Here is a 57671-nt window from a genome sequence, read left to right as displayed (position 1 = left end):
TTTATCTATAAAAGGTAAAAATGAAAGTAAAGTGTAAAAAAAGTGTGTTATTGTGGTTTTGTTGCGCAACATATATACATTTGAACATTTAAAAATATGAGGATAACCATGAAATTCAAATACGCTGCATTGTTAGGCGTTATCTCTGCGATTACATTGTCACCTGTTGCAAACGCCTACTTATATAAAGATCCGGGTTATGTAGAGCGCAATGTAAGAACGATTGAAAAAAATAATGTGATTGGTCAATCGCACCAATATCGTGATCAGCAGGGGTGGATGTATGTTGATCAGGTGAGCAATGGCGCAACGCAAGGGGCGTATCAAGCTGGTAACTGGGTGAAGCTTCACAATCGAAACTTTAAAATGTCTATTGGTGAACTTGAGTTTTCGTTTAACCCTAGCAAGCTCGACTGTACGCAGGGAATGAGCTTTAACTTTACTGTTGGTGATGACACCGTCGCGAGTTTTAAGCCTAATTGTGATGATTTGCTTAACGCGTCTGTTACCTATCCAGTTGAGTACTATTTTGATCTTATCCCAGAGCCAATAAAGCCTAAAGTAGAGCTTCCATTAGATCCGCTTGGGCTATTAAAAGTGGGTGTTAAATTTGGTGCTGGTGTTGAAGCGGGTGCTGAATTTACCGTGGGGGGAGTAATTGGCGGCTACGGTAATGAAGAGCCTTTCGAAGTCGATGGAGTAAGACGTCCAGACTATATATATGCCTCTGTTGAGCCATATGTTGGTGGTTTGGTATCGAGCTCTGCATACGGTTCATTTGGCCACGGCATCTCTGAAGCGGGTGTGAAGGGTAAATTAAACCTGTTGAAAGTCAAAGGGAAAGGCTATGTCGAGGCGGGAATTCGTCGTGTAGCGCAAGACTCGCAAGTCATTGAACAAGGCTTCTTAGAGTTAAAAATTAGCACAAAACTTACTGGTGGCGACGGCAAAATCCAAGCCTACTGCAAGAAGTTGTGGGGTTTACTGCAGTTCAATGTGGACGTAATGAAATGGGATCCACTGTATACACGTGAAACCGTGCTGTACGAATATGCTAGCCCAGTTTGGGAAAATCTATAACAACAGAAGTAGTGGTGGCTTTAGCCACCACTTTTGAGAAGATTTCATGAATAAAACAATTTTTATGTGTGTCGCTGCGGCGTTGTTTGCTGGCTTGATCATTGTAAACTTTTCCTCGAGTCAAGCACCGCACCAGGCACAATCGACTGAAAGCACTTCAAAGGCCGAAGATAAGCCGGTGTCAAAAACATATTTCTTCGCTTATCAAGTGGATATTCACTCTGCGGTATTGAGCGACAGCGGCAGTGCCATGACATTTTCTGAGCTGAGTTGGCAAATGCACTTTCAACCACATGCCGCCGCTTCGACAAAGTCGGCTGCGATGCTCAGTGACATCGTGTTTATGACAGACAATAAGCTACAATCGATGCCTGCTCAGTTACCATTTTTGGTGAAGTATCAGTCACGGCAATTCTCTGAACTCGACATGCTTGGCTTGAATGAGCAGCATCCACTATTTGTGGTATCAAAAGTACTCGATTTAATGAGTTACTCATTGGATACACCCCTGACATTCGAAGATGCTTTGGGTATGAAGACTTTTCAATACGTTCAACAAGATAATGTCATTGAACGCGTGATAACAGCGCAGCAAAAATATGCAGACAATCAAGAACAAGAGCTGTGGAAACTGACCGTGAATAAGAATGCTTCTGGGGATCAACTGACACTAGAGTATGATAACAAGCAAATTTGGCAACGCAGTGGACAGCGCTATGAAGTTGTGCAAACAGTGACGGTAAAGCCAATAAAGCATGTACCATTTGCTCCCGTTGATTGGGTTGCCAATCACAACCATACTATTCAACCCGCGACATCCTCAAAGCAAGTCGAGGTACAAGTGACGAGTGATAACTTCATGACTCTTATACAGTCACTACAGAGCAATTTAGATCCCAACTTGGCCAAAGCAATCGGTTTGTATATGCTAAAAAGTTTTGATCAGAGCGAACTGAAAGCCCTTTTTGATACGCATGATAGTTTGTCCTCTGCTTTTATTTACGCATTGCAAAAAGCCCAAACCCTGCAAGCGGAGCAGATGATTTCAGATCTGCTAACTGATAATGATGTAGGTATCCAAGTTCAACAAAAACTTGTTATGGCATTAGGGCGGTTTGAAAATGCATCTGATGTTGGCTTTTCTAGTTTAAGAAGCCTTGTTGAGCAGAGGGGAAACACGGTGCTTTCTGACATGGCCATGTTGAGTATGGGAACAATGAGTAAGTTTTCACCCGCACAGTCAACACATGTGGCCAGTTATTTATCTAAGCAGATGGATGACCCCAAGCAGTTATCAACAGCGGTGCTAGCGATGGCCAATACGAAAAACCCTGCGTTAATTGCGAAGCTCCCTGAGTTACTTCAACACTCTGATATACAAGTGCGCAAAAATACGATTAAATCGTTAGGGCCAATTGCTGAATATCAAGACCAAGTGGTATCAAGTTTGTTGGCGTCGCCACAAATGGCCGCAATTGATGCGTTTGCACGTGTGTATCAGCAAGCAAACTATAAGTTATCTGCAATGAATATTGAACGTTTAGATAAACTGAATCAATCGCAAACCAACCCAGTGATTAAAAAGCGGTTAAGTACGATTATAAAAATGTGATTTTTACGCTCATGATGCGTATGTTCTATAAGTGGGTCTTAATTTATTAAGGTGTAAGACTCACTGCCTCTGTACGCACGCTTTTTTTTAGTATCGCATTATTACAGTAATCGGCATCATATGTTTTGATCTTGAGTATTGTTTTATAAGCATATTGCTGACACAGAGGTTGGCTTTCCCTGAATATATTAATTGTTTTAGTGCAGTTAAGTTTGAGATATATCGTTAAGAGACTTGTCTATTTGGCAGGTGTGTTATTATTGTTATCTGCCAAATAGACAATAAGTTATATCTCTATTGTTTTATCCAATCAACGATATAGCCAGCACAAATAAAATGCATCGGTTGATCAGTAAAGTCTGGTCTACAACCACCAATTTCTGTTGCACCGCGTTGCCTTAAAAAGTCCTTTGCTTGTTCTGGTGAAATACCACGTGCCTCAACCAGTACTTTGTCTTTACAATATTTGACGCTAATGGTTTTTATATCAGAGTGTGAAAAGGGCACATTCGCAAAGCAGGTCGCATATTCTCGACGATGAGTTGTCGGGTTTGTTATCCAGTCTCCAATATAAATGCGAGATTGAGTCGTTTGTGGAACATATTTTTCTATGTGATGGAACGCCCCGTTCACATATGCATGGCAGCTTGCGATGCCCCTATAATATTTGGTAGTAACGCTTTCAACCTCTGTTTTACACGCTTGAGAAAATGTAGCAAAGGATGATAACCCCAAGATTAGGCTCGCAGTTAGCTGTTTTTTCATTATTAGAATTTCCTTCTTACATGTTATGGAGATTTATCGGGCTAAATAGATAAATACCAAAAGTATCAATATGTGAACTGGACTTAATTTAGCATCGAAGTACTACTAGAGGTAAGCTGATAAATCTGCCAGTTTCGATGTTTATTTTTTTTGGTGTAGGGGCTGCATAAAAATTACGAATCAAATCGATTCTGTATACTAAATATATGATTTATAAACTTTCATTTTTAAAAATTAATCAATGGGACACCTAAACTAAGAGGGGGTCATGTACATAAAATGACTTGGCTTTGTCTATAATTTACTCTTTTTAATTTACCCCACCCTTGAAATTAACTTTGTAATAACATAAATTTCATAAGCTTTTTATTAAAAAGCACAATAATTACAATTAAAGGATTTTATACTTATGACATCATGTAAAGTAATCAAGTCGCTACTCCCTGCTTGCGCACTTGTCGTTGCCAGTGGCACACAAGCAAACATTCAAGATACTGGCGTTGCACAAAAAACAGAAGTTGCTCAAGCGGTTTCTTATCAACTTAATTTAGGTATCAATAACGTGTCTAATTCAGATAAAAATGAGTTTGAACATGTGATTAATTACCCGAACGCGAACTTTATTAAAGTTAACTTTGCTAAATTCTCACTGCCAAAAGGCGCTTACCTCGAAGTGAGTGATTTAAAAGGCAAAGAAGTTTATCGGTACGATCAAAATGACAGCGGTGTCTTTTCGTCAATGTCTGTATCGGCAGATGCAATTAAGCTTAAGTTAGTCGTCTCTGAGCCAAGCTTGTGGGCGCAAGGTCATGGCATTGAGGTTGCGGATTTTTATGCGGGCTACTCTGACACAGAGCTTGCCTCGAACGAGATTATGTCGGGCTTTGATATGATTGAGCCAAACTCAACTTGCGGCATTAATGAACGCAGAGATGTCGCATGTTGGGAAACATCTCACCCAGTCGAGTATGAGCGCAGTCGTCCTGTTGCCCGTTTGCTGATCGGGGGGCGCAGTTTATGTACCGCTTGGCGTGTCGGTGCAGGTAACCATATGTTTACCAACAACCACTGTTTTGATTCGGCGGCTGATGCGAAAAACGTAGAAGTATGGTTTAACTATCAACGTTCAGCATGTGGTACTGGTAGCACGAATGGCACAGTGAAAGTCATGGCTGATCAACTGCTTGCTACTGACTATAGATTAGATTATACGCTATTTACAGTAAGTAACTTCGAGAAAATCAGACAGTTCGGCCATTTTGGTTTAGATGTGTCTGCACAACAAAAAGGACAGCGTATTTTCATTCCTCAGCACGGTAGCGGTAATCCGAAAGAGTTGGCGATTGAAAGCGATCAAAATACGGGCGGTTATTGTCAAATTGATCAAACAGTGACAGCTGGTCGTGGTTCTGACACTGACATGGGATATAAATGTGACACTATAGGTGGTTCTTCTGGTTCGCCAGTCGTATCTGCGTATGACAATAATGTCATTGCACTTCACCACTATGGTAATAGCACGCAATGTACTACCAAATTGAACCGTGGTACGCGAATTGAACTAATTTGGCCTGAAGTCGCAACGCACTTTGGTGGAGTGATCCCTAAAGGAGATACCGATCCTGTTGATAATACGCCGCCAGTTGCGAACTTCTCATTTACGAAAAACGCACTGACAGTGGCATTCTCCGACACCTCTTTTGATGACAAAGGGGTTGTGAGTTATGACTGGCAGTTTGGTGACGGCACAACAAGCCAGCTTAAAAACCCAACGCATACTTATGGTGCTGCGGGCACTTACAGTGTGTCTCTGACTGTAAAAGATGTCGAAGGGTTACAATCTACTAAGACTCAACAAGTGACAGTATCTGTCGGTGGTGGTTGTGCTGTAGATGCATGGTCAAGTAGCAAAGTATATTTGCAAGGTGACCAGGTTTCACAAAATGGCAGTATTTATGAAGCACAGTGGTGGAATAAAGGCGATTCACCAGCAGATCACTCTTCTAAATGGGAAGTATGGCAGTGGGTACGTGATTGTAACTAATCGCACTCAAAGCTGATTTAAAAAGCCACGATTGAATTTCAGCGTGGCTTTTATCTCAGTTAAAGAGGTGAGCGCTATGTAATAAAATGTTCAATGGGGAGTGTAAGCTCGGTTCTGAGCAAAGAGCGGGTGTATTTAGCATTGTTCATTGAAGCGTGGTTACCACTGTAAATATAACCGCACACAAAGTCATATTGTGCACGAATTTTGTCAATCATGGCTGCTTGTATTTTAGGTCCAAAGCCTTGGCCTCGAAACGCCTTTGAAATTATAAACTCATTGATTAATAGCCCTCTATAACCAAGCTCTGTGCAGGGGTCTAGCAATATAACACCGACCTTTTGGTTTGGGTGATCACCGTGATAGGCAACAAATGCCAAATTTTTTTCTACCAGCTCAGCGACTGATTCTTTATCTTCGATTTCGAGACGATCTTTTAAGTGCGGTACATCGAGATGAAAAGCTTTATACTCCTGTTCATACCAATGCCAGTCAGCGGCCATATCAAAAGGGAGTAGCGTGATTTCCTCGTCTGTGGGTATATTGATATTGGCAATTTCAGCGCCCCAAAAACAGTCTTCAATTTCAACGCCACGTAAATTTACAAGTAGCTTAAAGTGATCGCTATGTGGCTTAGACCATACGGATACGATTTCAGGTTGGCACCAACTAAAAAAGCGCAATATATCTGGTAAGTAGTGTTGAAGATCAGAGTACTCAACTGTATGTTCTCCGATAATCTCGATGAAGGTTTGGTCTTGATGATTGCGGTAGATCCCAGCTAACCACAGTGTGCCACAAGGTAAAGTCACTATTTGATCGTGGATGTGTTCATCTGGCACAGTATCAGAGATTTGTCTTCGCGCTCTGACTTCAGCAAAGCCATTTTTATAGTCATCACAGCGTGCCGTAATATCTTTACTCTCTGCATCCATCGCGCTGTTCAGATCAAAGCGTAATAAAGGTGAAAGATCACAGGTATTAATAACGCCTCGAGTAAGCCGTTCAAGTTCGGGTTTCGTTGCTTTGGCCAGTGATTTAAACGTCAGGGGGTTGTCCGTGTTGTTCATCTTTAAATGTCAGCTTTTTAAAGCTGCACTCCATTTAACATTATTGTTATTGTCACTTGTATATGAGGGTAACTATATATATTTCAAAGTACTAAGCTTGAATTAAATCCATTTAAACAGAATTTTCACAACCAGCTAAACTTAATGCCATGGAGTCGCTCGGCATATAAAAAGTGAACGAGATATGTGTGAGCACAAATAAAGGTTGTTGAGATGTTCGAATTAGCCTTGAAGAAACCGGTGGCTTTGATTTGCATTACGATGTTACTTGCAAGCTTTATCAGCGCTGCGAATTTATCTAATGAGCAAATACTTAAACGAATTGAAAGTAGCCAAAACGGTGAAAAAATCGAAGCCATTATTGATTATGTGGCACTTAATTTTCATTACAAAACGAAGCAAGCATTGGCGTATGCTGAGCAGGGCCTCGTACTTTTGGCACAAAACCCTAATGATGACCAATCGGCAAGGTTACTCAGTCACCAGGCCCGAGCATATATTTCATATGGGGATTTAGACAAGGCCAATGCAACGGCGTTAGCGGCGCAACAGTATGCAAAAAATAGTGCTTTGAAGGCCAATGAAATACGCGTGCAACTTGTCCTTGCAGACATTGCAATACGCCAGCGAAAGTATGACTTGGCCAGAGCGCGGTTAATTGATGTGATGGAACAAACAGCGTCAGCTGAAGATGAGCGCTTTTTAGCAAGCGCTAAGCGGCTATCTGGAAACTTGTACAGCAAAATTCGAGATTATGAAGCGGCGCTTGGCAGTTATTTGCATAGCTTGAGCTTGTATCGGAAGCTTGGTGAAACGCAGCTTTCTGCATCAATTCATCAAAGTCTAGCCTCACTATATCGCAGAATGAATTTGTACGAAAAAGTCTTATTTCACCAAAATAGAGCGATACAGCTTTCTCTCACACTCGATAATTTAAATCAACAATCCATATTTTACAGTAATATGGGCACATATTTTGATGAGGTTGGTAAGTTTGAGAAAGCCATCGAAATGCACTTAAAGTCTTTGTCCATTAAGAAAGAGCTTGGTTATAAACTGGGTATGATCCATACCTATAATCGACTTGGTAGTGTGTATCGTGAGGCTGGTAAGTACCAAGAAGCAGAAGACGTTTTAATGCAGGCGATTGCGTTAAAAAAAGAAATTAATCGACCGGACCCCAATATCTCTACCTTTCTCGACCTAGGGCGTTTGTACATTGACACTGGACAGCTTGATTTGGCGCAAAGCTATTTAGAGCAAAGCATACCGCTTTACCAAGGCTCTCCTTGGGAAGATAGAATCGCTGAGATATATCAGGCATTGGCGAAGCTTTATGTGCAGAGAGAGCAGCCTCAAAAAGCGATAGATGCGTATATGGTCGCGATAAACATCGCCCGAGAGCATGAGAGAGAACCTTTGCTCATGGATTGCCAGCTAGAAGTGGCTCAGATTTTTGAAAGTTTGGGTATGCATCAACAAGCTTTGAGCTACACGAAAGGGCATTTGGCGTTAAAAAATAAGTGGGAAGAGAAAAACAACCAGTACCGGATAAGTGCTTTGGCGATTGAATTTGGGGTAAGTGAAAAAGAGCGTGAAATCGCAAGTTTAGTACAACAAAACCGCATTAAAGATCTGGAAATAGAAAAGCAGGCTGTGCAGCAAGTGGTCTTTTTAATAGGCATGCTGTTTTTATTCTGCTTTTTCTCATTTAGTTATTTTTGGCGCACTAAAAACAAGCAACTCAAAATTGAGCAAACGGCGCTAAAACAGGTGAGTGAAGCTAAAGAGCGGCTTAGTCATGCGCTTTGGGGAAGTGGCGATGAGTTGTGGGACTGGGATCTGCAAACAGGGATGATCACAAGAGATAATCAAATGAATAAGCTCTGTTTACCCTGTGAGCATATTGGTTTTGATTTGAGTGCAATAAAAACGAGTGTTCACCCTGAGGACTATGAACAGCTTTATGCTAAGTTTAATCGACATTTGCAAGGCGACAGTGATTTTTATCAAGTAAATTATCGTGTTATGACTAAAAGTGGCAGGTGGTTGTGGGTGCTAGATAGAGGTAAAGTGACTGCCAGAGCGCAAGATGGTACGCCCTTGAGAGTCAGTGGTACGATAAAAGATATATCAGATATCAAAGCGTCCGAACTTGCGTTGGCTGAGCTTAATGCAACGCTTGAAAAGCGAGTAGAAGAGCGTACCTTGAGTTTAAAGCAATCCAGAGATGAGCTTTCTGAGATATTAGATGAGTTGACATCCACCCAAGCCAACTTAGTTGAAGCACAAAAAATGGCATCTTTAGGCCGTTTGGTCGCAGGAGTCTCTCATGAATTAAATACACCACTTGGCACAACGGTGACCGCAAGCTCTATTTTGTTAAGAGAACTATTTGAGTTTAAATCTAAACTAGAGGCCAGTAAGTTGACTCTCACTGATACGAAAGCATTTATAGATGTGTCTTTGTCGAGTATTGAACTTATCGACAGCAATACTGAGCGGGCTGCACAATTGATCAAGCGTTTTAAGCAGGCCTCAGCCCATGAATATGTCAGCAGTGAAAGTCGTGTTGACCTCAAAGCCTGTATTGAAGGCTTTATTGGCTTCCATGGCAAAGATACAGATGTCATGGTGAACATTGATTGTCCGGACAAGTGTTATGTCCAGTGTGACTCACAAGCTCTAGCAAAGATATTTGAAGACCTGTACTTAAATGCCTACTTACATGGTTTTGAAGGGAAAAGAGGGCAAATATCTATAAAGGTGACTGTAGACAATGAGCAGGTGACATTACGATTTTCCGATAATGGCAAAGGCGTGGAGCAGCAAGCTGTGGCGCATATGTTCGAGCCATTTTATACAACAGCACGACATCAAGGGAAAGTAGGGCTGGGTTTATATATGGTGTTTAATCTGGTCACATATGTGTTGCAAGGGAGTATTCGTTATTGTCCAGACTACGAATCTGGTGCTTGTTTTGAAATCATGTTCTCAACCGGTGGCGCACATTAACGGGCCCCTCTCGAGGCCACAATATGTCGAGTTATTGGGGGAGTACTGCTGTCAAAAAGTCATTTGTTAATTGCTTGCCTTTTTCAGTGCAAGTGTCACCACCTTCTTGGGCTGCTGTTATGATGTTATAACTATGACTATCAATCACGCCGTGTTGATACATCAAGTCATAGTCTTCCTTAAAGAATTGAGCACCAATAAGAAGAACAGGGCCGTACAACTCTGTTAATAGATGAGTAGGCTGCAATGCAAGGCATTCATAAGATTTAAATAGCGCCGCAACGCCACCAATGGAAACGCCTGAATCATTTTGAGCTTGAGCCATTAACTTGCCCATCATTGCAAAAAGAGGTCCCTTATCTTTGTCATCTTTCAATTTTTGGGGGGGAGCAAGGAATTTCATACGGTCATGCATAGACTTTGCTAGGAACTCTATATCCGCTTCAGTTACCATTGCTACGGTATACGGGTTGGGAAGTTCTCCTAAAGTGCCAGAATAAGCGCCGTTGGTTGGTATGAATGAGGTACCTATTTTTTCTCCAACAGGAGTAAAGCCAATTACAAGAGCAAGCAAAAGAGTTTGCATCGTAAATGCGGCTGCAAACAATGGCCATCTAAAAGGCACCTGTTTGACGGGCAATTCTTTATTGGCTTTAAAGCCTGTGTATATGGCGAGGAACATGCCTATTGCGGGGATGAGTCCGGTTGCAGCTGCTATCGCAGCCCCTTTTTTGATATTTCCATAACCGCAGTAATAGGGACCACTACCAAAAAAAGCGACCCAATTAAACTTACTTTTGTTGGTGGTTTGCTCCCCCTCAAAAGGTGGCTCTGGTTGGCGATTATCGTCCATTTTTATCTGATCTAGCTTTGCTTGACTTGCGTCCTTTAGAGAGCTGGCCAGTGAAGAGGCTTTACTAAGTCCACCTTTAAAGTGGTTGCCCAAAGAATCAAAGCTTTCACCCACGGCTAAGCTAGGACGTTGCTCAGATTGTTTCATTAGGTGATCAACTTTTTCCTCGACAGCGATTAGCTTTTCATACAAGTCCGCCAGTTGGGCTTTAGAGGGGTCCAGTTTAGGTGTCGTTCGATTAACTTTTATCCCTGACTTTTCTAAAAAGGTTTCAAGTAGCTGCACTTTATCTTCTGAGCTTTTGACAACAGGTTTGCCTTCAAAAAATGCATTGATAATTTCAGGGCTCAGTTTTAATCGATTCGTGAGGATTTTTTCAGCGTCGTCTAAAGAGGTATCACCAAGCAGGTCTTCATAAACTAAATAATAGTACTTCATAGCAACTAACTAGCTGTCCTTATCTATATGAGTTTAATAATTATTATTGTAACAAGTACATTTTTTCATTAAATAATATAATTAATCAAGATAAATATATTTTTTAATTATCTGGTTTTGTTTAAAGTTAAGGCATTTGCGGAAGTGAGTGCGTTTTTTAGGCTAAAATATTTATATAATAAATACATTAAATATTGAGTGCTTCAATGCCCGTTTGGTTAAAAATCAAGTATGCTGTTTGGCTGAATTATCACCTTATATCGTGTCAGGGGGTGTGCTGCAATTTCGGCATTGCAAGGCGCTTCCAAATACCCTGACTTTTGGCAGGTTAGCATGGGGTGCTAGATACTGAGAGCCACCGACCACTTTTAAAGTTATTCCCTTATTTATTTTTAATATTAGATTTTTTATAAATTAATGCTGAAATGGAGCTGCTATAAGGGTGATTGTGATGAATGAGGTTAAAACAGAAAAAGGAAGCCGTATTTAGCTTCCTTGGTGGGTTTTATTAATTAAGATTGGGCTTTTGGCTTAGTGCTCAAATCAAAACCTTTGAAAATCATCCAAAGAGGGAGGATTAATTCGTATAGGCCGCCAGGGATATACATCCAAGCACCAGAAAAATCGAGGCCAAAGTAGTCAAAAGCGACTTTTAGTAGAAGTACTGTGTAACCAATCATGCCAAGTACTGAAATGGCTCTTGGAATTAGGCGGTATTGGTATAAAGTGATGTTCAGTAAAAAGCCACATAAGCCTAAAGAAAACATCCCCATTAAAAAGCCAAACCAACGCTCAGATTTTAATGCACTGCCCATCATGTAAAGGTATTCGCTCGATACATCTGGGTTTTCAATGACTTGTTTACCCATGGCAATCAACGTCATCAGCGTTACTGCACCGGTGATCAAGGTTGCGCCTTCAATTAAACGACCACTGACGTACCCGATGGCAACGCGCTCACTGTATTGTCTGATGGTCGGATAAATCAGAATTGACATGCCAATAACCGCAGCGCAGTTAATAAACTCTAATAATGCCGCAAACGCCAGTGACGATCTGTTCAGTGCAGCTTGCTCTAAAAAGTCTGGCTTAGTGAGTAGCTCATAGATGATGGAATCGGCATACATGAATGAGCTGGTAGAGATGAGGATAAGTAATCCGGCAATGCGTGTCGCAAGTAAAGTAGACATAAATAAAACCCTTTTTATTTTTGGCTTGCCGACATGTTTTTATTTAAGTGTGCATGTCGGCAGTGCGTTTTTAAGATGGGTCTATTGTTGTCGTAAATTGTGTTCAGGTCGTCCTAATGGGCCCGTTCGGTCTTTTTATTCGTATATTTTTTAGTGAGTTACTAAAGTGGCTTGCTTCCTATATAGCGAAGGGGTTAATCCTGTTGCTTTTTTAAACGCCGTGTTAAAGGTCGACTTTGAATTAAAGCCGACTTCATATTGAATAGTGGACACGCGTTTATCGGTTTCTTGCAGTAACTTTTCAGCCGCAGCAATCCGATACCCGTTAACAAACTGGAAAAAGTTGGTTTTTAGTTGCTGCGATAAGGTCTCAGAAATATGGTTTTCACTGACACTGATGGCCTTTGAGAGTTTGTTTAAAGATAGTTCTTCATCCATAAATAGCTGCTGATTAATCATAATATTCTTCAGCGCTTCTGATATCGTATCCATTGTATCTTGGCTCAATGTAGCAACTCTGGATTGCACCGATATAGGCTGTCCTTTGTCTTCTTTAGTTAAAATAGGCTGATTAAGCGCTAACTGTGCAAAAGCCAGTAAGACGGCAGCTTCAAAAAATGGTAAAAGTTTTAACCATGGCAATTTCCATCCTGTTAATGTTGGAACATAAGATAGAGAGTAGCAAAGCCAAACAATACCCCATAGTACCAGCATGACTCTGAACCAATCCAGCGACCTTGATTCTATTTCAGCAAAACGTTCCATCAACTGCTGACGGTGACTAGCATGTACTTGCAGTGCTTTGATGAAATAAAAGGCATTAAACACCATAAATACCACCATATTTGCGATACAAGTGTATAGGGCAACTTTAAAATGTTCTGGGTTACGTGTTGCAGGATCTGCCAAAGCGAGCTTTTCCACAGATGTAAATCCGAGGGCAAAAGGCAACATTACAGCGATAGCGACCACAGGACCAATCATGGCTAACGCATAGCTTTTCTTGGAAATAGAGAGGTTTGGTGACATGGTTGCACAGGCATAAAAAAATAAGGCAGGGCCCAGCAAAATACGCACTGGCATCTGCATACCTACTAATGCAGGGAAGTATTGATATGCACCAGTATAAATCACGAGTTCTCCGCTGACATGTATCAATAGCAGGAATAAAAGCGCGATGAGATAGGTTGTTTGCGGCTGTTTCGGTTTGTTCACAGCTTGTACAAGCGCAAGTAAGATCACACCCCACATACTGGAATAGATGACGGTGTCTAGAACATCCATAATTTCCCTAATACTAGATATAGTAGATTAAACTCGCTGTATATTAAGTATGTGTAACGCTGGTGTAAAGTTTTGCGGGGCGAGTTTTTAGGTCTTTATTAATAACTTAATTAATTTAAAAAATTGATTTTATTAATTATTTTTTTCACTACTCGCAAAGAAAATAAAGGTACTTCCTTTTTGGGTAATAAAAGCGACTTGTTGCGTCGCTGCAAGCGAAGTAGTTAACTTTGCTATCAAGTTTATCCCTTTGACTTAAAATCGTAATTTGGTGTCTAAAAAACTTACATATTTGCTTTTTACCATAACTGTATGCGTATATTGATTGGCGCAGCGCGTTTGTACCACTCAATATACGCGTAAGATATAACTAATCAGGTATGTTTTTAGCTGTTTATGTAATTGGGTAAAAGTAAGCTCGGCTGACACTACTTCTTCATAAGCTCGAATAGTTTCATTTGCATTTCTTTGTAGATTGGCATAGTCGTCGCTTTCGCTCTTCCTGTCGCGTCAGGGATTAGCTTCGATGTATTGTAGACAAAAAGGTGTCCTGTTTTAGCTTCTGGATTTATGAACATTGAGCTGTAAAAGTTTTTTTGGCTGCCCGTGTGTCCAATATAAGTTTGATTAAAATGCTGTCGGATAAAAAAGGTGAGACCGATATGTCTACTTTTGTTAACTCCAGTATTCAGTTTAGGTTGCCACATTTCTAATAAACTCGCGCGCTTTAGTATTCGCTCATATGTGGGGTTACTTTGATCGCCTATTAAAAATAATACATACTTGGCCATGTCGATGATTGATGCGTTAATCCCACCGTTTGCGCTTGTGACGCCGGTATTAAATTCGGGTCCGCCCGCAATAAACTCACCATTCTCAAAAGCATAATTGTTAGAGCGATATTCACGTAAATGGTATGGTGTTGCATTAAAATAAGCATGGTGCATCTCTAGCGGTTTAAAAATATTTTTATCAATGTAACTTTCTATACTATCGCCCGTGATCCGCTTAATTATCTCTCCTAAGAAGTTAATACCAAGATTAGAATAACTGTATTGGCTACCTGGATTAAACTTGATTTCGGAATAGGGCATCATGGCGACAAGCTGTGAAAACTCAGTGGGCTCATGTGGTTGCCATGATTGTGTTTTAAACGGAAAACTAGACATACGCAAACCCGCACTGTGAGTGAGTAGATGCTCAATTGTTATGTCTGCTGTATTGTCATATGGATTATGGAGTTTTGCTATTTCAGGTAAATACTGAATAATCGGGTCTGATAACTTAAGTTTTTTTCTGTCCCGGAGCTGCATAATTGCGATACCGGTAAAGGTTTTTGTGATTGAAGCCCAGTGAAATAACGTTCTTTCATTAATCATGTAACCCTTTTCCTTGTCAGCCAAGCCAAAATAGAGAGAGTCAGTAACTTTACCATCCGCAATAAACATAGCACTACCGCCGACAACCCCCAGTTCTGAGAGTTCTGATTGGAAGTAATGACTCGCTGCCTGCCAACTTTGTGCTTTAGCGATACTATGATTAAACAATGACAGCAGCATAATGAGCAATACTAGGGTCGATTTAGTCACTTTAAGTCCTTATTTTTATTGTTTTTAATAAGTGTACATGTTTCTGGGACTTATTTCGCCTATAACTAGGCTGTTTACATACTGGCGTTACAGTAATAATGAGCTAGGTTGTGTGGTGTTTAACTGAATTTCCAGTGCTTTAGCGTATTTATATCTACAATTGTATGGAATGTGTTATTTATCATAAGTCGTGCGTTGATATTGATCCCCCAAATGACATTGTCGGTATAATTTTTAAAGCCCAGTTTAAGGAGTACCAATGCGTTTTTTGTCTTCAAAAGTGAATTTAGTGATGCAATGCTGCATAGTGTTAAGTGGTTTATTTATAAGCAATGCATGGGCGAGTCAATATGCCACAGAAAATGATCGTTACACTTGGCAAGAAGCGCCTAGTTTACCCATCGCTTTTCAAGAAATTTATCCTTCGGTATTTAAAGAACGCATCATTGTTGGAGGAGGGTTTACACCATCCAAGTCACCTTCTTTTTTTGGGCTCGGGCCCAGTAAAGAGGTTTATCTTCTTAATCCCCCCACAGGCCGTTGGCAAAAAGCCCCGTCTTTACCAGAGCCACGACATCACATTGGTATGGTGAGCAATCGACATTATGTGTATGGTATTGGTGGCTACACTGGACCAAAAAGTGATGCTTGGCAAATACAAAGATCCGTATTTAGATTGGATGGTAAATTTCAACAGTGGCGATCAGGGCCGTCTTTACCTATTCCTTTAGCCGAGTCAGTATATGCGAATGTGGGGAAGTACATTCATGTTATCGGTGGAAAAACAATCTCATCTAAAACTGGTGAAAAAGTTGATTCGAATGCGCATTATGTATTAGTTAATAATGCTTACTGGCGCAAAGCAAAACCCCCCTCAATTAAGAGAAGCTCTGCTGCAAGTGCGGTGATAGGCGATAAAATTTATGTTTTTGGCGGACGCACTTTGGATGAGGGGAGTAAAAACCTGAGTTATGCTGAGGTATATGACACAAAAATGGACACTTGGACTGAGATAAGCCCTTTACCTGTTGCTTCCGCAGGGCTTTCAGCCAGTGTATTGGATGGTAAAATTATCGTAACGGGCGGTGAGGTGTTCGGCCCGAATCATCAATGGGAAAAGGGAGAGGCATTCGACTCAGCTTGGAGTTATGACCCTAAAACAGATAAGTGGTCAGCGCTTCCTGACATGCCGCAAGCGCGTCATGGACATGGATCCGTTACGCTGAATAATACTTTATTCTTGATTGGCGGAGCCGCAAAAGTTGGCCCACAACATACGTTACAAACGACACTGTCGTTGCAAAGTAGCAGTAAATAGTCGAGTTCATTAAAGAGCAACTCCTGAAGTGTGTGGGTTTTCTCATAGCGGAAATATAGAGTTGAGCGTCGGTTTACACAAAGTAAATAGGCTCAACTCCACCGTAATTTGTTATCTATATCTTCTTATTTGCCTCATGGTGGCTTTGCCGCCCTCAACTCGTTCGCAATATGCCGCAGCTCGATAAGCAAAATCATCATCGAAGGTATAGAACTGCTCGTGCCACAGTAATACGCCATTTTTGTGGCAAAATACCTCTAACCCGCCAGGTCCAGCAAGCGCTTTGGCTGGTATCGTTGAAACAACGGCTGTGGTTAGTGCAAAAATGAGTGTTTTTATCATCACATTATCCTTATTAAAAATGATTATCATTACTGTTTGGAGCTTTATCTTAACTAAAATTGGTGGATTGTAAATAGGAAATGATGGCATTATTTTGTCGGCGTATAACGTTATGACGTAGGCTGGAGGAGTTTTTTAGGCTTGAAGCCTATGTGGATAACGGTATTTTAAATATAAAAAAAGTCTAGATGGGCATCGAGTTTTACGTTTTAAATTTAATTTAACTAGCTGTTTTTTATTCTTATAATTTTATTTTAATTGCCAGTTTACCCCCTCCGTACTCTCAAACTTAACTGATCACATAAAATTATTTTATCTATGCTATTGGCAATTAGCAGTGGTTTAATTTGGTTGGTAACAATAGAAACCCAATGCAAATATTGACTGGTGTATCGTCACTCATCTTTACTCGACAACATTGTCCGACTCTGGCACAAGTGTACTAATTTTGCGCTCAGAGTCGTGGCACTGACTTATAAATCCGTAGTTGTGTATTTATCAAACGTCATATCTGTTAAGGGAGCACTTTGTCTTATTGCCACAGTATTGGCTGGTGTATTCGCTAAAAATACGGTTTGTGCGCCGTCAGTAAAGCTATCGTTATGAATACACTGAGGGCGGATAGCAAGTGCGCTTCCATCATTGGGTACTTCAAACACGGTAAAGTGAAAATGTTGAGTAGTCACGGTGCGATAATAACCATCTTCGTGGTTTATATCTCGACGTCGGCCAAGTAAAATACGGGATTTAGTGGTTCGCTTAAAAACAGTATCTTGCCCTGTAGCAGGTAGCCAAATATGCGGGAATGGGTGATGTTCGACGAATAAACCGCCCCCTTTGTGGGCACCAAATTGATATTCGGTTACGTACTCAGGAAGCTTTTGATCATATTGGATCCCCCACAAGTCTTGTGTAAATCCTAATGCAAATTCCTCTTTGGGTTTTAATAAAGTACCGCCATAGTACGCAAGTGTTTGTAAATAAGCTTGTTGAGACTGCGGATCGTCGTTATAGCTTAGGACAGGGAATTCTAGATTATCACTATCGCAAATTAACTGTCCTGTACTACCAAACACATTAGAGGCGCCATCCAGTCCAGTGATCCCTGCGCCACTTGTCGCAGAAGCCCAAAAACCAGAAACGGCGAGGGCATGACAGCTTCCAGGCGGGTTAAGTGTCGCTTCATCGTGCAGTTTGTTTAAACGAGTAATCAGATCGGCTTCTGGATTTAATGGTGCACGATCGCTTTGAACAACTAAATTCTTGGCTTCTGGGTCTAAATGGACAAGGGTACCTGTCCTGATTGGGCCGAATAACCCTGTGGTGGTCAAAAGTAATTGATCATTTGCACAGCGATTCAGTACAGCGCCATTCAAAAATTCAAAGTTATTGTCTAAATCAGTTTTACTAACGCCGACATCTACATTTTTCCACCGTTCTTCGTGTCGCTGATTTTCTCGATATTGTGCTAATGTTTCTCCCCCAACAATGGGATGAGGTTTTTCGCAGGCCGATAAAGTTAGGGATTGGTCACTGGTTTTTTTAGGGATGACATGAGACATGATCTTGCTCCTTCAGTTTGACGGTTACTTACATACAGTGCTTTATTTTCAGCCTTAGAAAGCAAAGCACTGTATGTAAGTTAGAGCAAGTTCAAGATAAAAAACCATTACGCTTGATTACACCATAGACGTGTAATGACACGCTTAACATTGAATATAGCTGCGCAAAGATAAATATGGCTTTAATGTTTTAATAAATAAAGTGATTGAGTATTGATTGCATGTGATTTTTAAAATTTATATCGAGTGATAATAAGCGGGTTGACTTAGTAATTAAGAGGGTGGCTTTTAATGTTGATAATTAACTTTAGATTTAATAAATGCGTTTATTAATCTGATTTTTCCCATTATCTATGGCTATTAAAGTTATTATATTTTTATTTGATATAATATAGCTTAAGCTGCGAAATCATAGACTTACATTGTTAGATTGTCAGTGCGTTGTTGCGAATAGATCTTAACAGCGACAGGAACACATGTTAAAGTACCTAAAAACGTTATAACATATCAAATAAAGGATTTGTAATGAAACCCCTTAACTATGCTTGTCGTTTAAGCGTACTTTCTCTTTCACTTGCCGCTATTTTCTCTGCTCAAGCTCAAAATAGTATTGAAACAATCGAGGTTAAAGGTGAGCGCCAAGCTTATCGTGGTGAGTTTGTGCACCTTGAAACACCTGAATCTATTTTTGAATTTGATGCGGAGCTAATTGAAAATACCGGACTGACCGATCTGACTGATGTACTGGATATGTCAGCGTCAGTGAGCCGCCAAAACAGTCTTGGAGGTTTATGGGATAGCTATGCTATTCGAGGGTTCTTTGGTGACGAAAATGTACCAAGTGGTTACCTTGTTAATGGCTTTAATGCTGGCCGCGGTTTTTCTGGGCCGCGTGATGTATCAGGTATTGAGCGTATTGAAGTATTAAAAGGGCCAAAAGCGGCGTTATACGGCCGAGGTGAGCCTGGCGGTTCTATTAACTTAGTAACTAAAAAAGCAACATTTGAAGACGCAAGTTCTGTGCAACTTACCGCTGGTAATCGTGCGCACCGCCGCTTTGAAGCAGATATCAATACCGTGATCTCTGATGACGTTGCCGGTCGTTTTATTGGGTTTTATCAAGAAGAAGACAGTTTTCGTGACACCATAGAAACACAAAAGCAGGGCTTGATGGCCTCTTTAGTGTTTGAGCAAAGTGAACGTTCACGTATTTCCTATGATTTAGAGTATGCTGAGCAAGAGATCCCATTTGACCGCGGTATTATTGCTATTGGCGGTAACTTCGATTTCATGCCGATTGAGCGCTTCTTGGGTGAGCCAGGAGACGGTCCTACAACTACGAGTGTATTGGGGCATCAATTACAATGGACTTATGACCTTAACGATACATGGGAACTGAGCTCTGCTGTGGCATATCGCCAAACTGAGCTAGATAGTATTTCCAGTGATGCGGAAATTGCGCCTCAATTCCAGAAGTTTTACCTTGATGGTCAAACCTTAGCAAGACAGCATCGAGAGCGCCGTTATGATACGGACCAATATGTGGTGCGCTTTGAAGTGGCAGGTGAGTTTGAAACAGGGTCAATTACTCATAATATTATTGCTGGTATTGACTATGACAGGTTTGAATACGATAGAGCATACTTGGTTGCCAGAGGCGCGCCGTTAGCAACTAATCCATCAGATCAGGATATGTATGCCATCAATGTTCATAATCCAGTATATGGTCAAGTAACAGCTGGCAAACGTTTACCAGCGATTGTTCGTCAACAAAACCAATGGGCGACAGGTATTTATATTCAAAATCAAATCGAGCTGACAGATGCACTGCAAGTGCGCCTTGGTGGTCGTTTTGACTCTATGACGCAAACTTTAGATGATAAAGTTAGGAACTTTGAGACGGACCAGTCTGAAACGCGCTTCAGCCCGCAGCTAGGTGTCGTGTATCAAGTAGCAAACAACTGGTCTGTATATTCTACCTACGGTGAAGGGTATCGTTTAAATTTTGGTGCTGATGTCAAAGGCAATACATTCGATCCAAATGAAACAGACTCTCTAGAATTTGGTAGTAAATGGTCGTTATTAGACAATAATCTAGATATCACACTTGCATACTTTGACAGTGAGCAAAAAAATATCATCGTTGTTGACACTGTATCAGGTGGTCAAAGTGCGATTGGTAAAGCGAGTAGTGCAGGCTATGAATTAGATATTGCCGGTCAGTTGCCTGCTGATATCGAAGTGAGATTCTCCTACATGTACCTAGATGCACAGGTAGAAGAAGATTATGTGGATACAGGGATCTATGCACCTATTAAAAGAGGGGACGATCTGTTAAACATTCCTGAAAACTCAGCAAGCTTGCAAGTTAGCCAAGATTATTTGATCAGTGGTAATGCTTTGACGATTGGTGCAGGTCTTCAGTATGTGGATGAGCGACTAGGTCAGCGTGGTGCTGATTTTTACCTTCCTTCTTACGTGACCGCTAACTTATTCGCTAACTATGACATTAACGATCAGTGGACGGTGAAAGCACAAGTCCATAATGCCTTTGACCGTACACATTTCACTAACTCGTACACTCAGTTTTGGGTACAACCTGGTGAACCTCGTAAGGTCCTGCTGTCAACCTCTTATAAATTCTAAAACAGACAGTTATTTATTATAAGTCGTACTAAAATGCCTTGGCTAGTCTCCCAGCCAAGGCATTTTTTTATGCGTTTTGAGATTGAAACTGTCGTCTTAGTCCATTCATTATGCCTTTAATATCTTCCAATACCACGTATAAGCATGGCACCATAATTAAAGTGACAATGGTTGCGAAGAGGACCGAGAAACTCAGCGATATCGCCGTTGGAATAACAAATTGCGCCTGAAGACTCGATTCAAACATGATTGGCACTAAACCTAAGAACGTAGTGAGCGATGTTAATAAGATGGCTCTGAAGCGAGACATTCCAGCTTGCACAACAGCAGCTTTAATATCATGACCAGATGTCCGATTTTTATTGATCACATGTGTCATGACCAATGAATCGTTTATGACCACACCGGCAGCGGCGATGATGCCAAAAATAGACATCATGCTCAAGCTGTAGCCTAAAATGAAATGCCCCCACAACGCACCGACAAAAGCAAAAGGGATCACCGACATCACAATAATAGGCTGGATATAGCTTTGTAGCGGCAATGCGAGTAATAAATAGACAACCAATAGTCCAACAATCGCGAAGCTGACAACTTGGCTTTGCTCTTTGCGTTGTTCAAGTAACGCGCCACCAAGTTGTGTCATAAGTCCAGAGTGTGTAGTTTTGAGCTTCGGTAACACGGAGTCTTCAATCAGTGCTGATACATCACGAATGGCTGCTTGCTGTTGGTCAACGTTGGCGCTAATGGTGATCACTTGATGTCCTTGTTCACGCGTGATCACAGAGATCCCTGGTACCTCTATGGTTGTCGCTATGTCGCCAAAGAATACTTGCTCACCATTTTGTAAGGTGATGAGAGTCTGGTCAATTGTACTGACTTGCTCGCGATCAGCTTGTGTGCCTTTGACCATGAAAGTGACTTCTTGACCTTCGCGCATGACACGCTGAACCTCAATGCCATAGTATCGAGCGGACAGCTGTGTAATGACCTCTTTAGCTGTGAGTTGTAGTTGATGTGCTAACGGTTTTAGGTGCACTTGATACTCCGTCTGTGCGCCATCCAGTGAAGAGAAAACACTATGAACACCTTCGATTTCATTGAGCCTATCAATAAAATCTTTGCTGGCTGATTGCAAGGTTGTGATGTCATGTGCAAAGAGTTGGTATTGTAAGTCACCCTTTTCAGCAATATCGATGACGTCAGACTCAATGGTAAATTTTTTAACACCGGGGATAATGGGTAAAGCTGCTCGCCAGCGTCTTGCGAGCTCAAACGTGTCAAATGGTCTATCTTCCTCAGCCACTAAAGGCGTAACGACCTCCGCCTCGGTGAGATGATCAACTCGTGTATACATGGCATCGACCATACTTTTACCGGTTTCAGCTTGAATTTCTTGCTCGACGCGTTTAATCACGTTTTCAATTTGCGCTACGGCATCAAGTGTTTGTGCCTCGGAGACATTGTGATTCATTTGAATATTGATAGACGGGTAGTCGTGGGGAACCTTGGGTACAGGTGTAAAGCGCACTTGCCCGCTTAGCAACAAACTGACAGCAAGAAATAACACACAGATAAACGCAGAAATCACCGCGTAGCGATGATGAATACACTGTTTCAGAAACGGCGCATATCTCTTTTTAAGGCCTAGCTGAAGTGCGTGGTTAAAGCGCATTCGCCAGTGTGTTTGTGGTAACTCTGACATAGGGGTAGAGGCTAAGTGCGCTGGTAAAATGAGTTTTGATTCAATAAGGCTGAAAAGTAAGCACAAAATACACACGCCCGCAATGGCGATAAACTGTCCAGAATTAGGGCCAGTACTAAACATAAACGGCATAAATACCGCGATTGTGGTCAGTACGCCAAATGTGGCTGGCATGGCAACCTTTTGGGTGCCCATGATTACTTGCTGATTAGAGTGGCCGTGCTTTTCTATTTGATCGCAAACACTTTCGCCAATAACGATTGCGTCGTCGACGACGATGCCTAATACCATGATAAAGGCAAACAGTGACACCAAATTCATGGTGACCCCAAAAAATGGCATTAGCCAAAACGCGCCAAGCATGGCCACAGGTAAGCCGAGCATCACCCAGATAGCTAAGCGTGTTCGCAAAAACACAGCCAGCACGATGAAGACCAAAATTGCACCTTGGGTGAGGTTGTTTAGCATCATGTTTAAACGCCCGTCCAAGTAATAGGTCACATCCACAAATTCGTAAATACCGACTTCGTTTGGCAGCGTCTGACGCTTGCGTTCGATGTAGGGTTTTACGGTATCAACCACATCTGTCAGTGACTGCTCTTTTGCCGCCAGCACCATAATATAAAGCGCGCGTTGACCATTAAATCGGCCTTGATTCAGTGACTCTTTAAAACCATCTTTGATGGTAGCAATATCTCTAAGGTACACTTTCTCACCTAAAAGCCCGGTGATAATTGGCACATTAGCGATACCTAGCCCGTTATATTGACGCTTTTCTAACCTCAGGTAAATGTTGCCGCTGGCTGTTTTAATTTGTCCAGCAGACAGATTATCAGATTGGGCTTGCAGTGCCGTGACCACTTGCGCCAGTGTTAAGTTGTACGCTCTTAGTTTATTAGGCTCTATTTCTATTGCCACTTCGTAATCAGGCATGGCAGATAAATCGACATGTGAAATCCCTTTTAGCTGCAATAACTCGTCTCTCATTTCATCACCGAGCTTTTTTAATGCTAGTGGATCATCTAATCCTGACACCACAACGCTAATAGCGCGTTGCCTTTGCACATTTTCGTAAACAAGCAGGGGCTCCATATTGACTGGAAACGTTGCGATACTGTCGAGTTTTAATTTGATTTCATCGAGTCGAGAAGCAACATGTTCATTATTGTGAAGTTGAATCTCGATGTGACCCCGAGAGGGAGAAGCTGTGCTGATCACACGTTTTATACCTACCTGAGGTTTAAGTGCTTGCTCGATTTTGATGAGGATATTTTCTTCGATCTCTTTTGCTGATGCACCAAGTTGCACAGCTCTAATGGTGACTTTATTACTATCAGAAATCGGAAAAGTTTGCCGTTGAATACTGTTGTAACCCAATAAGCCCATACACACAATCAGTAATAGCATTAAGTTGGCGGCAACAGGGTGATTTACAAAATAGCCTATCAGACCTTGTCGCTGGCTCATTGTTTAGCTCCTTTGTCTGCCAATTGCACTGTGACAGCTTGCAGATTTACCTGCATACCCTGTTGCGGGTATTCAGGTAACTGAGTGACTAGCTGGAAATGTGGTTCAAGCGGCGCTGGAAGCAGCACAAAGTCTTGTTCTTTACGAATAATAGGTGCTGAATGTTTTGCTAAAGTTTGGTTTGCATCTAACAGCCATACTGCGTTATTTCTGAGTTGAGCCTGTGGGACTTTAAGGACATTGTTCAGTGTGACACCGTTTACTTTCGCTTCTACAAACTGTCCAAAATATAAAGGGCTCTGCGCTGTGTACAATGCATAGGGGTCATGTATTTTAATCACGTAATACGCCATACGTGTTTGTTCACTGAAGCGACCAAGGTGTCGTGTTAAAGTGCCTGTGCGAAGCGTATCATTGGCACTTACTTGAACATTTTCAAGGGGGAGGGCTGGTAAGAATGCGCGGTCAAAACCTGCTATTGGTACATGGATCTCTCCATAATTTAAATTGATTAGCTGACCGAGTGCCTGTGTTTTAGAGACTACTTGTCCGAGACCCGTTGTGCGACTGGCGATCAACGCATCAAATGGTGCATAGTACTGTGTTCTAGACAAGTTTTTGTTGGCTCTCTCTAGACTTGCTTGTGCTGCTTTTAAACGGGCCTTCGCACTTTCCACTTGTGGTTTTCTTAGTGCTAATGCCGTGCTGTTAGGGTTGTGCGCCCATTCTTTTTTGGCTACAGCGGCTTTCGCCAGTTCTTCTGAGAGGTTTGCTTGTGCAAGTGCGAGGCTAGCTTGTTTATCTTTCACTTCGGTTTCGTAGTCAAACGGGTCAAGCTTTGCCAAGATATCTCCCTTTTTAACTATACCACCTTCAATAAATTTGTCGTTTAGCCATGCAATCTTTCCATTGAGCTCAAATGCGACATCGGTCTTTTCAGCGGGCTGCAAAACGCCAGAGAGTGAAATCTTTGTTTGATAATTAACAATAGTAAGTGGCTGCGCAACGACCTTGGGTCGAGTGTCTAAAGGGGGGGTTAACGCGACTTCTTTTTTACCAAAAATGATCAGGGCTGCACATGCAGAACCGCCTAAAATTAATACAGCAAACAAGACGAGCATGCGGCCTGTATGTGTATGATAATAAGACTTATTTTTATTTGTTGCCATGAAAAAAGACTCTGTCTGTATTTATTTTAATCGTAAACTTTGTGTTGCTGAATTGCCTAAGTTACTAAGCTTAATAAAATTATTCAACGCAATTGGTTTACATCAAGGTTACTTGTACGATATGTTATAACATAAAACAGGGACAATATAGTAAATTCTTAGTTATGAATATTTCGAATCAGGCACTCATTCACGCAACGCAAATTGTGGATGGGTTTCAACATATCAAGTCAATGTCTGCACTTGAAATCACGCCAGACAATATGGCAACTTTCCACCAGTTTTTAGACTTGCTGTCGAACGAGCATGGCAGTGAGTTTGCGAATAATGTGTTAGCCCAGCCGGAGATCCAAGCGATTAAGCCTGGGATCCAACAGCTGTTCAGCCAAGCATCTAGCTTATATGAGCGACATTGGGCACAGCGTATTGTCGACAGCGATGATGCCAAGCACACTTTGAGCGAAGAATATCCATATTACAAACATTACCAACGTGCCACGGGTATGGAGGTTAATGCCATTCATTCATTGGCAGAGTCGCCGGTCAACAAAGTATTGATGGTGGGCTCTGGCGCATTACCATTGACCACTTTGGCATTACACAAAGATGGGCTACAGGTTGATAACCTTGACATCAATGGCCCTGATTTGTCACTTGGTCAGCAGGTGTGTGACGCGCTTTGTCCAGACCATCAGATGATGTTCATTCACAATGATATTTGTGCGCAAGATAACTTAGCGCAATACGATGTAATTTGGCTTGCCGCCCTAGTTGGTGATGAAACACTGAAAGAAAAAATTATCAGCCACTTATTTTCAAAGATGAAGCCTGGTGCGCTATTAGTGGTTCGCACAGCATATAATTTGCGAACACTACTTTACCCAAGTATTGATGAGCAAGGATTGGCACCTTTTCAACTTAAGTTAAAAATTCAAACATACGCGGATAATTTCCACTCGATTTTAATAGCGCATAAGCCTCAATAAAAACTATGTCAATTTTTACTTCTTACTTTAAGTTAACGGCAGAATATCGGTGGATGCTGATTGCTGCATTTGTCTTTAACCTTGGCTTTTATATGTTGATCCCGTTTTTAGCGGGTTACTTAAAACAAGACCTGTTATTGAGCGCAACCTTAGTTGGTGTGGTATTGGGTGTACGTTCATTTTGTCAACAAGGGTTATTTCTTGTTGGTGGCTTGCTTGCCGATTTGTTTGGTGAGAAAAAACTGATTGTTATTGGCTGCTTGTTGCGTTCAGTAGGCTTTTGTCTGTTTTTGTTCTCTGACATAACGGCATTGTTGTTTCTCGCTGCATTCTTAACTGGGTTTGCTGGTGCGCTGTTTACACCCGCGGCGCAAGCTTATTTTTCAAAACAGAATGTGCTAAGCCGAGCGCAAATGTTTTCTTTAGTTGGTGTTGCACGCAATGGAGGAGAACTGCTCGGTCCTGTTTGTGGTGTACTCTTATTGAGTATTAGCTTTGATATTTTATGTATTATTTCAGCGCTACCATTTGCATTATTTGCGCTGGTATTCACCGTTTTGATCCCTGAACATCAGCAAAAAGAAAAATCAGGCAGTGATGCAAAATCATCCGCAACCGCTCAAGGTGGTGGTGTTAAAGCCATGGTGGCTGGGGTATTGAGTAATCGTGCATTTTTAAAGTTTTCGGCGGTGATGGCAGGATATTTTATGTTGATCAATCAGATCTCCTTTGCTATTCCGATGCATATTGTTGAACAGCAGGGAACGGCGAAAGAAGTAGCATGGGTGTTAACCTTGTGTGCTTTGATCTCTATATTTTTACAATTTCCTGTCACCAAGTTATGTGAGCGTTGGTTATCGCCCACTAAATGGATAAGTATTGGTATTGCACTGATGGGATTGTCTTTTGTAACGCTTATACCTCATTGGCCCTATGAGCAAGGTGTACTGTATTACTTACCGCTGAGCTTACTGGCCGTCGTATTTACAGTCGGTACCATGGTGAGTTTTCCGTTCATCATGAGTCAGATCTCTGAATTGGCAAAAGACAAATCAGTTGCCACTCATTATGGCTTTTTCTATCTATTTGCTGGGGTTGGTTTGATAGCAGGTAGTAGTGTTGTTGGTGTTGCATTTGACCTATCAAATATCAGCGAACACTTAGCATGGTATTGCTTAATTTTAATTGGCCTGATCACGGCGCTATTAAATTGGGCATTAAGCACTTCATCGACTCAAGTAGACGAAAGTCAATCAACCAGCCCTTCTACCCATTAAGTAAGGAACATCAAATGATTCACCTCACCCCACAACAACAGCGTGCGTATATGTCTGACTATTTAGAGAATGGTTGGCGTGAAGAGCGTATGTCGTTTAGTTCAGTATCTTTGGAGCCCGGTTATATCGATGGCAGAATTAACGTTGAGCATTTTCAAATGCCAGGAGACGGGCAGTTTCATTTCAGTGCGCAAAGCGCGATGATTTGGATTTCGCAGCTTGGGATCATTTACGGTTGCTGGGATAACCAGCTTACTGAAAAAGCGGGCGAAGTGTATTTACGAGATTTAGACATTAAATTTAAGCGAACAATTAATACCACTGAAGAAGTACGTTTTGAAGGCTTTTTCCCGAAACACTGCAAAAAGCAGTTATCAAAAGATCTTATGTACTACAAAAATGCACAAATTCATGTTGAAGGCGGAGCATTTACTGGGACTGCTAGTTTCCTAGTTCCATTGGGTTAAATGATAAATGTTTCTATTTAATCAACAAGTGTTATGTTATAACTAAGCAATATTGTTAAAGTTACCTATTTTAAGTTCCGCTTAAGCGATGCGTGTGGTATCTGAGGATTAGATACAAATAGACATGCTCGCTAGCGGAATTTTTTAGTATAAGGAGTGTTTTGTGTTAGAAGCCATAAATTTAAAAAAGTCCTTTTCAGATAAACAGGTTATCAATGACCTAAGCTTTAAAGTTGAAGCTGGCCAAATCATGTGCCTTTTGGGAGCAAATGGTGCAGGTAAAAGTACTACTCTGAATATTTTTCTTAATTTTTTACAGCCAGATAGCGGACAGGCTTTCATTGACGGTATTGATGTACACAACAGCGCGGGCTCAAAAGAAAAGCTTGTATATTTACCTGAACAAGTGAACTTATACCAAGAATTCAATGCCATTGATAACTTGAAGTATTTAGCGAGCTTGTCAGATTTATCAGTCACAGAAGCGCAAATCAATGCGGCATTAGACGAAACCGGCCTAGAGCCAAGTGCACGGACTCAATCTTTAAAGAACTACTCTAAAGGTATGCGACAAAAAGTCGGCATTGCGTTTGCGATTATTCGTCAAGCCAAGGTGCTCTTGCTGGATGAGCCTACTTCGGGTCTTGATCCCAGTGCGACTTTAGAGTTTATTCGTATTATCGAGCAACTTGCGCAAAAAGGTGCTGCGATTTTAATGGTAACACATGACTTTTATTGTGCTCACACTTTGGCAGATAAAATCGGGATCATGGACAAAGGTAAATTATTAACTTTACTTGATAATCAGCAACTACCACTCAACGCGCTTGAAAATACTTACCATGAGTTGATCTCAGGAAAAAGCGTGATCCGTGAGGCAAGCTAAGTAGTTGTCGTGATAGTAGGTTAAAAACGACTGTGTTTATACAGGAAATATAATTACATGATTAATCAAAAAGTAATGAAGATATTTCGCCACGAATTAGCCAGTAAGCGTAAAAGCCCTAGCTTGTGGTTGGTCTTCATCATGATCCAATTATTGCTTGCAATCGCCTTATTTACTGGTTGGCAGCAATATCAACATAATGCGCAAACGCAGGCCAAAGCACAGGCACTTGTCGAAGCGCAATGGGAAGCGCAACCGGATCGACACCCACACCGAGTGGCACACTTTGGCCATTTTGCATTTCGTACGCCCAGCGCGTTGAGCTTTTTTGACCTAGGTGTGAACTCTTGGGTTGGTAACAGTATTTTTCTTGAGGCACATAAGCAAAACAGTGCCAATTTTGCCAATGATCAAGACGGTGGTACTTTACTGCGATTCTCTGAACTAAGCAGTGCAAACATCTTACTGACGATTTGGCCATTGCTCATTATTGCGCTGGGTTTTGCCAGCATCAGTGGAGAGCAAAAAAGCGGTACTTTACGTCAGTTGATGTCCATGGGAGTATCATTTAGAGATTTGATCACGGGCAAAAGCCTAAGTTATTTATTATTGTCTGTGGTCTTTATTTTACCTGTATTTGTCTTAGCGCTGGTATTGGCGGCAAGTACAGGCGCTGCATTTTCATCTGAAGCGCCATTGAGGCTCTTGTTATTATTTACGGTTTACGTGCTTTATTGTCTCTTCTGGATCGGCTTAACCTTGTTTGTATCTAGCTTAGTAAAAGCCCCAAAGCAAGCCTTGGTGTTGTTGACTTCGATTTGGTTTATATTGACTATCTTGATGCCACGTATGCTGGCTGAATTTGCTCATAATCAATACCCTCATCAAAAGCGTAATGACTTTGAACTGGCAATTAAACTGGATAATCGCAAAGTCGGAGACAGTCATAACCCTAATGATCCTTATTTTAATAAATTCCGTGAAGATACACTGAAAAAGTATGGCGTAAACACGGTAGAAGAGCTGCCAGTCAACTATAAAGGGTTGGTGATGCAAGAGGGCGAAAAGCTTAATGCCGAGATTTATAAAAAGCATTATGAAAAGCAGCTTGAACAGTTTTCGGCGCAGCAGCGTTTTGTGAGCCAATTTTATTGGCTAAACCCGTATTTGTTTGTCCGCGATTTTTCAATGGCACTGACACGCACAGACACGAGGCACTTTTTAGATTTTGAACAGCAAGCTGAAGCACATCGCTATGCACGTATTCAAAAGCTCAATAAATTGCATACAGAAGAAATAGATCATCATAACGACAGAGATCAGCGCATCGATAAATCATACTGGCAGGAGTTTGAGGCATTTACTTATCAATCTCCAGTACTTGGTTGGTCATTAAGTCCATTTTCATTGGCTTGGTTGCTACCGCTGCTGGTGGTTGCTGTCATGTTTGGTTCTTTAAACTCTAAAGGTATGCAAAGGAGAGTTTATGCTACTGTTTAAGCTTGAGTGTAAGCGACTGTTCTCAGGGGCGATTAATAAACTGGTGTTGTTACTTTTTGTGATAGCTGGTGTATTTGCGATTTACCAAGGCGCTCAAGGGTATAAAACGCTGCGTATCGACCAATACAAATCAAAAATAGTATTTCAAAAAGAGCGAGAACACGTCAATAAAAGGGAAACACTGCCAGCGCCTGGGTCATTGGCATATTATGCCAGTGCGCCGACTGAGTGGAAGTTAAGCCCTTGGGCTGCATTATTTGTGGGTGAAAGCCATTCTTCTATGGTCGCCACTAAGGTGCGTGCAACTGCATTGCAAAGTCAGATTTTTAATCGAGAAATAGTGAACCCTGCACAGCAGCGTACCGGAGGCTTAGATCTGGGTTTTGTCTTGGTGTACTTATTACCTTTGGTGATAGGGATCCTCACTGTCACCTTGATCTCTGATGAGCAGCATGCAGGACGTTGGCGTATGTTAAATGCACTGCCCAAAAGTGCGTTTAGTCAGGTTGCCAAGCAGCTTTTATTACGTTTTTCGGTGATTTGGTTGCTGGTTGTTTTACTACTCGTCAGTGCAGCAATGTTGTTGTCGTTGCCATTTGACGGGGTATTTTGGACGGTGTTGCTTGCAAGTACTTTATACATGATATTTTGGTTTGCCATTGCAGCATTGATTATGAGTTTTGGTAAGAGCAGTGTGTTTAACAGCTTAGCCTATTTAAGCAGTTGGGTTGTTTTAGCTATGTTGATACCAAGTACTGTCCATTTATACCTATCCAATCAATATCAAACAGATGCGCCGCTTGAAATTAGCTTAACACAGCGAGTTACGCTCAATGATGGTTGGGATAAAGATAAGCAACAAACCTTAGACACGTTTTTACAACACGAGCCCAATTGGCAAGATACTGCACCTCTGGGCGAGGCATTTGACTGGAAATGGTATTATGCTCAGCAACATTTGAGTGATGTAGAGGTAGCTCAGTTATGGCAAGCGTATCGCGACAATAATCAAGCACGTCAGCAAACGTTACAAACTTTGAGTGCACTGTCTCCGGCTTTATTCTTTCAGCTTAAATTAAATCAGCTGGCAAATACCAGCAGTGCTGATCAAGCTGACTATCGTTTGCAGGTGGTTGAATATCATCAACAGATCCGTCATTTCTTTTATGACTTTATGTTTTTTGATAAACCAGTCACTAAAACAGATGTTGAAAACTTCCCTTTGTTTGAGGCTAAGCCACTCAATAAAGAAATGAATATTTGGCAAATTTTGATAAGTGCCATAGTCATTTTTGCATTGGCATTCTTTGCGGCTATTCGTCTGAAGCTGCTGCGTCCTATCTAAATTTATAGCCCAAAGGCAGCTATGGCTGCCTTTGCTTTTTTCACCTCATTAGATACCAACTTTTCATCTACTGAAGATATGTACGCTATTGACGTTAATGACAGCCTGTATTAACGGGAAAAACGCCAATCACGGATATACAGATAGCGTGTGGGACAATACGTTTACCAGGCAACTTGTTAGCGAAGATCCCACTAACAAGTTAAGGTCTGTCATTGAAACGACTTCGCTTTGACTAATCTACGCTTTTATATGACTTTAAATTCGCAGTAAGCTCCGCAACTTTATTCGCAATCGAGCTGTATGAGTTTTTTCTTCATGGTCACAAATTTAGAAAAATAAACTGTTTTGTCAGGTACGTTGATATCACTGATATTATCAATTTTGCTATCTAAGTTTTCGAGGAGGGTTAACTGCTCTAACCTAGGGTGATACCGCCAAAGGTCATTAGTCGATGTGGTGATATAGAGCTGCTCCTGATAGGTAAACAATCCACTGACTTCAATCTTATTAAGTAAGGTGATTTCGTGACGTTTAGTATTAATAACGTTATAAGTAGTTTGGTTTTCTACAATAAAAAGCTCACTGTTGTGAGTGAATAGTGTTTTATCTCCTATTTACATACAGGAAAGGAACCTAATTATGTGAATTAGATTAGGGGCCGACAATTTAAAGGAGAAGTGGTGATGGTGTGTCTTATCTTAACTTGTGTGAGCATTCAAATGGTATGAGTGAGCTCTACTAACGAGAGTGAGCTATTTCAACAGGAAGTATAATTATAGGCTAGAATTTTATATGATCTGCTTCCTATAACTATTCAGCTCCCTAGTTATTTTTTGACAATGCAAACTAATATTACCTTTGCTATTAATTTTTTCATGAAGTCATTATTGTTTCCACTGGAAATAGTGATAGGTTGAGAGACTTTTCGCCACGGTTAATCATGAACCAAGCAGACCTATTGGCATCTGTGGCGAAGCCAATAAGAGTCTCAGGTTTTTTAGCGAGAGTTGATCCTATCAATTAATACATCTTCTTCAAACCATAAAAAGTTTGCAAATAAATACCGGTTATAAATCACTATCAGTGAGGGGGTTATAAAGATTGAGGTTTATAAATTATAAGGGAACTGACAAGCTGAAATATATTTTTGATAAATTTAATCATATTCGCCATGCAGATGTAGTGATTTTAATACATAACCTAATTATTTTTATCTATTATAAATCCATATCCAAAGCTATCAAGACGCATTGATACTATAAACGCTTATTACCAAAAAACGTGGCTGCAGCATAGAAAAGTGTGAATCTCATAAGAACAGGCTCTAAGAGAGCATGTTTATCTTATATATAATGTAGGTGTTGAGACTGCTATCAAGGTGCTTTAATGTGATTTTTTACTTTTTGGTTGTGTAAATTTCACAAATAAAATATTTTTATTTGTGTTTTTTAATGGAGTTTAAATCTAGGTTTCTCTTGCTTGAAGTAATTAGGATAATGCGCTTAATCAATGGAAGGGGAGGTTTGGATTTAGAATAATAGGTAGTAAATATTTAATAATTTTTAACGGTTAAGGGTGTTATTATGCGGTCTTGTTTATTAAAATGCGTTATCTTTTTTATAAAATTTAACCTATTAAAGGATGTGTATGTTAAAAAATATTATGCTCATGGGTGCTATTATGCTTTCTTCAACTAGTTTTGCAGGAGATATAGCTTTTGGTAAAGTAACTGGCACTAAAGTTTATAGCTTCAATGATAATAAGTCGATCAAAGTATATTTTGAGCAGGGAGCAACATTGGGGACTCCCGGGTGTAAAGAGCAAGAAAGAGCATTTGGTATTATTACATACAGTAAAAAGTCTGAAGCATCGGTCAGTCATATGCTAAGTGTGATATTGGCAGCTCAGATGGCAAATAAAAAAGTACGAATTTTTTCACAAAGTGAGAATAGCTGTGAAATAGACTTTGTTGGTCTTCAAGATTCATATTATTAATTTGTCATAAAAATCATATTTTCAGCGTTTTAAATCCTATTGGTGTTGCCATATGATTGGCTTTGTGGTATTTGATTTTGGAATTTTAACTTAAATTAACTTAGTTTTAATTTTTTACTAATGCAGCTTTAGGTTTTTAATTTTTGAAATTATACTTCTCTAAATTTTATCAACTTTATAATGTTAAGGATGAATTAACGTGAAAAATTTTTGTTAGCCATCTCTATTGCTTTGTCATTTAACGCTGTTTCGGGTGAATTAGTCAGAGGGGCTAAAATAACTGAGGTTGCGAACACCGGGGCGAATAAAGATAATTTTTATGTGAAAGTATCAGGTGGCACTGGACCATGTGCAAACGGTCAAATTGAGTTTTATGCGAACGCTGCGCCGTCTTCATCTTCGTATGATCAGGCTTTCTCAATTGCATTATCAGCAGCGATGAGCAAGGCGACAGTGAGAATCTATAATTATGATAATGATACTTGCCATGGTGCACAGTTTATTAGTATTTCTGGTTTCTAGCCTTTTAAAGTAAACTTAGAGTTATCACTAGATAGCTGTCAGTATTCGAATCGCCTTACTTATGAGTAGGGCTTTTGGCACCTTTTCAATTTATGTAGCAGCTCCTTTTGGTACATACTATCTTGCATTCTCACCTATTTCATCTAAGTAATTTTAAATTTCCCAGTTCAAATTAGGCGTTATCTCTACGTCACTCGGTTTTTTTGGTACTTTTAAAATAAATTTAGCGCCATTTTCTTGATGTTCATAGCTGATTTCACCATTTAAAACATGGACAACTGAGTTATAAGCGATATTCAGACCCAACCCTAAATTTCCCTCACCGAGCTGGCTTGTATAAAAGGGATCAAACATGTGCTTTTGAATGTCCTCAGAAATACCGACGCCATTGTCTTGATATGTAATTAGTACATAATTACCATCATTTTTGACCTCAATATCAATGTGTTTAGATGATTGCTGTGCAAAACCATGAGCACAAGAGTTGTTGACGAGCTGAGCAATGACCTTTATTAAGGTTTCTGGGTGAGAGTAAATACTTACCGAGTCTCCAGTAATAGAGAGATCTATGTCTTGCTCAACGCTTTGTGAGATGAGTGTATATCTTTGAGTCAAGAAACTCAGAACTTCGAAATGAGATGCTTCGCTAGCGTCTAAATTAGCGGCGATGAGTTTAAATCGAGCTATCATATCAGCGGCTCGACCTGAATTATTCGCAGTGAGCGCCAGCATTTCAGATGCTTCTTCTAAAAATATTTTCAATTGCGTTGCACTTAGGGTTTGATTTGACAGTAGTTTTCTGATTTCTTTAAGTTTTTCCTCAAGACATGACGCTGAAGTAACAACGAGCCCTAAGGGGGTGTTGAGTTGATGAGCCATCCCAGAGACTAAGGTGGTCATGGCAGACATTTTTTCAGCTTCGAGAAGTTGTTTTTGAGTAGACTTTAGGTTGCTGAGTGTATCAGTCAAAGCGATATTTTTGGCTTTTATACGGCGCACAAAAAACCAAGTTAAAAGCCCAACAATAAGCATGGCAATAAGCATGATAATCAACTGCTCCTTAGCTGCTTGAGAGTTGATTCTATGCAAGGTGTTCTCTTGGGTTAGCTTTGCAATATCGCGTTCCTTGATGGCTAAGTTCAATTGAGCTGCGTGAAAAGCAACGCCTATATCTGCTTGGCCTTTCAAAAACTGAATTTTGCTTTGCATAAGTAACACTGATGTGTCGAGTGCACTTTGCAAATCATTGATTTTTTCATAATATTCTACGAGTAATTGATAGGCGTCCGATTTCTCTTTGAGCCTAGTATGTTCATCGCTTAGTTGGATAATGTGATTTAATTGAGTGTCTGTATCTTGGTAATCCTTTTGCAAAAGTTTGATCCTTAGCAGGTCGATGGTCGGCCCTATACTATCAGCAATGGCATTACTGTTTTTACGTATGGTGATTGCGCGCCCTAAATGTTGTTTTGCAAGCTCAAGTTCACTAAGTGCGGTGTAGGTTTTGCCTAGGTTATGATGAGACCAAGAACTGTGATACGTAAACTTGTTTTGTTCTCTAATATTGAGACTTTGCTTATGAAATGCCAGTGCAGTTTGATATTCGCCTAACCCAAAATGCGCTTCCCCGAGGTTGTTCAAGCCGACCGCCATTTGCTGGAGGAGGCCTCTTTGTTTTGCATCCTGATAAAAGCGCTGAAAATAAGATTGAGCATCTTCGAAGCGGTTTAATTTTAAATACACATTACCGATATTGTTTTCAGTTTGTCGCAGAAATAGCTCTGTATCCATTAAGGCTGCAAGTTTGTAGCTTTCCAAGTAGTTTTCAAGGGCTCTTTCATATAGTCCCATACGCGTTAATGCGCCTGCTGTAAGGCTGTAATAACTGTATAAAATGGTTGGATCTGAAACTTCTATGCTCATTTTTTTACATTGTGACAGTGTCGATATCGCACTGTGCATGTCATCGGTTTGAATTTGAAACCAAGCCTTACCATATAACAAACGGATTTTCTGTCTGGTACTGAGTTGTTTATCGAATTTAAACAGGAAGTACTCGGTGGTAGATATCGCTTCTAGGGGGGATTGAGAAGATGCACTACGTATTTCTGCTCTTATCTCTTCAAATTCAGCTTCGGTGAATGATGCTGCGAAGGCATTGAGACTAGCAAACAACAATATCCAAGTAATACAACGAAACAACATCAAACGTTGGCTCTCTAATCAACTACTGAACCCTAAGCATAGCAGGTAAGTCTTTTTTGGCAGTGGTGCATTTGAAGAAAATGAATTTAATAAAAATATTAATTTATAGGTACTTATAATTTATATTAATTTAGCACTGAGCATGACTCAGTGCTTTTCATGGAAATTACGCGATGATCTTTTTTAATGCTGCTACATGAGTATTAAATGCCGCTCTGCCATATTCAGTGAGAGATATCCATGTACAAGGCCGACCTTGATTACTTCGTTTTGACGTAACAATATATTCTGCCTCTTCTAATACTTTCAGTTGCTTTGATAACACGGAGTCACTGACATCTAGCTGCAATTTAATCAGTTTAAAGTCAAGCTCAGCGCTGGTGGCAAGCATGGCACAAATCTGTAAGCGGTTTGGTGCATGGATAATGGGATCTAGCTCACTCATTGGGACGCTCCACATTGACCACTTCGCCCGTCGGATACATTCGTTGTAACCAAACAAGCACACCACCACACATTAGGCCACATACCCAAGGAATAAAATTCAACTCGGTAAATAGGGTAAGCTCTCGGCTTACAACGACCATTACTGCAAAAAATAGTGCGGTATAAATATTGAGTTTTTTACTGGCGTTGGAGCGTGGCAGTATGGCAGGTTTTATGCCTAATAAATGGCAGCGGTATAAGTAAATTACGACAGAAAGCGCAAATACGGCTCCGCCGATGATCATCATTAATGCCCATTGATTTTCATGACGCATCAGGCCGTACCCTGCGATAATCGCTCCATAGCTTAAACCTGTGATGGCGCATAGCCACCCCGGTGGGCGGCTATGTTGAATGGTTTCTTGCTGCGTGGATTGAATGCTTGCAAGGACTTTTGCTGCTGCGTCTTTATCTAATTCTGAGGTGTCATTTTGTGTATTTTTCATTGCTTGTTCTCCTTAACTTTCCACTATGGAAACTAAAATTTAGCCTATACTTTCCATTGTGGCAAGTAATAACTTTCCATAATGGAAAGTTATATGAAAACAGGTTTAATGTGCGAATTACGCAATTACATTAGGAGTGGTTAGGCCTTGCATCCAAAGCGAGCTTAACTTTGCAGGGTCCATTTTTACTGGTTGCTGAGGCATATCTGAGAAGAATTGCTTAGCTAACTGACGACCTATTGTTTGTGCGGTCGTAGTTTTGTTGATTCGCGTTTGGTAAAAGAGACTGAGTGCGTCGGGTATCATTTCATGTTGATTGAGCAAATTGGTCAAATGCCAGATATCTTCGAGTGCTTGACTGGCACCTTGCCCTGAAGTTGGCAGCGATGCATGCGCGGCATCACCGATCAGCACCACATTGTTTTGATGCCAATAAGGGAGCGGATCGAGATCGTGGACAAATACATGATTGCATGTATGAATATCTGCCGTGTTCAATATTGCGTTTATCGTTGCTGGCCAACGTTTAAACTGACATTGTGCTGCGTTAACCCAATGTTTTGTTGTGTAGTTTCGATTTATGTCACAGGCCCAAGCCGCAGCCCAATAACATGTGTTAGCTGTTGCTGGTACAATGCCAAAGCGCATACCAGATCCACGAAACTCCTGAATATAATTGTTTTTTATATTGGCTGAGGTAGTGCTGATGCCAATGATGTTGATAAACCCTTGGTAAATCGGCTCAATTGGTGTTTGAAAAATGGCCGCCCTTGCTTGAGAACGGTTTCTGCCATCGGCACCGACAACAAGGTCAAACTGGTTAGAGAGCTTAGTTATATCTTGGCTATCAACTGGGGTGTTAAAGTGGCACAAGATGTTGAGTTGCTTGACCTGCTTATACAAGCAAAGCATCAAATCTTTGCGTAAAATACTAACACTGGGATAGCCACACTCTTGACTGAGTTGTAATAGGTCTAATTTTGAGTGTACTTGCCCTTGTTGGTTTATTTGCTGGACACCGTAAGGTTGCACGCCAATGGCCGAGATAGCATTCATCAACTTCATTTTATCCAGCACATACATGGCATTAGGCCATAGCGTCACGCCTGCGCCAATTTGTGATATCTCACTGTGTTTTTCAAACACTTCTACATCAAAGCCTTGCTGTGTGGCAAAAATAGCCATGCTTAAGCCTGCGATACCTGCGCCAATAATTGCAATACGTCGAGTATTTTGCATGTTTCATTTCTCCATTTAAATCTTAGCCAGACTTTGACAAATATAACGGGTGGGATAAATTGGCGTTTATGACTTTTATAATCCCAAATTATGAGTGAATTGTGCTAGATAAAGTTGAACTAAAATGGCTAATAAGCTTTGAGGCGGTGTTTGTGCACTTGAGTTTTAAACGAGCATCAGAGCAACTGGCACTGCCAACATCAAATGTCAGTCGTCATATTGCGCTATTGGAGCAGCAACTAAATGTGCGCTTGTTCGAACGCACAACACGAAAAATGCGCCCTACAGAGGCAGGAAAGAAACTCTATGACTCTACTTTTTCGCTGTTGGGATCCTTGCAAAGCGCCTTACAAGAAACATCTTTGCAGACAGATCAAGTTTCGGGGCATCTAAAAATAATGACACCAGATCTACCATTTATTGGAGAAGTACTTGCCAGCTTTGTCGCTAAAAACCCCTTAATTTCATTGAGTTGTGATACGCAGTTGGAGGCGAAAGAGGGGGTTGTTGATGGTTTTGATATTGTGTTGAGTTTTAACCGTGGAAGCTTAGAGGACTCGGGGTGGGTGGCTAAAGAAATAGTCAGATGGCCGAGTTGTATTGTGGCTGCACCAAATTTGCTGGCGCAGTACCCAAAACCAAAAAGTTTACAAGAGCTAAGTGCATTGCCTTGTATAACCACGCTTAGTGTGATGCAAGGCAGCCCTTGGCGTTTTAAGGAGGACTACTTATTAACCGTCCAATCAAGTTATAAAGTAAATAGTGGCAATATTGCCAGAGCTGCAGCGATTCAAGGGCTTGGTTTTGCAATATTGCCTTTCCATGCCTGTGAAAAAGCCATAGAGCAAGGCCAGCTATTAGAGATAAAGTTAGACCGTGAGCCTGAAGATCTTGTATTGAATGCATTTTACTCAGGACGAAAATATCCATTACAGAAAGTAAAAGCGTTTATATCTCACTTGAGTGATTATTTGCGGCACAATGTATGAGCAAACGGGTATTGAGGTTTATGCTCTCTTGTATTGCACAAATCGCCTTATACGCTGTGAGCACTCAGCGTGCCGAAATGTTCTGCTCAATAGTTAGGGGCTTATGTAGTATCAGCCTTTTAATTTCTATCGCTTATGGCTCGAAGCCACAACGAAATACTCGAGTTTCGCGTTGCTCTGTATAGCAATTAGCCTCAATTTTACGTGTACGTGTTTCAGGAGGTGTGTTTCCCCAGTCTTAATTATGCCCTTATAATGCTTGAAGCTTGGGTAACTCGATACGCCATATTTGTATCAGTCACAAATTAAAAAAATGGTACTGCCCAATAATGATCAGGGTCATTCCAAAGGGAAACTGTGGTCACGTTCCCACTATATTTACAGCCTTTAAATGTTTCTGTGCAGGTCTGTGTTTTTTTATCACAGACACGAACATCACGATACACTACTTTCCAATAACCTTGACCTGAAGGGCAATCTGAGCGAGCCGTTTGATTGCCCACAAGTCAAAGTAACGGCTGAATCAGTATGTTCTCTTGCACGATTAATAAACAGTAATACCATGCGTTATCTATAGCTGACCTATAGGGAAGGCGAGAGCAAATTTCTACCCTTTTGGCACCTGCAAAGTGAGCACCCTAAAAATATTTATTAAATTGTGTTATTTCGGTTTAAACCTTTTCGTTTTTATTAGCGTCAAAGCTTAATGTAGTTAAAAATAATAAGGAAAAAAATGAAGTATTTAGTTTCTCTACTGTTGTTATTGTCTAGTTTGCTCTCTTTTGATTCATTGGCTGAAAATAGGAAAAAAGTACTGATTATCACGTCTAATTTGGTACATATGGGAGATCCCGATAAAAGTGATGCAAGAAACAATTTATGGGAAGTGGCACCGCCATACCATGTTTTTGTGAGTCATGGGGTTGATGTTGATTTTGTCTCACCAAAAGGCGGTAAAGTTGAGTTTCAAATGGAAGCATATGGTATTAGTGCTTATACCATGAAATATGAAGGCTTTACCGAAAAAACCAATAATACTTTGCGTCCGTCTCAAATTGACCCAAGTCAATATTGGGGTGTGTACATTGGCGGCGGTTATGGTCCATTGTTTGACGTAGCAAGCAATAAAGATTTGCAAAAAATCATCGCTGATATCTATGAAGCAGGTGGTATTGTTGGTTCAGCAGGACATGGTGCGGGTGCATTTTCGAATGTAAAGTTGTCTTCAGGTGAGTTTATGATCAAAGGCAAAAAAGTCGCGGGATTTCCCAACTCGACTGAGCGACGTAAAAGCTGGGCAAAGCAAGGGACCTTATTGCCATTCTTAGTTGAAGAACAATTAAATAAAAATGGTGCGATTGCGCAAAATAAAACCACAATGAAAGATAAAAAAGCAGTGATAAAAGATGAGCGTATTGTCTCTACGATGTTTATGTACTCTGCTGCGATTGTGGCAAAAGAAATGATGTTGTCGAAGTAATGACCGATATTATAATGCTCAGCATCTATGATGCTGAGCATTATATCGTTGTTTTAGTTTACGGTGATAAATTGATAGGTTTCATTGTATTGCCCATCATTGTCTCGAACTACAAACGCCACTCTGTATTCCCCAGCGGTTGGGAAGGTAAATGTCTCTTTTACCTTGCCAGGCAAATACATTGCGTCTGCACCAAATCGCCATAGTCTTTCTACAATATGGCCGTCAGGATCAGAAGCACTTGATGAGTCAAATTCACATATGAGACCTGCACATTGATAGGTAAAGTTTGCAATTGGTACATACTTGCCATCTAAATCAAAAACAGCATGTTTCACTGCGGAAATATCATTGGCATCTTCTACCACAAGCGTGACGTAGTAAGTTCCTGCCATTTCATGAACATATTCTATTTTTTCACCTGTGTACTCTTCGCGGGATATTTCAGAGCCAATAAACCAACGGTATTTTAAGCCTGGTTTATCATCCGTGCTCTTTGATGCGTCAAATTGGCAACTACCATAGGTGCAAGTAGGGATAAAATCAGCAACAGGCGCTTTATTTTGTGCACTTGCATCATCATCAATCGTTAAGTATTTCGCATATTTAACACCCCATTGACCGGTAACATCTTGAGCTTTGAGTATTAAAGTATAACGACCATCATCCCAGTTACTTGTATCGAGTGCGTAGTTTAACTGCTCTCTCGGTGAGTCATAAATACCATCGGCTGCAGGGAGTTTAAGTTTTTGTACAACGCCTTCACCTTGCTTTTTGATTACTAGTTTTACTTTTTTGACAGCCTGGCTTGGTGGTAATGGTGTATAAGATTGATTGCCAAAAAAATCATCATAAATACCTGCGGTTAAATTGATGGGGGTACCTGGTGGTACTGCAACATCACCGGCTCCTTCTAATTTATAATCAAGTATCTGAGGGCCGCCTGATATTTTATAAGGCGCTTTTGCAACTTTTGCGGCGTAAATCAGGGACTTTAATGTGTTGGGGAAGATTTCACCTTCAAAATTGCCACAGTGCTCAAAAAACTCTCTTCCCAGCTCATAGGTAAAAGATGCTACACCTAATTGGCCATAGGCATAGCCTCCGGCAGAACCGCCAACATGAAAGCGGTTGCCGACCTGATAAGCCACATAGCCACTATAGGCAGCCAGTCGATGTCCTAACATGGATAAACCCGCTGAGTTGGGTGGTGGGGTACGTAAGTGTGACCATGGCCACATGACCATACCACCAAAACTATGAATATCTAAAAATAGCCCAGCTGTATCTAGCGGTGCGGCGTCTGTGTCTAGGTCTCCGCGATTATCTTCAAAAATACTGTTGATATAGTTTTGTATCACTTTTGTCTCTGGTTCAGATGCTGCTACTGGACCTTGGTATGTATTAGAGCATTGTTCATCTGAGGAATAGGGTGTTGAGTTCCAGGCAAAGTCGAAATTACGATTTAAGTCAGCGCCAATTTGCTCTTCGTTTGTAGCGCAATACGCGGTGTTGGTGTTCTTTCGCCATTCTTTACCAAGCTCTGCATATTTTCGACCGTCAGGGTTGGCTATCAGTAAAATATGAATTTCTCGCTGGTTTAAAATCCACTTGATGTCAGGGTTGGTGCGTCGATTTTCTAGCAAGTGCTGTGCAAACTTGATGGTTGTTGCGCCTGCTGTATATTCTCTGGCATGCAAAGCGCCTTGCATGTACATGGTGGGAAGTTTTTTGTTTTTGTTCCTTTTTTTATTTTTTATGACCAGCACTGTGAGGTCGTGGCCGCCAAGACCTTGTTCTTTTTTCCATGACTGTCCAATGTGCTTTAACTCGACAAAATTTGGATATTTTTTAGCGAGTTGTTCGGCAAGTTCATATGTTTCTTCAAGCGTTGGATAACATGGAAAATTAGGGATCCCTGATGTTTGTGTTGTGGTTAGTATACTTTGGTTCGCATTAACCAATTCATTTGCAGCACGGTTTATGGTTTTTGGAGGCGTGTGTTCTAAAATTACCGCACCAGATGAACGCGCCAATAAGAACTCTTGCTCGCTGAGTGATACAACTAACGCATTATGCAAACTCTCTACAATTTGCCCATGGTATTGCCTTGAATAAGTAACCCTTTGATCTTCATTGCTAAAATATAAGGAGTAATTTAAGTTGTTCGGTTGTTGCGCTCTAATATTGTTTTCAACATGAGTGTGTGAATGGGAAGGGAGTGTAAGTGCACCAAGTGTAGCGATCAGGCTAGTTTTTATTAGTGTTTTGATCATTTTTTCTCCTTAAATTGTGAGCCAGTTATTTTGATATTTCAGAGTGAATTAATGCGCCTTTTTGATTTATTTTGTTACATATATTAATTAGTGTGTAAATTGTTATTTTTGTTTCTTTACTTTTAATAGAGGTGTTTGTTTTTTTGGTTTAAAATTCATTCTTGAATTTATATATCTCAATTTTTCAATGTGTTAAGCTTCATTAAGCTAGTTATTTACTTCAATTCTTAAACCATATTTTTTGATTTTATTTACGTGATTTTATTAAGAAATTTATTTTCTCACCGAATTGTTGGCGTTGTAACTATCAAGATGAGCTCGGTAATTGCCGAGTTTTAAAAAGAATGGTGTTGTATATGCTTTTAGCTTAGTTCAATGCATATTCGAGTGTTTTTATAAAGATGACATGCACAGCAAAGCCCGCTTTTATTGGATGTATATACTGTGGATATGGTCATTTTATAACTTGCTTTTTTGATAAAGTAACACCATGATTTTTATTCTTATTCTAAGGTTTTTGTGTTGCTATTGGAGCATAACAACGTTGTTGCTCTATATTGTTATGGTGATAAACATTAAGTGGGTTTTTAAATATGTTGAAAGGCATTCATCATGTTGCAATTATTTGCACTGACTATGCGGCTTCTAAAGCTTTTTACACGGACATTCTCGGTTTTAAAGTGCTTGCTGAAAACTATCGTGCACATAGACAGTCATATAAGTTAGATCTGGCACTACCTGATGGTACACAAATAGAACTCTTTTCATTTCCTAACCCACCCCAGCGCCCCAGTCGCCCAGAGGCTGCTGGACTTCGTCATTTGGCATTTGAAGTTCAAGACATCGACGTGGTGATTACACATTTGCATTCACATCATGTTGTAACAGAGCCTGTTAGAGTGGATGAATATACACATAAGCGCTTTACCTTTTTCCAAGACCCTGATGGGTTACCCTTGGAATTATATGAGGTCAAACGTTGAGTAAACGCCAGGTACGCTGTGCTTATATCTACGTCGTTACAAAGCGGATCAGCATAAGTGAGAGGGTCTTAATAGAGTAGCCAGTGATGGGCTGTTTATGTCAGTATAAATTCAAGTTATTAAGGATAACTTTGTAATATCATAAAGGAGCGAGCACGATGACTATTATTAGAGTAGCAACGCAGACCGACTTATCAGGCATTATGCAATTGTATAAAACACTCAGACCCAATGACCCGGATGTGTCAGATGGTGCTTTGAATTCAGGTTGGCAAACTATAGACAACGATACGAATAACCATTTGATTGTGGCAGAGCTTGAAGGGCAGATTGCCTCGACATGTCAGCTATCGATAGTGCCTACTTTAACAAATGATATTCGACCTTATGCAGTTATTGAGCATGTGATAACTGGCACGCAGTTTCGGCGTAGAGGGCTTAGCAAACAAGTCATGCAAACAGCTCTTGAATTGGCTTGGGGGCATGGTTGTTATAAAGTGATGTTGTTATCTGGCGAAGCGCGCGCAGCTGCGCACAAAGTATATGAAAGCGTGGGGTTCATCTCAGGGACTGAACGCGGTTTTGTGATTAAAAATCCTCATTTGGTTAAGGGTTAATGTCTCGTGATTTAAAGAGAACTTGGGGGCGGTGTGCTGAAACACTTATTTAGATGGCAAGTTGGACGGCAAAAATCAGGTTATCAAAAGATGTTGCTCTTAGGGGCCCGTTGGCCCATTAAGTTTGATGTTTATTTGCTAAAGTTCCCAGAGGGGTGTGAAGTACCAGAGCATGTAGATGAAGTCTCTTCAGGTCGTCATTTTAGATTGAATCTGGTATTGAAAAAAGCCAACAAAGGGGGGGGAGTTTGTGTGTCAGACACCACTTTACGAGTCAGATAGAGTTAAGTTTTTTCGACCTGACAACTGCGTGCATGCAGTGACTCAAGTTGAGCAGGGAAGTAGGCTATTACTCAGCATCGGTTGGATCCGACGCTGAGCGAATTTGAGTTAGGCCCCAATACGGCATATCTCATCTGGGATGAATAAGTTGGGGCTATATGGGTCGAGCACCGGCGTAAGTAGCTCGTTGACTTGACCTTCATAGCTATTATTGATGACCTGATTGTCTGAGCTGATGGTGACCATATCTAAACGCTTCACTGGCTCATTAAAATCAAATGTATGTAGGTCCACCCAAATGGTATTGGCGGTGCGAGCATTACTGAAGTAATATTTTTGCTCGCTGTGGTTTACTAACGTTGTCCAAAGCGTATTTGAGATATTGGGGCTTTCAGTCATTTGCACATTATACCCAAGCGGTACACAGGCATTCGCGACAATTGACTTTGCTTGAGCGAGTGCTTCATCATGGCTGGTTGGGGCATTCATATGGCTAATATAGAATAATGCGCGTTCAAATCTGTCTGCAGAAAATGGTCCGCCTGGTATGGTGTGGCTGGCGGCAATATTGTCATCTGACCATTGCCACTTCCAATACGCATCAATTTTTAATTGCTTGTCATAACTTGGGTCGTTGGTCATCACGACATAGTCATCGTTGCTGTGAATGTAAAACTGACCGTTGTACACTTCGATGATGGCAGAGTTACCTGTTACATCCGATACAGATAGGTGTAACGTTGCAGGTTTGCCATCACTGTTTGGCACATCTGCTGGCACCAACTCAATTTTTTGTTGTTCGAATTCGCTGACAACTTCTTTTACAAACACGAAATTATCTAAAACATATTGCACCCAACGCAGCACGCTCAGTTGTCCTTCTTTGCAAGGCTGGTCTTTCGTATAGGTGGCATTGCAATCGTAGAGTACGTTTGCGGCCAGACCCATAGAGTTCATGCCATCAGAAGATGCCCAGCCACTTTGCTCATCACCCACCATGGCAACGACACTGGCGTATTTTGAGCACCATTTTAGCGCTTTTTCGTTATCTTGTTTGTTATCAGAAATGGGCATGCCTATTTTGTTTAGGCCTTTATCAAAGGTAAATAAGCTAGTAGGTAAAGGGAACATCCAGTCCATGTTTCTAGCTGTTGCAATGTACTTGCGATTGAGATTATTTAGTACTCGAGTACACATCGACTTTCTCCTTAAACACGCTTTAAGCGGATTAATATAGGTTGATATCATCTTTGATGGTAATCGCGAGCATAAAGAAAAAACATTACATGTTATAACAGCTTACCTTGCCCTAAATAATACAAAATAGGTTAAAAGTCTTTAAAGTGTGCTAGTAAATAATCGATGGCCAAACGCGTGCGCAAAGGTTGAAACTGCCGATTTTGATACACAATCCAGCTGGTTGCACCTGAGCTCCAAAATGGCTTTAAAATAGGTGTGAGTTGCTGTGAACCAATGGCATTATCAAAAGTTCGTTCTGGCATATAGGCGATGCCAAGTCCTTGTATACAGGCAGACACCACAACATTGGCATTATTACTACGCCAGTTGCCTTTTACTTTAAAGCTTTGCTTGTGACCGTCGACCAAGAATGACCAACTGTCGTTATTAGCAATAATACAGTTATGTTGCTTTAGCTCTGATGGATGTTTGGGTGTTCCATTTTGTTCTAGGTACTGAGGACTTGCCACAGCCATCATGTTACGGCTGATGAGCTTACGGGCAATTAAATTGGAGTCATGGAGTTCACCATACCGAATGGCGAAGTCGATACCATCCTCAACAAAATTAACCATACGGCTGTTAAAATCGATGTCGATAGATAGCTCTGGGTGTAGCTTAGCGAAAGCCATCAGTGCAGGTGCAAGGTAATTTTCGGCGAAGCCTCCAGCGGCACTGACACGCAGTGTGCCGCTAAGATTAAATTGCTGCTGCGCGAGTTGCTCATTGGCCTGCTGTAAACCAGTAATGAGCTGCTTACATTGTTGGTAATAAAAGGTACCATTCTCAGTGAGGTTGATTTGCCGTGTTGTTCTGGCAAATAGGCTGCAACCTACACGCTGTTCTAGTCGGGAAACTTGCCTACTAATGTGGCTTGTGCTGCAATTGAGCACCTTGGCTGCCGACGAAAAACCGCCGCTTTCCGCAACAGCGACGAATTCAAATACGCCTTCAAAGCTATCCATCAAATAACGCCTATTCTTAAGTTTTAGCTTGAACAATGCAATGTGCACTTTTGCTAAATAGCAAAAGTGTTTAACTGAATTAGCTAATTATCATTTATTTAGAAAAAATATACAGTAGTTGTCCACATAACTTAAGCCAAAGGACAAAAGAGATGAAAAAAGTGCTCATTCCCGTCACAAATCATGCGACTTTGGGTAACACAGAACAGCCCAATGGAACATATGCCCCAGAACTCACCCATGTTGTTGCTGTGCTTAACGCGCATCAAATTGAGTTTGATATCGTATCACTTAAAGGCGGTAAGGTGCCGTTATATGGCACGGATATCGAGGACGATCATGTAAATAGCGATATTTTGGCTGATGCCGCATTCATACAAAAAGTTGACAATACGCAGCTCATTGCAGAGGTAAATATCGATGAATACGATGCTATTTTTTACCCTGGCGGTTTTGGTCTGTTAAGCGACTTGGCGACAGATAAAACCATGGGCGCATTGGCGGCGAAGCACTACGAATCAGGCGGCATTATCTCGGCTGTGTGTCACGGCCCTGCTGCCTTACTGCCTATTACTTTGGGTAATGGTAACGCGCTGATCGCTGATAAAAAAGTGACGTCATTCACGCGAGAAGAAGAAGTCGATTTTGGTACCATTGATGACATTCCATTTTTGTTAGAAGAGTCCTTAACGAGGTTGGCGGCGCAGTTTAATAAAGTACAGCCGTGGCAGAGCTTTACAGTAGAAGATGAGAGAGTCATCACAGGGCAAAACCCAGCCAGTGCACATGCAGTCGGCGAGTTACTTGTAAATAAACTGACTGGGTAAGGAGTTAAGTAATGATTACCGTTCATCATTTAAACGAATCCCGTTCGACACGAGTTATTTGGTTGCTCGAAGAGCTTAAGATGCCTTTTGAGGTCGAGCATCATCAAAGAGATGAAAATACCAAGCTGGCGCCATCTAGTTTAGGTAAAGTACACCCACTAAATAAAGCGCCTGTGATTGAACATAATGGTCACGTATTGTGTGAGTCAGGTGCAGTTTTGGAGTACATTCTAGACCAAAGTAGTGAAGGTTTACTCCGTCCTGCCAAAGGTGATGATACTTACTATGCGTACTTAGAGTGGCTGCATTTTGCTGAAGGATCGCTGGGTTTACCTGTGATCACTTATTTACTGATGCAAATGGAAACGCGTACTGGTGACGCGCCGCTCGATGGGTATATTGGCAAGGAATTGAATTTAGATTTGGCCTATATAGACGAGACGCTTGCTAAGCGCCCCTACTTTGCGAGCGATGCATTCAGCGCTGCGGATATTATGATGACCATTTCATTAGAAATTGCTGACAACTTAAAGTTACTCGATAATCGACCGCATATTCAAGCTTTCCTTACACGTGTTCAAGCGCGTCCAGCATACCAAAAAGCCCGCGCTTTTGGATGAGACTAAAAAGAGCTGTTAACAGCTCTTTTTATACTACTTAATGTATTGATGTGATGCCTTGGTTTATCTTTTTGGTTCTCTCGATGCATTGGTCAATATTATGCACAACGACATTAAGTTTGTCTCTCAGTCCTTCAATATGCTTCCATCCCTGAAACAAGCTAATCACCGCATGCTTTTGTGTTTTTGAGCAGGCTGTCAGAAAACTGTATGGAAACCACTGCAATGAAGCGGCTGAGATCCGCTCTGCTATTTTTGTTTTTCTGTTTGCGATGAGGTCAGCAGCCACCACTCTGAGCGATGGGTTAAAAATGGGGTATTGAAAGTTGACATCGATGACCATACCCGTTGTTGCGTCGCTAAGCAGCAAGTCATAGTAATAGGTTGTTTTTTCTGCATTGTTGACATACCCCAGTGCGGGTAACATGCCGCTTTTTATATTGTTCGGCATCTGTTTAAATTGTGCGACCAATTCTTGGTACTGTGTATCTGTGGTACTACTCGCGAGTACAGCAATCATGTTATGAAAATGCGTATGTTGTTGGCTGTTTGGCATCTCGTAATAGTATTTGGCAGCGCTGATGGCTGCGGTGTTTTGTAAGTAAAGACCAAAAAACTGTAGTACGTCACCACCGTAGGGTGTTGTCATTAGGTCTTCCCAGTTTGGTTGATGTGTCAGCTTTTTACTCAAATAGTGCGCAAATTGTCGCTGATGGCCAAGTTGTACATGGTCAATGAAAGCGTATTGAAGCTCTTTGAGTAGTGCATTTGCCTGCTCAGAATCGAGCGCAAGCTGATTTAATTCTCGAATGACACTGTCAATGTAGGCCATGTAGTCAATATGGCCACTGATTGCAAGAGATTGTTGGTTGTCTCGATAGGAGGCTTGTTCTTGCGGGCTGAGTTGTTCAAATGGAAACTCGGCGAGTCCTGTGTCATCAACATAGCGAAAGTACCCAGCGCCATCTGTATCGAGGAAAACGCTTTGAACATTGTGCGGGAGTTTAATCAGAACTTGCTCACCTTCTAAGATTGCCTTGTGTGTTAAGGCTTGTTTTCCGTTCCACGTTTTTATCGACACTGGGATAGTCCAAAGTATATCGCTTCTGTTTAATATATCGTTTTGTGTTAAGACATATTGGCCACCTTTTTTGGTTAAGGTTACAAGTGGGTAGCCGGTATTTTGGGTAAAACTGGTGACCATGTTTTGGAGTTTATTATCCGACAATAAAGCCAAAAACTGGCGTGTGCTGACATTTTTACCAGCAAATTTTTTCACATAGAGTTGCAACCGCTGCTGAAGTGCATGTTCACCATAGGCTTGCTCAAGCATCTCTAGAATAGCACGACCTTTGGTGTAATAAAGTTGGCCATAAGCAATAGTATCTTCGCGTGTTTTAACATCAAAAATCAGTGGAACAGCATGGTCATTGTCGTCATTGAATGCTTTTACTTGCGGGACATAGCTACAAGCAGCGATATCCGAATAGAGTGATTGAATGACTTTAGCAGCAATAAACTCGGTAAAAGATTCATTGAGCCAATAGTCGTCATACCAAGCCATGGTGATGTCATTGCCAAACCAACTATGGGCGATTTCATGGGCGATGAGCTTTTTAAATTCGCAGTGGGCGCGTGGCGGTGCATTTGAATCGGGTATTTGGTTTTCATTTAATGACACTAGCCCTAGGTTTTCCATTGCTGCGACTGCGCCAAAATTGCCCACCACAAAGTCAAGCCGGCTGAAAGGGTATGGACTTTGTAAGTAGTCTTCGATAAATACCAACGAATCATTGACGACGTCTTTAAAGTATGGAGGCAGCTTAATTTGTGCACTTTCAGGACTAAATACTTTTGTCTTTAGTCGTGTGTTGGCCACGTTGTACTCAGCAAACTGACCAAGCGCCAGCGCGAGAATATCGGTATTCATATTTGGTGTCTTTGTAAACTCAACCGTCTTTAAGTTACCGTTAAATTTAATTGAGGCTGGTAGGGTATTGTGAAGCACTGTATATGATTTTGGGGTAGTTACCTTAAAACTAAATGTGGCTTTTTTATCGGGTTCATCGAATGTTGGGAAGACTCTACGCGCTTCCATAGATTGAAATTGAGACAACAAATAGACTTGACCTTGATCATTTTCAACTCGGTATATCCCTTCAACATGTTCAGATAGGTCAGCGCGATACGTAATTTTGAGTGAGGCTGTATCGCTTATTTCAATCGGTAAATTGTGTTTAATAATTTCATAGTGATTTGGCGCACTGAGACTAAGTGGGATCTCATTGCCCTGATATAGCAAAGAGACATGTTCGATAGCCAAGCCTTTACTGTGATACGCGAGTACTTTAGTCGGTTGCGTTAGTAAAACATTCAGGATTGTGGTGCCTGAAAAAGTGGTTTTATTTGGGTCTATGTGTAAATCAATGGATTGATGTTGGAGTTGGATGTGTTGTGGTAATCGATGCTCAAGCGCCGTAGCCGATCTGCACATAAACACGCTTATCAGTAAAGCCAGCATAAAAAGAGTCAGTTTTAAACGCATCTTATTCCCCATTGAATTTTTATTATTGTCATTTTTTCCATGCTCAAAGTTGAACCGGTTGGGCATGAATATTGTATTGGCATTTGGTTAAGCTAGTACATAAGAGATTGCTTTTTCAAATTAAATTGATACTAAAGTCTGTATTTAACAGCAAAAAGATAGGGGTAACAGATTTGTTTTGTCAGGTCTGAGGAGCTTAACTAGACTGTTGATAACAGGTAATAAAAAGCTCCGCGAGGGCGAAGCGATAGAATTTAAGCTTGTTTAGAAATTATCGTTTTTTTCTGTGTAATCAATGACAAATAGAATAAGAGCCAAAATAAGTGAAGCCGGTAATATTGCATATATAAAGCCATCAAATATTCGTTGAAAACTTAATTCATGCACTTCTCCATTCAGAGCCACTTTTAAAAATGTAAGCCCTGTTAAAATTCCAATACAAACAATAACCAATTTAACAAATATTCTAAAACTAGTTTTAAAACCCATTATTAATACTCAAACATAAATCGCTCATTACCTTTTCACTACCTTGCGTTGCAACCTTCGTATCTATCTTTCTAACATCAGATACTCCGAACTTAGCTATACCAAGTATTTTAACCCTGTTAGCACTGATTGTACTAACTAAACCACTAACAGCATATTTTTTACATTGTCATCAGTTTAGGAGTTTATTACTCCCTCCACATCAGCCAAAGACGCTGCAACTTGAGTCGCATAATCCGTTGCAGCGGCAATAAGTTAAGGTGGTACAGCAAACTGACCAGTAGGCTCAACCACCTTACTCGGGGCATTCCCTACATGAGCATTATGAATCACATTCAATAGCAAAAAATATCGGGGAAATAGATTTGTTTTGTCAGATAAGGCGAACTTAACTAAGCTTTTAATAAAGGTGTTTTTTAGGCGGTATAATGGTCCTGTTGTTGCGAGCATTGATCACAGTGGGTTTAATAATTAGCTTTGCTTGCCATGCAGGGACTAAAACGGTGTCAGTGATCACCTTACCTGATTACGCGCCATTTGGGTTTTTAGACAACGGAGATACCCATGTTGTAAAGGTGGCTCCTGGGGAGGACAGTCCAGTATTTAAAGGGTTTGCATGGGATGTGGTACGCGAGAGCTTTCATGAAATGGGCTACACAGTTGAGCTTTGGGTGGTCCCTTGGGCCAGAGCATTAACCTATCTTGATAATGGTCGTGTCGATCTGATATTCCCTGTGAGCATCAGTGAAGAGCGTTTAAAGATATATCGATACTCCAAAGAATACGTCAATACCGTTTTCTATCGTATTTATGTTTTAAAAGAACAACCCATAGAGTGGGAGTCGTTATCTACTCTAGGGGGAAAGACGATTGCGCAGATGCGAGGGTTTAATTATGGTCCCAAATGGGAGCAGGCAAATGATATTAAAAAATATGATGTAGGCGGTATATTTCAGGGGTTTGAGATGTTAAAAAGCAGAAGAGTGCAAGGGTTTGCTGGCTATGAAGGCGTTTGGGACATTGTCTTGCAGCAACACGATTTAGAAGATGACATCATTAAGTTACCTATGTTTGACAGTAATAAAGAGTTTATTGCCGCATCATACGGTAATCCGATGGCTAAGAAGTTGCTCAAGCAGTTTGATTTGGGCAGGCAGCGGATCAGCGAAAATGGCACTTTGATGAGAATAAAACACAAATGGTCTGGGTTGCTAAGTGAGCAATCTGAGGCACCCGCACAGCGAAACTAAACTCAATTCAAGAATTTGTTTTCAAGCAATTAAGTTGTTAGCCGATATTAAGATAAGACTGAATAATAAGGATTATTATGAAAGTATCGTCTGCAAATGGTGCATTGACTTACGCCTCAGTACCAGTGACCCCTTCTTATGAAAAACCGCACAATAGCGCTGTGAGTGCGGACACGGTTTCTTTGTCAAAGCAAGCTATTAATCGCCATCCACTTTTAAGTAAACCTGCATTTATTCAAGGTGCCGCGGATTTATCTGGAGTCGCACAGGGCAATGAAGTCGGTGAGGTGACAAGTTACAGTGGCTTGTCGTCACAAGCGCAGGTGGAGGAGTTTATGGCACTCTTTGAGAGAATGTCACCCTTGCATCAAATTAAGCTGCGGTACTTGCCTGTCGATGAGTCATTATTAACATTGGCAGATAAACTCACTGACCAGCAAATTGAGACTGTGATAGACAGCGTCTTTGCACTGTCAAAGCAATATGTGTCTCAGCAACAGAGCGGCAAAGAGCCAGTCAGCGATTATGTTAACAGCCTCAATGCTTTATCAGATGATAAATTGGCAGTGACCCTGGACTTAACCAAGTCTGTATTTGATTTGGGAGAGCAAGAGTTAGCTGATAGGGCACTTAGCAACCGCTATCCTGTTGGGGTTATGTGGGGCACTACAGAAGATAAGCGTTTGTATAAGCCTGATCAGGCGCACCCTACAGATGTGTTTATCACGCAAGAACCGCTTGGTGCAAAGATGATAGAAGACTTAACTCATGCGGCTCAAGCGTTCACCATGGGTGAACTTTCCCAGTTTAAACAGAGCATGGAGGGAAGAAGTTACCTAGCGACGCGTGGTATTTTGGATATGGCTGCGCTGGTGTCTGACAATGACAAAGAGAATCTATTTACATTATTAAGTGAAGAACATGCCCACACGGATGCGCTATTTAGTTTTTTTGGCACACAGTCAGACAAATTAGCGTTTACGTCTTTTTATCATGCAAAGCAGGGCAGTGATATTGATGATGAAAACGTGGTTAAACTTTATTATACCTACAATACCGATTCTGACATGCAGCGCGCAGCTATGATGGAGGATATGTTTAAATTGCATAGCCAGCAAGGACTAGAGTTCATCAATAGCGCAGTCAATATGTTGCAACAGACGAGTGCGTCACAAAGAAGTGATATATGGCAGCAGTGGCAGGGCGAGACTATTGGCGCTGATGCTGTGTCTTTAGATGATTTAGCATTGCAAATCGAGGCGAGTAAAGAAGATGAAGACGATAAAAAGCAGCAACTACGTAATGAAATACGTGAAAGCTTTAAATGGAACTTTGCTAACGGGTTTGATAGCGCCCTCGATGAGATTGCGGTGTTTAAAACTAATAAACCTGAGCAATGATTTGTTGGTTTTAGATGTGAATATTTGGCCTAACATGAGCAGACCAAATGTTCATTTTCTAAAAAGTTGAAAAAGCTTTAACTTGATCTATCAGATTTGATTAGTAGTATTCAGCCAAGCCTGAAAGTCACTTAAGTGCCAACAGCGGACTTTGAGGCGTAACTCGTTTCTGTCCCAAAACTAGCTAGAAAATTTTGCTCAAAGGGCTAACAACACCGTTTGCGCCTTGCTGTAAAACATGAGTATATATTTGCGTGGTCTTCACATCAGAATGACCAAGTTGAGTTTGCACGGTTCTGATATCTGCACCACCTTGTAGTAAGTGTGTAGCAAATGAATGTCTAAAAGTGTGGGGCGTTATAGGTTTTGTTATTTGTGCTTTTTTGGCTCTTTAACTGCTTTACGTACTCCTGTTTGATGAAAATGATGTCGGCGAATCTCACCAGTTTCAGGATCAGCACTTAACTTATATGAGGGAAATAGATACTGCCAAGCAATTGACTTATTGGCGTTAGGATATTTTCTTGCCAGTGCGTTTGGCATCCAAACACCAGCATAGTGTTCATTTTGGGAATCTAATTTTAAGTATTCGTCAGCCTGAGCAATTTGATTCCTTAGCAAAGGTATTAGTTCTGTGGCAAGTGTAACCACCCGATGTTTATTCCCTTTACTATTCCAGATCCGAATGCATTTGTAGTCAAAGTCAATATCCTGAACACGTAGTTGAACTGCTTCCATTACACGTAAGCCGCTACCATACATTAAACCTGAAATTAAATAATATCGTTTACTTAAAAACGACATGAGACGTTTAACCTCTTCAGGGGTCATAACTATTGGCAACTTAGATTGGCGTTTGCTTCTTACAAACGTCAGATTAGGACACAAATCCTGTTTTATGATTTGTTTATACAGAAAAGATAAGGCATTTAGCGCTGTCGCTTGTGTTTTAGGCGAGACATTACGTTTAAGTACAAGGTAGTCGAGATATTCGACAACCTCGTTATTGCCCATAGAGGCTGGGTGTCGCTTGCCATGAAAGTAAATATAGGAAGAAATCCACTTAAGATATGTATCAACGGTTCTGAGTGAATATTGCTTAGTCAACATAAACTCGACGATGTGGGTCGTTTTGATTCTTTTTATAATGTGTATAATGATTGAAAAATATAACTATAGCAACAAGTTAGTTATTGTGATAAAACTGGTACAATGAGAAAAATGACCCATGGCTCGGTAGAAAAACGACCCATTGGGTCGATATTAAATTGTTAGGCGAACAAATTCAATTATGGAGAGAACATGCAAGTAGAGTCCAAAAAAACTTTTGCCACTGGGTTTGTTCTAAACGAAGCCGAACTTCGTCGTATCGGTGATGACATTTTGAATCAATTCGAAAAATTGTCCGAATACAATGCCCCCATCATAAGTTACAAGATTAAATTTAAAAATGGTGCCATTGCAAAAATTGCTTCACTTGAGGAAGTATTATCGCAAGAGAACCTTGGGTCATCTCAAATTATCAGGCTTTCAATAAGCTATGTGGCAAAAAATGATACCGATGAAGACGTAAAGGTGTCAGTAGCTTTTCGTAATGCTGACCAAGACGATGAGTCGGGTTATACGTCAATGCAATACAGTATTCTAGGCAATTCCAGAGACTGGGTCTTTATTACTAGCACGCTTCTAGAAGAGCGTTTGGTCCGCATCAAACGATTTGCTCCCAATCAACTTGGGGAAGGCGGCTCTAGACGGTCTCCCTTTAGAGTTTTTTTACCGTTAATTATGACATTATTGATCGTGATACCAATGGCAATTTTCATGGAAGGATCTAAGAATAATGAAAATGCCAGTATCGGTATGAATCTGGAAGCGGCATACAAAGCTGGCGATATAGAAAACGCGACGGAAGCTCTCATATATATAGAAAAAGAACGTGAGAAACATAAATTAGAAAATAAGGAGCTGAGCATTGATAAAGCTATGCCTTTATTGTTTGGGTTCGGATTTTTAATAGCGCTTATTCTAATATGGCAATTCTTCATCAGGTATTATCTAGTTTATGTGTTCAACTGGGGAGACTATTCTGGTTACTTTGACAAATCGGAATCTACACGAAAATTTGTATTAATTGTGATAGTTGTCGGTGTTCTTGTTTCTTTTGTTGGTGGCAAACTTGCTAACATATATTAAAGATGCGCCTAACAAGGCGCTGCTGCCGGTCAATTTTTCCGCTACGCTCCAAAATTGCCGCAGAGCGCGGCGTTAGGTGCAAATGGAATATGCAGTTGTAATCATCATTTTGTTAATTGTCGCATTTATGTGGGCAAGAGTTGATGATAAGAAGCGAGAAGCTCAAATTGATAAAATTTTTGAGGGTAGAGATTCATTAGAACCTGAAGAATTTTACGAAAAATATTATGGTAGTACAGATATATCAAAAGCTATTGTAGTAGATATCTTGGTTATTCTCGAAACAGTGTTAGAAATTGAACTTTCAAGATTATTACCTAGCGATGATTTTTCTCAAAACTTAAGATATTTATTTGAGTTTGATTCTATGGCTGATGTCGATTTGGTGGAATCATTAGAGCGTAAGTTTTTGATTAAAATTTCAGATATAGAAGCTGAAAACATTAAAACAATTGAAGATTTGGTGATGTTTGTTAGCAATAAAGTAAATTGCACCTAACAAGCAATTCAACAGGGACTAAAAATCGCGGGCCGATTTTGCTTCGCAAAAATTTTAGCCCACAATTTTTAGCCCGTTAATAGGGCGTTAGGTTTTCATTGAGTTTGGATGTAAATTTATGAATGAGGATGAATTAAAAAAATATGAAGAGTATTTGTTAATTCAAAAAGAATGGGAAATGGAGCGATTTAATACTTTATTAAAAATTACCCCTCCATTACCACCGTGGATTGTATATCCTGATATTGAGCCATCTGATATGTTTTTTAGAATGGGTGACGGTGAGAGCTTAATTACTGATATACATATCTATTTAAAATATACTTCTGAAAACGAAAGGCTTCAGTATTTAAATAAATATAAAGAACCAACAGACTGGGTTGGGTTATACCCAAAAACCTAACAAATTAATTAAACAAAGGACGCAAAACAGCAGGCTTGCGCTCATTCTTCGCTAAGTTTAGCCTGCTATTTTCCGCCGTTTATTAAGGCGTTAGGTGAACATGAGATA

Annotated in this window: 45 protein-coding genes and 2 pseudogenes; 26 read left to right on the top strand and 21 right to left on the bottom strand. The window is 40.7% G+C overall.

Annotation, left to right across the window (positions count from 1 at the left end):
• Window positions 1-108: 108 nt before the first annotated feature.
• Both N473_RS00660 and N473_RS00655 read left to right on the top strand, forming a co-directional pair.
• Window positions 109-1080, top strand: a complete 972-nt coding sequence (locus tag N473_RS00660; RefSeq protein WP_063366298.1) for a hypothetical protein — start codon at window positions 109-111, stop codon at window positions 1078-1080.
• A 46-nt stretch (window positions 1081-1126) separates the two neighbouring features.
• Complete coding sequence (locus N473_RS00655; RefSeq protein WP_063366297.1) at window positions 1127-2692, top strand: HEAT repeat domain-containing protein; 1566 nt, start codon at window positions 1127-1129, stop codon at window positions 2690-2692.
• A gap of 294 nt (window positions 2693-2986) precedes the next feature.
• On the opposite strand, the gene N473_RS00650 is transcribed toward N473_RS00655, so the two are convergent.
• Window positions 2987-3457, bottom strand: a complete 471-nt coding sequence (locus N473_RS00650) for a hypothetical protein (RefSeq protein WP_063366296.1) — start codon at window positions 3455-3457, stop codon at window positions 2987-2989.
• A 409-nt stretch (window positions 3458-3866) separates the two neighbouring features.
• Between N473_RS00650 and N473_RS26650 the strand changes: the two genes are divergently transcribed.
• Window positions 3867-5501, top strand: coding sequence for a PKD domain-containing protein (locus tag N473_RS26650; protein WP_063366295.1), 1635 nt, complete (start codon window positions 3867-3869; stop codon window positions 5499-5501).
• Between the two features lie 74 nt (window positions 5502-5575).
• Here the strand turns inward: N473_RS26650 and N473_RS00640 are convergent, their stop codons facing one another.
• Window positions 5576-6571: a GNAT family N-acetyltransferase gene (locus tag N473_RS00640; RefSeq protein ID WP_063366294.1), complete on the bottom strand. Its 996-nt coding sequence runs from the start codon at window positions 6569-6571 to the stop codon at window positions 5576-5578.
• A gap of 213 nt (window positions 6572-6784) precedes the next feature.
• Here N473_RS00640 and N473_RS00635 point away from each other — a divergent pair, with 213 nt between their 5' ends.
• Window positions 6785-9586, top strand: coding sequence for a tetratricopeptide repeat protein (locus N473_RS00635; protein WP_063366293.1), 2802 nt, complete (start codon window positions 6785-6787; stop codon window positions 9584-9586).
• A gap of 31 nt (window positions 9587-9617) precedes the next feature.
• Here the strand turns inward: N473_RS00635 and N473_RS00630 are convergent, their stop codons facing one another.
• From N473_RS00630 to N473_RS00615, 4 genes are all read right to left on the bottom strand, one after another.
• Complete coding sequence (locus N473_RS00630; RefSeq protein WP_063366292.1) at window positions 9618-10877, bottom strand: hypothetical protein; 1260 nt, start codon at window positions 10875-10877, stop codon at window positions 9618-9620.
• Window positions 10878-11389: 512 nt separating this feature from the next.
• On the bottom strand, window positions 11390-12067 hold the full coding sequence (locus N473_RS00625) for a DUF4386 domain-containing protein (protein ID WP_063366291.1): 678 nt from the start codon (window positions 12065-12067) through the stop codon (window positions 11390-11392).
• Between the two features lie 150 nt (window positions 12068-12217).
• Entirely contained in the window at window positions 12218-13351 is a 1134-nt protein-coding gene (locus N473_RS00620; protein ID WP_063366290.1) for a helix-turn-helix domain-containing protein, read from the bottom strand.
• Window positions 13352-13779: 428 nt separating this feature from the next.
• A complete protein-coding gene (locus N473_RS00615) occupies window positions 13780-14940 on the bottom strand; it encodes a serine hydrolase domain-containing protein (RefSeq protein ID WP_155735490.1) in 1161 nt (386 codons plus the stop codon).
• A gap of 259 nt (window positions 14941-15199) precedes the next feature.
• Here N473_RS00615 and N473_RS00610 point away from each other — a divergent pair, with 259 nt between their 5' ends.
• Window positions 15200-16258, top strand: coding sequence for a Kelch repeat-containing protein (locus N473_RS00610; RefSeq protein WP_063366288.1), 1059 nt, complete (start codon window positions 15200-15202; stop codon window positions 16256-16258).
• Window positions 16259-16369: 111 nt separating this feature from the next.
• On the opposite strand, the gene N473_RS00605 is transcribed toward N473_RS00610, so the two are convergent.
• Both N473_RS00605 and N473_RS00600 read right to left on the bottom strand, forming a co-directional pair.
• Window positions 16370-16600, bottom strand: a complete 231-nt coding sequence (locus N473_RS00605) for a hypothetical protein (protein ID WP_039609295.1) — start codon at window positions 16598-16600, stop codon at window positions 16370-16372.
• A 473-nt stretch (window positions 16601-17073) separates the two neighbouring features.
• Window positions 17074-18162 carry a hypothetical protein gene (locus N473_RS00600; protein WP_063366287.1) on the bottom strand — a complete coding sequence of 363 codons (1089 nt, stop codon included), beginning with the start codon at window positions 18160-18162 and terminating at the stop codon, window positions 17074-17076.
• 525 nt (window positions 18163-18687) lie between these two features.
• On the opposite strand from N473_RS00600, the gene N473_RS00595 reads away from it, so the two are divergent.
• Window positions 18688-20808, top strand: coding sequence for a TonB-dependent siderophore receptor (locus N473_RS00595; protein WP_063366286.1), 2121 nt, complete (start codon window positions 18688-18690; stop codon window positions 20806-20808).
• 67 nt (window positions 20809-20875) lie between these two features.
• On the opposite strand, the gene N473_RS00590 is transcribed toward N473_RS00595, so the two are convergent.
• Window positions 20876-23980 carry an efflux RND transporter permease subunit gene (locus N473_RS00590; RefSeq protein ID WP_063366285.1) on the bottom strand — a complete coding sequence of 1035 codons (3105 nt, stop codon included), beginning with the start codon at window positions 23978-23980 and terminating at the stop codon, window positions 20876-20878.
• Window positions 23977-25149: an efflux RND transporter periplasmic adaptor subunit gene (locus N473_RS00585; RefSeq protein ID WP_063366284.1), complete on the bottom strand. Its 1173-nt coding sequence runs from the start codon at window positions 25147-25149 to the stop codon at window positions 23977-23979. The genes N473_RS00590 and N473_RS00585 overlap by 4 nt, the downstream gene beginning before the upstream one ends.
• Before the next feature lie 164 nt (window positions 25150-25313).
• Here N473_RS00585 and N473_RS00580 point away from each other — a divergent pair, with 164 nt between their 5' ends.
• From N473_RS00580 to N473_RS00555, 6 genes are all read left to right on the top strand, one after another.
• Window positions 25314-26135, top strand: coding sequence for a nicotianamine synthase family protein (locus N473_RS00580; protein ID WP_063366283.1), 822 nt, complete (start codon window positions 25314-25316; stop codon window positions 26133-26135).
• A gap of 5 nt (window positions 26136-26140) precedes the next feature.
• A complete protein-coding gene (locus N473_RS00575) occupies window positions 26141-27412 on the top strand; it encodes an MDR family MFS transporter (RefSeq protein WP_063366282.1) in 1272 nt (423 codons plus the stop codon).
• A gap of 14 nt (window positions 27413-27426) precedes the next feature.
• Window positions 27427-27879, top strand: coding sequence for a hypothetical protein (locus N473_RS00570; RefSeq protein WP_039609289.1), 453 nt, complete (start codon window positions 27427-27429; stop codon window positions 27877-27879).
• Between the two features lie 163 nt (window positions 27880-28042).
• Entirely contained in the window at window positions 28043-28765 is a 723-nt protein-coding gene (locus tag N473_RS00565) for an ABC transporter ATP-binding protein (RefSeq protein WP_063366281.1), read from the top strand.
• 57 nt (window positions 28766-28822) lie between these two features.
• Window positions 28823-30265: an ABC transporter permease gene (locus tag N473_RS00560; RefSeq protein WP_063366280.1), complete on the top strand. Its 1443-nt coding sequence runs from the start codon at window positions 28823-28825 to the stop codon at window positions 30263-30265.
• The gene (locus N473_RS00555) at window positions 30252-31610 is read left to right on the top strand and encodes a DUF3526 domain-containing protein (RefSeq protein WP_063366279.1); all 1359 of its coding nucleotides are present in this window, start codon (window positions 30252-30254) and stop codon (window positions 31608-31610) included. The genes N473_RS00560 and N473_RS00555 overlap by 14 nt, the downstream gene beginning before the upstream one ends.
• 284 nt (window positions 31611-31894) lie before the next feature.
• Here the strand turns inward: N473_RS00555 and N473_RS26070 are convergent, their stop codons facing one another.
• The gene (locus tag N473_RS26070; RefSeq protein WP_155735489.1) at window positions 31895-32101 is read right to left on the bottom strand and encodes a hypothetical protein; all 207 of its coding nucleotides are present in this window, start codon (window positions 32099-32101) and stop codon (window positions 31895-31897) included.
• 1159 nt (window positions 32102-33260) lie between these two features.
• Here N473_RS26070 and N473_RS00550 point away from each other — a divergent pair.
• Entirely contained in the window at window positions 33261-33608 is a 348-nt protein-coding gene (locus N473_RS00550; protein ID WP_063366278.1) for a hypothetical protein, read from the top strand.
• A gap of 210 nt (window positions 33609-33818) precedes the next feature.
• Complete coding sequence (locus tag N473_RS00545) at window positions 33819-34130, top strand: DUF5992 family protein (protein WP_063366277.1); 312 nt, start codon at window positions 33819-33821, stop codon at window positions 34128-34130.
• A 153-nt stretch (window positions 34131-34283) separates the two neighbouring features.
• Here the strand turns inward: N473_RS00545 and N473_RS00540 are convergent, their stop codons facing one another.
• From N473_RS00540 to N473_RS00525, 4 genes are all read right to left on the bottom strand, one after another.
• A complete protein-coding gene (locus N473_RS00540) occupies window positions 34284-36335 on the bottom strand; it encodes a tetratricopeptide repeat-containing sensor histidine kinase (protein ID WP_063366276.1) in 2052 nt (683 codons plus the stop codon).
• Window positions 36336-36501: 166 nt separating this feature from the next.
• A complete protein-coding gene (locus N473_RS00535) occupies window positions 36502-36780 on the bottom strand; it encodes a transcriptional regulator (RefSeq protein ID WP_063366275.1) in 279 nt (92 codons plus the stop codon).
• Window positions 36773-37267 carry a hypothetical protein gene (locus N473_RS00530; protein WP_063366274.1) on the bottom strand — a complete coding sequence of 165 codons (495 nt, stop codon included), beginning with the start codon at window positions 37265-37267 and terminating at the stop codon, window positions 36773-36775. Before N473_RS00530 ends, N473_RS00535 begins: the two co-directional genes overlap by 8 nt.
• A 117-nt stretch (window positions 37268-37384) precedes the next feature.
• The gene (locus tag N473_RS00525; protein ID WP_063366273.1) at window positions 37385-38506 is read right to left on the bottom strand and encodes an FAD-dependent oxidoreductase; all 1122 of its coding nucleotides are present in this window, start codon (window positions 38504-38506) and stop codon (window positions 37385-37387) included.
• A 101-nt stretch (window positions 38507-38607) separates the two neighbouring features.
• Here N473_RS00525 and N473_RS00520 point away from each other — a divergent pair, with 101 nt between their 5' ends.
• Window positions 38608-39495 (top strand): LysR family transcriptional regulator, encoded by an 888-nt coding sequence (locus tag N473_RS00520; RefSeq protein WP_063366272.1) that lies wholly within the window; start codon window positions 38608-38610, stop codon window positions 39493-39495.
• Between the two features lie 733 nt (window positions 39496-40228).
• Window positions 40229-40975, top strand: a complete 747-nt coding sequence (locus N473_RS00515; protein WP_063366271.1) for a type 1 glutamine amidotransferase domain-containing protein — start codon at window positions 40229-40231, stop codon at window positions 40973-40975.
• Window positions 40976-41028: 53 nt separating this feature from the next.
• Here the strand turns inward: N473_RS00515 and N473_RS00510 are convergent, their stop codons facing one another.
• Window positions 41029-43251, bottom strand: coding sequence for a M14 family zinc carboxypeptidase (locus N473_RS00510; RefSeq protein ID WP_063366270.1), 2223 nt, complete (start codon window positions 43249-43251; stop codon window positions 41029-41031).
• Between the two features lie 593 nt (window positions 43252-43844).
• Between N473_RS00510 and N473_RS00505 the strand changes: the two genes are divergently transcribed.
• The 3 genes and pseudogenes from N473_RS00505 to N473_RS00495 all read left to right on the top strand — a co-directional run bounded on the left by N473_RS00505 (window position 43845) and on the right by N473_RS00495 (window position 45230).
• Window positions 43845-44234 (top strand): VOC family protein, encoded by a 390-nt coding sequence (locus N473_RS00505; RefSeq protein ID WP_063366269.1) that lies wholly within the window; start codon window positions 43845-43847, stop codon window positions 44232-44234.
• A gap of 158 nt (window positions 44235-44392) precedes the next feature.
• Window positions 44393-44851: a GNAT family N-acetyltransferase gene (locus tag N473_RS00500; RefSeq protein WP_063366268.1), complete on the top strand. Its 459-nt coding sequence runs from the start codon at window positions 44393-44395 to the stop codon at window positions 44849-44851.
• Between the two features lie 90 nt (window positions 44852-44941).
• Window positions 44942-45230 (top strand): annotated as a pseudogene (locus N473_RS00495) (2OG-Fe(II) oxygenase).
• A gap of 11 nt (window positions 45231-45241) precedes the next feature.
• Here N473_RS00495 and N473_RS00490 read toward each other — a convergent pair.
• Window positions 45242-46330, bottom strand: coding sequence for a linear amide C-N hydrolase (locus tag N473_RS00490; protein WP_063366267.1), 1089 nt, complete (start codon window positions 46328-46330; stop codon window positions 45242-45244).
• Between the two features lie 131 nt (window positions 46331-46461).
• Window positions 46462-47337: a LysR family transcriptional regulator gene (locus N473_RS00485; protein ID WP_063366266.1), complete on the bottom strand. Its 876-nt coding sequence runs from the start codon at window positions 47335-47337 to the stop codon at window positions 46462-46464.
• 152 nt (window positions 47338-47489) lie between these two features.
• Here N473_RS00485 and N473_RS00480 point away from each other — a divergent pair, with 152 nt between their 5' ends.
• Together N473_RS00480 and N473_RS00475 are read left to right on the top strand one after the other, a co-directional pair.
• Window positions 47490-48164, top strand: coding sequence for a type 1 glutamine amidotransferase domain-containing protein (locus N473_RS00480; protein WP_063366265.1), 675 nt, complete (start codon window positions 47490-47492; stop codon window positions 48162-48164).
• 11 nt (window positions 48165-48175) lie between these two features.
• Window positions 48176-48784 carry a glutathione S-transferase family protein gene (locus N473_RS00475; RefSeq protein ID WP_063366264.1) on the top strand — a complete coding sequence of 203 codons (609 nt, stop codon included), beginning with the start codon at window positions 48176-48178 and terminating at the stop codon, window positions 48782-48784.
• 37 nt (window positions 48785-48821) lie between these two features.
• On the opposite strand, the gene N473_RS00470 is transcribed toward N473_RS00475, so the two are convergent.
• Together N473_RS00470 and N473_RS00465 are read right to left on the bottom strand one after the other, a co-directional pair.
• Window positions 48822-51278 carry a M1 family metallopeptidase gene (locus tag N473_RS00470; RefSeq protein WP_196766344.1) on the bottom strand — a complete coding sequence of 819 codons (2457 nt, stop codon included), beginning with the start codon at window positions 51276-51278 and terminating at the stop codon, window positions 48822-48824.
• 315 nt (window positions 51279-51593) lie between these two features.
• Window positions 51594-51818 (bottom strand): hypothetical protein, encoded by a 225-nt coding sequence (locus tag N473_RS00465; RefSeq protein WP_063366262.1) that lies wholly within the window; start codon window positions 51816-51818, stop codon window positions 51594-51596.
• Window positions 51819-52246: 428 nt separating this feature from the next.
• On the opposite strand from N473_RS00465, the gene N473_RS00460 reads away from it, so the two are divergent.
• Together N473_RS00460 and N473_RS00455 are read left to right on the top strand one after the other, a co-directional pair.
• Window positions 52247-53068, top strand: coding sequence for a substrate-binding periplasmic protein (locus N473_RS00460; RefSeq protein WP_063366261.1), 822 nt, complete (start codon window positions 52247-52249; stop codon window positions 53066-53068).
• 77 nt (window positions 53069-53145) lie between these two features.
• The gene (locus tag N473_RS00455) at window positions 53146-54468 is read left to right on the top strand and encodes a hypothetical protein (RefSeq protein ID WP_063366260.1); all 1323 of its coding nucleotides are present in this window, start codon (window positions 53146-53148) and stop codon (window positions 54466-54468) included.
• A gap of 184 nt (window positions 54469-54652) precedes the next feature.
• On the opposite strand, the pseudogene N473_RS00450 reads toward N473_RS00455, so the two are convergent.
• A pseudogene (locus tag N473_RS00450) lies at window positions 54653-55578 on the bottom strand (integron integrase).
• 192 nt (window positions 55579-55770) lie between these two features.
• Here N473_RS00450 and N473_RS00445 point away from each other — a divergent pair.
• From N473_RS00445 to N473_RS00435, 3 genes are all read left to right on the top strand, one after another.
• Window positions 55771-56661 carry a hypothetical protein gene (locus N473_RS00445; protein WP_063366259.1) on the top strand — a complete coding sequence of 297 codons (891 nt, stop codon included), beginning with the start codon at window positions 55771-55773 and terminating at the stop codon, window positions 56659-56661.
• Window positions 56662-56743: 82 nt separating this feature from the next.
• Entirely contained in the window at window positions 56744-57160 is a 417-nt protein-coding gene (locus N473_RS00440; RefSeq protein WP_063366258.1) for an acyl carrier protein, read from the top strand.
• Between the two features lie 118 nt (window positions 57161-57278).
• Window positions 57279-57563, top strand: a complete 285-nt coding sequence (locus N473_RS00435; RefSeq protein ID WP_063366257.1) for a hypothetical protein — start codon at window positions 57279-57281, stop codon at window positions 57561-57563.
• The last annotated feature ends 108 nt before the right edge of the window (window positions 57564-57671 follow it).

The organism is Pseudoalteromonas luteoviolacea CPMOR-1 (assembly GCF_001625685.1).
In the GTDB taxonomy this organism is placed as follows: domain Bacteria; phylum Pseudomonadota; class Gammaproteobacteria; order Enterobacterales; family Alteromonadaceae; genus Pseudoalteromonas; species Pseudoalteromonas luteoviolacea_K.
Note: the sequence above shows the minus strand (reverse complement) of the source record. Positions and strands in the feature narration are given on the sequence as shown.

What these genes read in the sequence shown, in the direction of transcription:
- N473_RS00500 (WP_063366268.1), top strand. Translation starts at nt 44,393, where the DNA reads ATGACTATTATTAGAGTAGCAACGCAGACCGACTTATCAGGCATTATG.
- N473_RS00555 (WP_063366279.1), top strand. Translation starts at nt 30,252, where the DNA reads ATGCTACTGTTTAAGCTTGAGTGTAAGCGACTGTTCTCAGGGGCGATT.
- N473_RS00635 (WP_063366293.1), top strand. Translation starts at nt 6,785, where the DNA reads ATGTTCGAATTAGCCTTGAAGAAACCGGTGGCTTTGATTTGCATTACG.
- N473_RS00655 (WP_063366297.1), top strand. Translation starts at nt 1,127, where the DNA reads ATGAATAAAACAATTTTTATGTGTGTCGCTGCGGCGTTGTTTGCTGGC.
- N473_RS26650 (WP_063366295.1), top strand. Translation starts at nt 3,867, where the DNA reads ATGACATCATGTAAAGTAATCAAGTCGCTACTCCCTGCTTGCGCACTT.
- N473_RS00560 (WP_063366280.1), top strand. Translation starts at nt 28,823, where the DNA reads ATGATTAATCAAAAAGTAATGAAGATATTTCGCCACGAATTAGCCAGT.
- N473_RS00470 (WP_196766344.1), bottom strand. Translation starts at nt 51,278, where the DNA reads ATGTGCAGATCGGCTACGGCGCTTGAGCATCGATTACCACAACACATC.
- N473_RS00460 (WP_063366261.1), top strand. Translation starts at nt 52,247, where the DNA reads ATGGTCCTGTTGTTGCGAGCATTGATCACAGTGGGTTTAATAATTAGC.
- N473_RS00580 (WP_063366283.1), top strand. Translation starts at nt 25,314, where the DNA reads ATGAATATTTCGAATCAGGCACTCATTCACGCAACGCAAATTGTGGAT.
- N473_RS00505 (WP_063366269.1), top strand. Translation starts at nt 43,845, where the DNA reads ATGTTGAAAGGCATTCATCATGTTGCAATTATTTGCACTGACTATGCG.
- N473_RS00600 (WP_063366287.1), bottom strand. Translation starts at nt 18,162, where the DNA reads ATGTCTCATGTCATCCCTAAAAAAACCAGTGACCAATCCCTAACTTTA.
- N473_RS00445 (WP_063366259.1), top strand. Translation starts at nt 55,771, where the DNA reads ATGCAAGTAGAGTCCAAAAAAACTTTTGCCACTGGGTTTGTTCTAAAC.
- N473_RS00455 (WP_063366260.1), top strand. Translation starts at nt 53,146, where the DNA reads ATGAAAGTATCGTCTGCAAATGGTGCATTGACTTACGCCTCAGTACCA.
- N473_RS00475 (WP_063366264.1), top strand. Translation starts at nt 48,176, where the DNA reads ATGATTACCGTTCATCATTTAAACGAATCCCGTTCGACACGAGTTATT.
- N473_RS00585 (WP_063366284.1), bottom strand. Translation starts at nt 25,149, where the DNA reads ATGGCAACAAATAAAAATAAGTCTTATTATCATACACATACAGGCCGC.
- N473_RS00610 (WP_063366288.1), top strand. Translation starts at nt 15,200, where the DNA reads ATGCGTTTTTTGTCTTCAAAAGTGAATTTAGTGATGCAATGCTGCATA.
- N473_RS00515 (WP_063366271.1), top strand. Translation starts at nt 40,229, where the DNA reads ATGAAGTATTTAGTTTCTCTACTGTTGTTATTGTCTAGTTTGCTCTCT.
- N473_RS00650 (WP_063366296.1), bottom strand. Translation starts at nt 3,457, where the DNA reads ATGAAAAAACAGCTAACTGCGAGCCTAATCTTGGGGTTATCATCCTTT.
- N473_RS00590 (WP_063366285.1), bottom strand. Translation starts at nt 23,980, where the DNA reads ATGAGCCAGCGACAAGGTCTGATAGGCTATTTTGTAAATCACCCTGTT.
- N473_RS00595 (WP_063366286.1), top strand. Translation starts at nt 18,688, where the DNA reads ATGAAACCCCTTAACTATGCTTGTCGTTTAAGCGTACTTTCTCTTTCA.
- N473_RS00620 (WP_063366290.1), bottom strand. Translation starts at nt 13,351, where the DNA reads ATGGATGTTCTAGACACCGTCATCTATTCCAGTATGTGGGGTGTGATC.
- N473_RS00530 (WP_063366274.1), bottom strand. Translation starts at nt 37,267, where the DNA reads ATGAAAAATACACAAAATGACACCTCAGAATTAGATAAAGACGCAGCA.
- N473_RS00440 (WP_063366258.1), top strand. Translation starts at nt 56,744, where the DNA reads ATGGAATATGCAGTTGTAATCATCATTTTGTTAATTGTCGCATTTATG.
- N473_RS00605 (WP_039609295.1), bottom strand. Translation starts at nt 16,600, where the DNA reads ATGATAAAAACACTCATTTTTGCACTAACCACAGCCGTTGTTTCAACG.
- N473_RS00510 (WP_063366270.1), bottom strand. Translation starts at nt 43,251, where the DNA reads ATGATCAAAACACTAATAAAAACTAGCCTGATCGCTACACTTGGTGCA.
- N473_RS00485 (WP_063366266.1), bottom strand. Translation starts at nt 47,337, where the DNA reads ATGGATAGCTTTGAAGGCGTATTTGAATTCGTCGCTGTTGCGGAAAGC.
- N473_RS00660 (WP_063366298.1), top strand. Translation starts at nt 109, where the DNA reads ATGAAATTCAAATACGCTGCATTGTTAGGCGTTATCTCTGCGATTACA.
- N473_RS00570 (WP_039609289.1), top strand. Translation starts at nt 27,427, where the DNA reads ATGATTCACCTCACCCCACAACAACAGCGTGCGTATATGTCTGACTAT.
- N473_RS00540 (WP_063366276.1), bottom strand. Translation starts at nt 36,335, where the DNA reads ATGTTGTTTCGTTGTATTACTTGGATATTGTTGTTTGCTAGTCTCAAT.
- N473_RS00480 (WP_063366265.1), top strand. Translation starts at nt 47,490, where the DNA reads ATGAAAAAAGTGCTCATTCCCGTCACAAATCATGCGACTTTGGGTAAC.
- N473_RS00490 (WP_063366267.1), bottom strand. Translation starts at nt 46,330, where the DNA reads ATGTGTACTCGAGTACTAAATAATCTCAATCGCAAGTACATTGCAACA.
- N473_RS00535 (WP_063366275.1), bottom strand. Translation starts at nt 36,780, where the DNA reads ATGAGTGAGCTAGATCCCATTATCCATGCACCAAACCGCTTACAGATT.
- N473_RS00435 (WP_063366257.1), top strand. Translation starts at nt 57,279, where the DNA reads ATGAATGAGGATGAATTAAAAAAATATGAAGAGTATTTGTTAATTCAA.
- N473_RS00640 (WP_063366294.1), bottom strand. Translation starts at nt 6,571, where the DNA reads ATGAACAACACGGACAACCCCCTGACGTTTAAATCACTGGCCAAAGCA.
- N473_RS00575 (WP_063366282.1), top strand. Translation starts at nt 26,141, where the DNA reads ATGTCAATTTTTACTTCTTACTTTAAGTTAACGGCAGAATATCGGTGG.
- N473_RS00630 (WP_063366292.1), bottom strand. Translation starts at nt 10,877, where the DNA reads ATGAAGTACTATTATTTAGTTTATGAAGACCTGCTTGGTGATACCTCT.
- N473_RS00525 (WP_063366273.1), bottom strand. Translation starts at nt 38,506, where the DNA reads ATGCAAAATACTCGACGTATTGCAATTATTGGCGCAGGTATCGCAGGC.
- N473_RS00465 (WP_063366262.1), bottom strand. Translation starts at nt 51,818, where the DNA reads ATGGGTTTTAAAACTAGTTTTAGAATATTTGTTAAATTGGTTATTGTT.
- N473_RS00550 (WP_063366278.1), top strand. Translation starts at nt 33,261, where the DNA reads ATGTTAAAAAATATTATGCTCATGGGTGCTATTATGCTTTCTTCAACT.
- N473_RS00625 (WP_063366291.1), bottom strand. Translation starts at nt 12,067, where the DNA reads ATGTCTACTTTACTTGCGACACGCATTGCCGGATTACTTATCCTCATC.